General features: G+C 58.6%; 51 protein-coding genes and 1 riboswitch (2 of these 52 running past the window's edge). Of the genes, 18 read left to right on the top strand and 33 right to left on the bottom strand.

Annotation, left to right across the window (positions count from 1 at the left end; genetic code table 11):
- Nucleotides 1-232 carry the 5' portion of an ArsR/SmtB family transcription factor gene (locus ACR0JI_RS08170; RefSeq protein ID WP_480493426.1) on the bottom strand. 68 nt of this gene lie to the left of the window's left edge, so the window shows 232 of its 300 coding nt (coding positions 1-232); it begins with the start codon at nt 230-232; its stop codon lies off the left edge, out of view.
- A gap of 90 nt (nt 233-322) precedes the next feature.
- Between ACR0JI_RS08170 and ACR0JI_RS08165 the strand changes: the two genes are divergently transcribed.
- Nucleotides 323-1,225 carry a DMT family transporter gene (locus ACR0JI_RS08165; RefSeq protein WP_267363378.1) on the top strand — a complete coding sequence of 301 codons (903 nt, stop codon included), beginning with the start codon at nt 323-325 and terminating at the stop codon, nt 1,223-1,225.
- Here ACR0JI_RS08165 and glmM read toward each other — a convergent pair.
- The 9 genes from glmM to ACR0JI_RS08120 form a co-directional block, all read right to left on the bottom strand.
- The gene (glmM, locus tag ACR0JI_RS08160; RefSeq protein ID WP_480493427.1) at nt 1,222-2,565 is read right to left on the bottom strand and encodes a phosphoglucosamine mutase; all 1,344 of its coding nucleotides are present in this window, start codon (nt 2,563-2,565) and stop codon (nt 1,222-1,224) included. The two genes, ACR0JI_RS08165 and glmM, sit on opposite strands and share 4 nt — an antisense overlap.
- Before the next feature lie 33 nt (nt 2,566-2,598).
- The gene (gene folP, locus ACR0JI_RS08155) at nt 2,599-3,597 is read right to left on the bottom strand and encodes a dihydropteroate synthase (RefSeq protein ID WP_480493429.1); all 999 of its coding nucleotides are present in this window, start codon (nt 3,595-3,597) and stop codon (nt 2,599-2,601) included.
- Entirely contained in the window at nt 3,594-4,514 is a 921-nt protein-coding gene (locus ACR0JI_RS08150; protein ID WP_480476542.1) for a dihydroneopterin aldolase, read from the bottom strand. Before ACR0JI_RS08150 ends, folP begins: the two co-directional genes overlap by 4 nt.
- A gap of 100 nt (nt 4,515-4,614) precedes the next feature.
- A complete protein-coding gene (locus tag ACR0JI_RS08145; protein ID WP_480476540.1) occupies nt 4,615-5,988 on the bottom strand; it encodes a multicopper oxidase family protein in 1,374 nt (457 codons plus the stop codon).
- Nucleotides 5,989-6,061: 73 nt separating this feature from the next.
- The gene (locus ACR0JI_RS08140; RefSeq protein ID WP_480476538.1) at nt 6,062-6,703 is read right to left on the bottom strand and encodes a cell wall hydrolase; all 642 of its coding nucleotides are present in this window, start codon (nt 6,701-6,703) and stop codon (nt 6,062-6,064) included.
- Between the two features lie 187 nt (nt 6,704-6,890).
- Nucleotides 6,891-9,431 (bottom strand): putative PEP-binding protein, encoded by a 2,541-nt coding sequence (locus tag ACR0JI_RS08135; RefSeq protein WP_480476946.1) that lies wholly within the window; start codon nt 9,429-9,431, stop codon nt 6,891-6,893.
- Between the two features lie 89 nt (nt 9,432-9,520).
- Nucleotides 9,521-11,734, bottom strand: coding sequence for a glycine--tRNA ligase subunit beta (gene glyS, locus ACR0JI_RS08130; protein ID WP_480493430.1), 2,214 nt, complete (start codon nt 11,732-11,734; stop codon nt 9,521-9,523).
- A gap of 9 nt (nt 11,735-11,743) precedes the next feature.
- Nucleotides 11,744-12,991, bottom strand: coding sequence for a sodium/glutamate symporter (gene gltS, locus ACR0JI_RS08125; RefSeq protein WP_480493432.1), 1,248 nt, complete (start codon nt 12,989-12,991; stop codon nt 11,744-11,746).
- A complete protein-coding gene (locus ACR0JI_RS08120; protein ID WP_480493433.1) occupies nt 12,967-13,488 on the bottom strand; it encodes a DUF6446 family protein in 522 nt (173 codons plus the stop codon). The genes gltS and ACR0JI_RS08120 overlap by 25 nt, the downstream gene beginning before the upstream one ends.
- A 78-nt stretch (nt 13,489-13,566) precedes the next feature.
- Between ACR0JI_RS08120 and ACR0JI_RS08115 the strand changes: the two genes are divergently transcribed.
- On the top strand, nt 13,567-14,199 hold the full coding sequence (locus tag ACR0JI_RS08115) for a MarC family protein (protein WP_480493435.1): 633 nt from the start codon (nt 13,567-13,569) through the stop codon (nt 14,197-14,199).
- A gap of 5 nt (nt 14,200-14,204) precedes the next feature.
- On the opposite strand, the gene ACR0JI_RS08110 is transcribed toward ACR0JI_RS08115, so the two are convergent.
- Entirely contained in the window at nt 14,205-15,137 is a 933-nt protein-coding gene (locus ACR0JI_RS08110; protein WP_267363360.1) for a glycine--tRNA ligase subunit alpha, read from the bottom strand.
- 207 nt (nt 15,138-15,344) lie between these two features.
- Between ACR0JI_RS08110 and ACR0JI_RS08105 the strand changes: the two genes are divergently transcribed.
- Nucleotides 15,345-17,084 (top strand): serine protease, encoded by a 1,740-nt coding sequence (locus ACR0JI_RS08105; protein ID WP_480493437.1) that lies wholly within the window; start codon nt 15,345-15,347, stop codon nt 17,082-17,084.
- Between the two features lie 68 nt (nt 17,085-17,152).
- Here the strand turns inward: ACR0JI_RS08105 and ACR0JI_RS08100 are convergent, their stop codons facing one another.
- From ACR0JI_RS08100 to metZ, 5 genes are all read right to left on the bottom strand, one after another.
- Nucleotides 17,153-18,727, bottom strand: a complete 1,575-nt coding sequence (locus ACR0JI_RS08100) for a thiamine pyrophosphate-binding protein (protein ID WP_480493439.1) — start codon at nt 18,725-18,727, stop codon at nt 17,153-17,155.
- Nucleotides 18,727-20,175, bottom strand: coding sequence for a TrkH family potassium uptake protein (locus ACR0JI_RS08095; protein ID WP_480476522.1), 1,449 nt, complete (start codon nt 20,173-20,175; stop codon nt 18,727-18,729). The genes ACR0JI_RS08100 and ACR0JI_RS08095 overlap by 1 nt, the downstream gene beginning before the upstream one ends.
- A gap of 59 nt (nt 20,176-20,234) precedes the next feature.
- Entirely contained in the window at nt 20,235-20,873 is a 639-nt protein-coding gene (locus ACR0JI_RS08090; RefSeq protein ID WP_480493441.1) for a hypothetical protein, read from the bottom strand.
- Between the two features lie 283 nt (nt 20,874-21,156).
- Nucleotides 21,157-22,260 (bottom strand): GTP cyclohydrolase FolE2, encoded by a 1,104-nt coding sequence (folE2, locus tag ACR0JI_RS08085; protein WP_480493442.1) that lies wholly within the window; start codon nt 22,258-22,260, stop codon nt 21,157-21,159.
- A 247-nt stretch (nt 22,261-22,507) separates the two neighbouring features.
- On the bottom strand, nt 22,508-23,698 hold the full coding sequence (gene metZ / locus ACR0JI_RS08080; protein ID WP_480476516.1) for an O-succinylhomoserine sulfhydrylase: 1,191 nt from the start codon (nt 23,696-23,698) through the stop codon (nt 22,508-22,510).
- A 61-nt stretch (nt 23,699-23,759) separates the two neighbouring features.
- Nucleotides 23,760-23,837, bottom strand: a riboswitch (SAM riboswitch).
- A 123-nt stretch (nt 23,838-23,960) separates the two neighbouring features.
- Here metZ and ACR0JI_RS08075 point away from each other — a divergent pair.
- The 3 genes from ACR0JI_RS08075 to ACR0JI_RS08065 all read left to right on the top strand — a co-directional run bounded on the left by ACR0JI_RS08075 (nt 23,961) and on the right by ACR0JI_RS08065 (nt 26,566).
- A complete protein-coding gene (locus tag ACR0JI_RS08075) occupies nt 23,961-24,659 on the top strand; it encodes a glutathione S-transferase N-terminal domain-containing protein (protein ID WP_480493443.1) in 699 nt (232 codons plus the stop codon).
- Nucleotides 24,660-24,932: 273 nt separating this feature from the next.
- Nucleotides 24,933-25,736 carry a methyltransferase domain-containing protein gene (locus ACR0JI_RS08070; protein ID WP_480474204.1) on the top strand — a complete coding sequence of 268 codons (804 nt, stop codon included), beginning with the start codon at nt 24,933-24,935 and terminating at the stop codon, nt 25,734-25,736.
- A gap of 197 nt (nt 25,737-25,933) precedes the next feature.
- Nucleotides 25,934-26,566 (top strand): tyrosine-type recombinase/integrase, encoded by a 633-nt coding sequence (locus ACR0JI_RS08065; RefSeq protein WP_480476170.1) that lies wholly within the window; start codon nt 25,934-25,936, stop codon nt 26,564-26,566.
- Between the two features lie 465 nt (nt 26,567-27,031).
- On the opposite strand, the gene ACR0JI_RS08060 is transcribed toward ACR0JI_RS08065, so the two are convergent.
- Nucleotides 27,032-27,694: an HAD family hydrolase gene (locus tag ACR0JI_RS08060; RefSeq protein ID WP_480493445.1), complete on the bottom strand. Its 663-nt coding sequence runs from the start codon at nt 27,692-27,694 to the stop codon at nt 27,032-27,034.
- A 137-nt stretch (nt 27,695-27,831) separates the two neighbouring features.
- Here ACR0JI_RS08060 and ACR0JI_RS08055 point away from each other — a divergent pair, with 137 nt between their 5' ends.
- Complete coding sequence (locus ACR0JI_RS08055; RefSeq protein WP_480493447.1) at nt 27,832-28,989, top strand: sugar-binding transcriptional regulator; 1,158 nt, start codon at nt 27,832-27,834, stop codon at nt 28,987-28,989.
- A gap of 51 nt (nt 28,990-29,040) precedes the next feature.
- On the opposite strand, the gene ACR0JI_RS08050 is transcribed toward ACR0JI_RS08055, so the two are convergent.
- The 8 genes from ACR0JI_RS08050 to ACR0JI_RS08015 form a co-directional block, all read right to left on the bottom strand.
- On the bottom strand, nt 29,041-31,389 hold the full coding sequence (locus ACR0JI_RS08050; RefSeq protein WP_480476164.1) for a glycoside hydrolase family 65 protein: 2,349 nt from the start codon (nt 31,387-31,389) through the stop codon (nt 29,041-29,043).
- A 34-nt stretch (nt 31,390-31,423) separates the two neighbouring features.
- Complete coding sequence (locus ACR0JI_RS08045; RefSeq protein WP_480476162.1) at nt 31,424-32,407, bottom strand: carbohydrate kinase family protein; 984 nt, start codon at nt 32,405-32,407, stop codon at nt 31,424-31,426.
- 60 nt (nt 32,408-32,467) lie between these two features.
- Complete coding sequence (locus ACR0JI_RS08040; protein ID WP_480476160.1) at nt 32,468-33,535, bottom strand: substrate-binding domain-containing protein; 1,068 nt, start codon at nt 33,533-33,535, stop codon at nt 32,468-32,470.
- 83 nt (nt 33,536-33,618) lie between these two features.
- Nucleotides 33,619-34,779 carry a sugar ABC transporter permease gene (locus ACR0JI_RS08035; protein ID WP_480493448.1) on the bottom strand — a complete coding sequence of 387 codons (1,161 nt, stop codon included), beginning with the start codon at nt 34,777-34,779 and terminating at the stop codon, nt 33,619-33,621.
- A gap of 12 nt (nt 34,780-34,791) precedes the next feature.
- Complete coding sequence (locus ACR0JI_RS08030) at nt 34,792-36,324, bottom strand: sugar ABC transporter ATP-binding protein (protein ID WP_480493449.1); 1,533 nt, start codon at nt 36,322-36,324, stop codon at nt 34,792-34,794.
- 167 nt (nt 36,325-36,491) lie between these two features.
- The gene (locus ACR0JI_RS08025) at nt 36,492-37,541 is read right to left on the bottom strand and encodes a sugar ABC transporter substrate-binding protein (protein WP_480493451.1); all 1,050 of its coding nucleotides are present in this window, start codon (nt 37,539-37,541) and stop codon (nt 36,492-36,494) included.
- Between the two features lie 981 nt (nt 37,542-38,522).
- Nucleotides 38,523-39,020: a hypothetical protein gene (locus tag ACR0JI_RS08020; RefSeq protein ID WP_480493454.1), complete on the bottom strand. Its 498-nt coding sequence runs from the start codon at nt 39,018-39,020 to the stop codon at nt 38,523-38,525.
- A 240-nt stretch (nt 39,021-39,260) separates the two neighbouring features.
- On the bottom strand, nt 39,261-39,632 hold the full coding sequence (locus ACR0JI_RS08015; protein WP_480476508.1) for an OB-fold nucleic acid binding domain-containing protein: 372 nt from the start codon (nt 39,630-39,632) through the stop codon (nt 39,261-39,263).
- Between the two features lie 127 nt (nt 39,633-39,759).
- Here ACR0JI_RS08015 and ACR0JI_RS08010 point away from each other — a divergent pair, with 127 nt between their 5' ends.
- Together ACR0JI_RS08010 and ACR0JI_RS08005 are read left to right on the top strand one after the other, a co-directional pair.
- Nucleotides 39,760-40,083 carry a 2Fe-2S iron-sulfur cluster-binding protein gene (locus ACR0JI_RS08010; RefSeq protein WP_209504265.1) on the top strand — a complete coding sequence of 108 codons (324 nt, stop codon included), beginning with the start codon at nt 39,760-39,762 and terminating at the stop codon, nt 40,081-40,083.
- On the top strand, nt 40,083-40,826 hold the full coding sequence (locus ACR0JI_RS08005; protein ID WP_480476506.1) for an FG-GAP repeat domain-containing protein: 744 nt from the start codon (nt 40,083-40,085) through the stop codon (nt 40,824-40,826). Before ACR0JI_RS08010 ends, ACR0JI_RS08005 begins: the two co-directional genes overlap by 1 nt.
- 134 nt (nt 40,827-40,960) lie before the next feature.
- Here ACR0JI_RS08005 and purD read toward each other — a convergent pair whose 3' ends face one another.
- Nucleotides 40,961-42,229, bottom strand: coding sequence for a phosphoribosylamine--glycine ligase (gene purD / locus ACR0JI_RS08000; RefSeq protein WP_480476504.1), 1,269 nt, complete (start codon nt 42,227-42,229; stop codon nt 40,961-40,963).
- Between the two features lie 76 nt (nt 42,230-42,305).
- Here purD and xseA point away from each other — a divergent pair, with 76 nt between their 5' ends.
- Together xseA and ACR0JI_RS07990 are read left to right on the top strand one after the other, a co-directional pair.
- Nucleotides 42,306-43,790 carry an exodeoxyribonuclease VII large subunit gene (gene xseA, locus ACR0JI_RS07995; protein WP_480493455.1) on the top strand — a complete coding sequence of 495 codons (1,485 nt, stop codon included), beginning with the start codon at nt 42,306-42,308 and terminating at the stop codon, nt 43,788-43,790.
- Between the two features lie 3 nt (nt 43,791-43,793).
- Nucleotides 43,794-44,435 carry a glutathione S-transferase family protein gene (locus ACR0JI_RS07990; RefSeq protein ID WP_480476500.1) on the top strand — a complete coding sequence of 214 codons (642 nt, stop codon included), beginning with the start codon at nt 43,794-43,796 and terminating at the stop codon, nt 44,433-44,435.
- Here the strand turns inward: ACR0JI_RS07990 and ACR0JI_RS07985 are convergent, their stop codons facing one another.
- Entirely contained in the window at nt 44,436-44,816 is a 381-nt protein-coding gene (locus tag ACR0JI_RS07985) for a hypothetical protein (protein WP_480476498.1), read from the bottom strand.
- Between the two features lie 155 nt (nt 44,817-44,971).
- On the opposite strand from ACR0JI_RS07985, the gene ACR0JI_RS07980 reads away from it, so the two are divergent.
- The 5 genes from ACR0JI_RS07980 (at nt 44,972) to ACR0JI_RS07960 (ending at nt 49,206) form a co-directional block, all read left to right on the top strand.
- Nucleotides 44,972-45,610 carry a lysoplasmalogenase family protein gene (locus ACR0JI_RS07980; protein WP_480476496.1) on the top strand — a complete coding sequence of 213 codons (639 nt, stop codon included), beginning with the start codon at nt 44,972-44,974 and terminating at the stop codon, nt 45,608-45,610.
- A gap of 58 nt (nt 45,611-45,668) precedes the next feature.
- Nucleotides 45,669-46,811, top strand: coding sequence for a signal recognition particle-docking protein FtsY (gene ftsY, locus ACR0JI_RS07975; protein ID WP_480476494.1), 1,143 nt, complete (start codon nt 45,669-45,671; stop codon nt 46,809-46,811).
- 88 nt (nt 46,812-46,899) lie between these two features.
- The gene (locus ACR0JI_RS07970; protein ID WP_480476492.1) at nt 46,900-47,802 is read left to right on the top strand and encodes an EamA family transporter; all 903 of its coding nucleotides are present in this window, start codon (nt 46,900-46,902) and stop codon (nt 47,800-47,802) included.
- Between the two features lie 16 nt (nt 47,803-47,818).
- Nucleotides 47,819-48,424: an inner membrane-spanning protein YciB gene (locus ACR0JI_RS07965; protein WP_480476490.1), complete on the top strand. Its 606-nt coding sequence runs from the start codon at nt 47,819-47,821 to the stop codon at nt 48,422-48,424.
- A 113-nt stretch (nt 48,425-48,537) separates the two neighbouring features.
- Nucleotides 48,538-49,206 carry a Crp/Fnr family transcriptional regulator gene (locus tag ACR0JI_RS07960; RefSeq protein WP_480476488.1) on the top strand — a complete coding sequence of 223 codons (669 nt, stop codon included), beginning with the start codon at nt 48,538-48,540 and terminating at the stop codon, nt 49,204-49,206.
- A 218-nt stretch (nt 49,207-49,424) separates the two neighbouring features.
- Here the strand turns inward: ACR0JI_RS07960 and ACR0JI_RS07955 are convergent, their stop codons facing one another.
- The 6 genes from ACR0JI_RS07955 to rpiA form a co-directional block, all read right to left on the bottom strand.
- The gene (locus ACR0JI_RS07955) at nt 49,425-50,864 is read right to left on the bottom strand and encodes a Do family serine endopeptidase (RefSeq protein WP_480493563.1); all 1,440 of its coding nucleotides are present in this window, start codon (nt 50,862-50,864) and stop codon (nt 49,425-49,427) included.
- 181 nt (nt 50,865-51,045) lie between these two features.
- Complete coding sequence (locus ACR0JI_RS07950) at nt 51,046-51,240, bottom strand: DUF2065 domain-containing protein (RefSeq protein ID WP_480476484.1); 195 nt, start codon at nt 51,238-51,240, stop codon at nt 51,046-51,048.
- Entirely contained in the window at nt 51,240-52,136 is an 897-nt protein-coding gene (gene hflC, locus ACR0JI_RS07945) for a protease modulator HflC (protein ID WP_480476482.1), read from the bottom strand. Before hflC ends, ACR0JI_RS07950 begins: the two co-directional genes overlap by 1 nt.
- Nucleotides 52,136-53,278 (bottom strand): FtsH protease activity modulator HflK, encoded by a 1,143-nt coding sequence (gene hflK, locus ACR0JI_RS07940; RefSeq protein ID WP_480476480.1) that lies wholly within the window; start codon nt 53,276-53,278, stop codon nt 52,136-52,138. The genes hflC and hflK overlap by 1 nt, the downstream gene beginning before the upstream one ends.
- Nucleotides 53,279-53,350: 72 nt before the next feature.
- Complete coding sequence (gene gor, locus ACR0JI_RS07935; protein ID WP_480493458.1) at nt 53,351-54,709, bottom strand: glutathione-disulfide reductase; 1,359 nt, start codon at nt 54,707-54,709, stop codon at nt 53,351-53,353.
- Nucleotides 54,710-54,833: 124 nt separating this feature from the next.
- Nucleotides 54,834-55,622: a ribose-5-phosphate isomerase RpiA gene (gene rpiA, locus ACR0JI_RS07930; RefSeq protein WP_480493460.1), complete on the bottom strand. Its 789-nt coding sequence runs from the start codon at nt 55,620-55,622 to the stop codon at nt 54,834-54,836.
- A gap of 167 nt (nt 55,623-55,789) precedes the next feature.
- On the opposite strand from rpiA, the gene ACR0JI_RS07925 reads away from it, so the two are divergent.
- Nucleotides 55,790-56,491, top strand: coding sequence for a glutathione S-transferase family protein (locus tag ACR0JI_RS07925; protein ID WP_480493461.1), 702 nt, complete (start codon nt 55,790-55,792; stop codon nt 56,489-56,491).
- A gap of 1 nt (nt 56,492) precedes the next feature.
- A protein-coding gene (locus tag ACR0JI_RS07920) for an L-serine ammonia-lyase (RefSeq protein WP_480493463.1) crosses the window boundary here: on the top strand, nt 56,493-57,474 show its 5' portion. Its footprint extends 392 nt past the window's final position; the window shows 982 of its 1,374 coding nt (coding positions 1-982); its start codon is at nt 56,493-56,495; the stop codon falls past the right edge of the window.

Genomic DNA, 57,474 nt, shown 5'->3' with positions numbered 1-57,474 from the left:
CGAGCCATCTGCGCAGCTCTGCCAACCCCTCGGGGCGCACCGCATAGATCCGGCGCGTCCCTTTCGCGTGGCATGTCACCAGCCCAGCATCAGACAGCACCTTGAGATGTTGTGAGACGGCCGGTCGGCTTACCGGCAGCTTTGACGCAAGTTCGCCCACTGCCTGAGGCTGGCTGGCGACGGCTTCGAACACCTGCCTGCGGGTCGCATCGCCCAAAGCTGAAAATGTCATATCGTAAGTCATTTCTTACGGTAAGTGGAAACTAACATAAAGTCAAGATCAGCCCGTGACACCGGCGCGCACGCGGGATAAGGGGATGGAATGGTTGAACAACCCACGAAGCAGGACTGGAGCGGCGTTTTCACGCTGGGGCTTATTTGGGGCGGCACATTCATGGTCGTCGCGATGGCATTGGAAGGCTATGGCCCGATTACCGTGGCGACATCGCGCACCACTTTGGGTGCGGTGACATTGCTTGTCCTGATGCGGATCACCGGGCGCCGTATGCCGGTTTTGACACCCGCGCTGACAACATCAATCCTGCTGATTGGCGTGTTGTCGACTGCGGTGCCTTTCATGCTGCTCAGCTGGGGGCAGCAATATGTACCCTCGGCCTTTGCAGGGCTGTCCATGGCCGCAATTCCGCTGATGGTGCTGCCGCTGGCGCATTTCTTTTCAGATGAGCCGCTGAACCTGCGTCGGTTTCTGGGCGTGTGCCTTGGGTTTTCCGGCGCATTGGTCCTGATCGGACCCGGTCTGGCAAAGCTGGGTCAAGGGACCGAGCCGCTGGCGCAGCTGGCCTGTATCTCGGCTGCCCTCTGCTATGCCTCGACATCGATCCTGACGCGGCGCTGCCCGCCGGTCGAGCCGCTGGCGTTGGCCGCGCTGACCCTGCTGGTCGGCGCTGTTCTGCTGGTGCCCATCATGCTGCTGGTCGAAGGTGTCCCTACTTGGCAGGGCAACCGCCCATCGCTGGCCCTGATTGTCCTTGGGCTGATCCCCACAGCTTTCGCCAATTTGCTGCGGGTTTCGATCACCCGCAGCGCCGGATCGGTGTTTTTGACGCTGGTGAATTATCAGGTGCCGATCTGGTCGATGGTGTTCGGGGCCTGGATCCTGTCCGAGGCCCTGCCCCTGCGATTCTACGTCGCCCTGGCCCTGATCCTGACGGGCATGGCCATCAGCCAGTGGTTCAGCCTGCGCAGGGTTCTGTTCGGGCGCTAGCCTGCGGCGGCTTCGACCTCGGCCACGATACTGTCGACGACCTGTAACAGCAGCGCGTCATCCTCGCATTCGGCCATGACGCGGATCAGCGGCTCGGTGCCGGATTTGCGGATCAGCAACCGGCCCTGCCCGTTCAGCCGCGCCTCGGCATCGGCAATGGCAGCTTTAACGCTTTGAACTTCAAGCGGAGTTTGACCGTTGGCATAGCGGACGTTCTTCAACAGCTGCGGCACGGTTTCGAACTGCTTGGACAGGTCCGAGGCTTTGCGACCGGACAGAACCATCTCGGCCAGGAAATGCAAGCCGGCCATCAGGCCATCGCCGGTGGTGGCATAATCGCTCATCACGATATGACCGGATTGTTCACCGCCCAGGTTGAAGCCGCCTTCGCGCATGCGCTCGACCACATAGCGGTCGCCGACAGCCGTGCGTTCCAGTCGCATGCCGTGTGACGAGAGGTGCCGTTCGAGCCCCAGATTGGACATCACCGTGGCCACAAGGGCATCGCCTTTCAACTGCCCGGATTTTTTCCAGGCCGTCGCCAGCAGCGCCATAAGCTGATCGCCATCGGCGACCTGACCGGTCTCGTCGACGATAACAACCCGATCCGCGTCGCCGTCCAGACAGACACCAACGTCAGCGCCATGCGCCACGACGGTTTCGGCGGCCAGTTGCGGCTTGGTCGATCCGCAGTTGAGGTTGATGTTCTTCCCGTTGGGCGAAATCCCGATCGGGATCACGTCTGCACCCAGTTCCCAAAGAACCTCGGGCGCGGTGCGGTGGGCGGCGCCATTGGCACAGTCGATCACCACCTTGAGACCATCCAGACGCACATCGCGCGGCAGCGAGGATTTCACACGCTCGCCATATCTGAACCGGGCGTCATCAACACGACGCGCCCGTCCGATATTCTGGGCCTGAGCAGGCCGGACACCTTCGTCGATCAGCTTTTCGATGTCGATCTCGGCCTGATCGGACAGTTTATAACCGTCGGGACCAAAGAACTTGATGCCGTTGTCCTCTGCCGGGTTGTGGCTGGCCGAGATCATGACACCCAGATCGGCCCGCATCGACCGCGTCATCAGGCCCACCGCAGGCGTCGGAACCGGCCCCAGCAACAGCACATTCATTCCCGTTGACGTCAAACCGGCGGTCAGCGCGTTTTCCAGCATATAGCCGGACAGGCGTGTGTCCTTGCCGATGACGACCCGGTGCACACCGGTCGCATCACGCCGGAAATAGCGCCCCACCGCAGCCCCGATGCGCAACGCCATTTCCGCCGTCATCGGATGCGTGTTGGCCGTGCCCCGCACCCCGTCGGTTCCGAACAGCTTGCGCATTGGTGTCACTCCGTGATTTTCCGTGAGACCGGATTACCGGACAGCGGCCCATAGACGCAAGGCCTGAGCGGTCTCGGCGACGTCGTGAACGCGAATGATCTGCACGCCCTGAGACAATCCGGCCAAAGCCACAGCAATTGAACCCGGCGCGCGGGCAGTCTTGTCAGGCTCCCGTCCAATTGTTCCGATAAAGCCCTTGCGGGACACGCCCAGCAGGATCGGGCAGCCAAGCCCGTGAAACAGGCTGAGATTGCGCAGCAAGGTCAGGTTGTGATCCTCGGTCTTGCCGAAACCGATACCTGGATCGACGATGATCAGGTCGCGCCGAAGCCCCAAGTTTTCCAGCAGAGCGATCTGGGTTTCGAGGAAGTCATAAACATCCAGCAACACGTTGTCGTAGCTGGGGTTTTCCTGCATCGTGGCTGGATCACCCTGCATATGCATGACGCAGACCGGTGTGCCCTTGTCGGCGCAAAACGGTGCCAATTCGGGATCGAACGTGAACCCCGAGACATCGTTGACCAGCCCCGCGCCCGCCGCACACGCCGCTTTGGCGACGCTGGCTTTGCGGGTGTCGATTGAAATCAGGGCATCCGTTTGTGCGCGAATCGCCTCGATCACCGGGCGGGTGCGGGCAATTTCCTGATCTGCCGGAATGAAATCCGCGCCCGGGCGCGTTGATTCCCCGCCGATATCCAAAATGGTGGCCCCATGCGCCACCATCCTTGCAGCGGCATCGCGGGCGGCCTCGACCGAGCTGTGAACACCCCCGTCCGAGAAACTGTCAGGCGTGGTGTTGAGAATGCCCATGATGTGCGGCACCTGCATATCCAGCCCGGCGATGGGTGCGCGCGGGCGGGTCAACCGCTCCAGCGCCCCACCGGGAATGTCCGATGCTGCCATGATCTGCGGTGCGGTATCGCGCCCAAGCGCTTCGACATGGGTAAACCACAGGGGCTGACCGGCCAAAGAATACGCGCCAGCGGGCCGGGTCTGGCCGTGCTGAACCAGCGGTCTGAAATAGATGCTCACAATTCGGCCTGATCCACGGCCACAGCCCGCAGGGGGGTTTTGGGCGTTTTCGGCAATTCGCCGCCGATGACCATCATTTCACTGGCTTCAAAGGTCGCCGCAAACCATGCGGCCAAAGCCACGGCGTCGGATGGTGCGGCAGAAGGACCATCCACCGCGTCCAGAACGATCTTGGACGGGGCCCAGACACAGATCTGGCCGTTCTTCATGGCCCAGTCCAGTTCTGTCCGGGTTGAAACCACCTTGCAGCGGTGATCGCGCGCGGCCAGAACCCACGCGTTCTGCTCGATCGCCAGCAGGTCAATCCGGCGCTGTGTCATTGCGTGGCCGGTTTGCGGCGCAGCCAAGTCTGACGCCCCCACACACAGGATCAGCGGGCGCTGTCGGTTCTGCAATTGGTCGATCCACCCGGTCAGATTGTCCGAGGCGATGGCGTCATTCGACAAGTAGACCAGACGGGGATGCGGGCGATCTTCCTCGGTCACATCATGATGAACCGAGTCTTTCCCACGCACGATCTCGACCCCGAGAGCGCCCGGACCGCGATCCAGTTTTTCGATGCGAACAAAGACCCTTACAGCCTGTGGTTCATGCAAGATACGTTCGGCTACACGCTCGGCCAGGGTTTCAAGCAGGTTCAGACGCTCGGCCGCGAGTTCATAGGCAATGGATTCCGTCACCCGGTCATAAGACAGGATGCGATCCACATCGTCGTCAATCGGGTCGGTCAGGGGCCGGACTTCGACGACGATATTGAAACAGATCCGCTGGGTTGTTCCCCGCTCGGCCTGAAACGCACCGATTTCAACCTCGACAATATGGTCGCGCAGGGAAATGCGATCCAGCGGCCCTCGGGGCGAGGTCGCCTCGGACCGTTCGGTCGGGTGCGCAAATGCCAGTCGGATTTCAGAACTCATGGGTCCGGCCTTTTCGGCTTGTTGCAGGGCTTGCCCTCTATAGGCGTTGCAAGGGCCTATAACATTCAAACAAACGCCATTCCAACCGCCGAATGCGGCGTCAGGTGACGCGAAACCAGCTCATCATACCCGAAGCGGCATGTCCCAGCATATGGCAATGCAACAGCCAGTCCCCCGGATTATCCGCGACCAGAGCGATCTGGCGGGTTTGTCCGCGATCAACCAAAACAGTATCGCGCCACGGGCCAAGCGATCCGTCCGACTGGATCAGTCGGAAGTGGTGACCATGCAAATGCATGGCATGTGGAAAGACTGTTTCATTGACGAACTCGATCTTGTGAAGGCCTCCGGTCCGGGCGTCCAGAAACGGGTCGGACGGGCGTTCCGCATAACCGTTCAGGGCCCAGAACCGGCCCAACTGCGCCAGTTCCTGGCCTGACAATTCTGTGTCCCCGATCCGGGCGCTGTCCAGCCAGCGCATCGCCCCGCCTTGCAGGGACATCCGGTGCAATGGTGCGGATGAGACATCCTCGATGACTGGCAAAGGGTTGGGCGGCAACGCTGACACGCCTTGTCGCGGCGCAGGTGCGAGAGGTTCGTCAACATCAAACCGAACGATGCCAAAGGCACCATCGCGCTCAACACTCACCAGACTTGCCGTATCGCCCGCAGCCACGACATCCACAACAAGATCGATGCGTTGTGCGGGGGCGATTGGGAAAGCCCCAGACAATGGGATCGGCTTTTCCAGTGGCATACCGTCAAGAGCGACGATCCAACCAGACAACCCGTCAAGATTCAGGTCAAAAATCCGCGCGTTGGAGGCGTTGATCAGGCGTAGCCGGAGACGGTCGTTCTGTCGCGCCTCAACGCGCGGGTCAAGGGATCCGTTGACAGTGATGATATTCCCCAGCCGACCAGCATGGCTGAGATCATGGCCATTGTCGAAATCATCCGTGATCTGAGCGGTTTCCGGATCAAGCCGCCAGTCGTCCAGCATCAGTACCAGATCCTGATCCACATCAGGGGCAGCAGTTTCTTCGACGATCAGCGGCCCGTAAAGCCCGCGCGCAACCTGTTCCATCGACTGGTTATGCGCATGGTACCAATAAGTCCCTGCGTCTGGAACGACGAAGGAGTAATCAAAGCTTGCGCCCGTCTCGACTGCGTCCTGCGTCAGGCCGGGCACGCCGTCCATGGCGTTTTCGATGCGAATTCCGTGCCAATGGACCGACGTGGCTTGCGGAAGCTGGTTCATCAGGGTGCGCTGGATGCGGTCGCCCTGCCTGACACGCAGTTCAACGCCGGGGACAGACCCGTCATATGTCCAGACTTCCGTTTCAGGATAACTTGCTGGCGCGATCGGGTGTTTGGCTACACGCGCATTAAGCGGTGCAAAACCCGCGCTGGCCACACGCGGCATCAGCAATGCTGCGGCGGCGGATTGCAAAAGGTGTCTGCGGTTCAAAATCATCACGGGCCTCCTGGCCCGCAATATAGGGTGCAACCTGCCCCACGCCAGCAAGCTTCCAGCGCGGGTGCGTCAATCAGTTGCTCGCTGTCCGGTAGTTGTGACGGTAAAAAACATGCACGCCGATTTTCGCGGTCTGTTTATAGACCCGCGACCAGGACGGGCGCACCGACGTCGTGTGATAGTGTGTTGCCCCTTCGGTCAACTCATCCGCCACGCCATCAATGGCTGCCCGCGCGACTTTCGCCACACGCTCATACGCCTTTTTCTCGTGGATGACTTCCTTGCGGCCATCGCAGGTATACGTGAACTGGCACTGGTATTTCTTGCCGGTCCCCTGATGGATCACCCCGCACAGGGAATCCGGGAAACGGCTGCTTTTGACCCGGTTCAGGATCACCTCGGCAACCGCGAACTGGCCGCGCACGCTTTCGCCGCGCGCCTCGAAGTACAGGGCTTCGGACAGGCATTTCCAGTTTTCACCACCGGAGGCCTTTGGTTGCTGGTCAAGCCAGTCTTTGGAGAAGGACACTTCGACAGGTTCAGCCGCCTTGCGGGGCTGGAACAGCTTGAAATAGTCCCGAAAACTTTGCGCTGGCAGCTCGCTGCGGGCGACAAGTTCTTGTTTTGCAGTATCAGTCGCTTCCTTCTCAGCGAAGGATGCACTCGGCAGAACGGTTGCCGCCACTGCGGCAACAGCCAATATGTAACGTAGCATCAGATAACCTCGCACAGGCACATCACGCGCCTTACCCTCCCCCGGCGGGCGCGACGAGGCTGATACCCCAGACTGACGCAAAGGTCCAGTATCTTGAAAAAAGCAAGTGGAAAATCGCCCGTAGCGAAAATATTTTTCGCCTACGAGTGACCGTATAACCCACTATTCCTTGGGGTTCGGCGCGGTGTCAACCCCCAAGTCTGGAGGAAATCGCCAGTTGAGCGGCAGCCAGCCGAGCGACCGGAACCCGGAACGGTGAGCATGACACATAGTCGAACCCAAGATCGCGGCAAATGGCGATTGATTCGGGGTTCCCGCCGTGTTCGCCACAGACCGAAAGGGTCACATCCGGCTTCGCGGCACGCCCGCGTTCTGCCCCGAGTTTCAGCAGCTCGCCCACCCCGTCCGGATCAAGGACATGGAACGGATCTTCGGTAAAGACCCCCTGCCGCACGTAAGCGGACATGAAACGACCGGCATCGTCGCGGGACAGGCCGTAGGTCATCTGCGTCAGGTCGTTCGTTCCAAAACTCATGAAAGCAGTCTGTGGCGCGATCTCTTCCGCGCGCAGACAGGCGCGTGGCGTTTCGACCATGACGCCCAGCCGATATTCGAACTTCTGCCCCCGTTCCGATTCAACGGCGGCGGCGACCGAGTCGATGCGGGATTTGACCAGTTCAACCTCGCGCTTGGCGGATACCAGCGGGATCATCACTTCGGGCACCACCGGAGCACCGTTTTTTCGGGCGTCAAGCGTGGCTTCAAAAATCGCGCGCGCCTGCATGTCGTAGATCTCGGGTACGGTGACACCCAGACGAACGCCGCGCAGGCCCAGCATGGGGTTGTATTCGGTCATCGCCTCAACCCGGCGTTCGACGTCGGACACGGGCAGGTCCAGCGCCTCGGCCAACTCCCGTTGCCCGGTGCGCGTTGTCGGCAGAAATTCATGCAAGGGTGGATCGAACAGGCGGATGCAGACAGGCTGACCTTCCATGATCCTGAACAGCTGAACGAAATCCTCGCGCTGCATCGGAAGCAGGCGTTCCAGCACCGCCGCCCTGCCCGCCGAGGTTTGCGCAAAGATCATTTCGCGCATCACGATCAGACGGCCGGGGTCAAAGAACATGTGTTCGGTCCGGCACAGACCGATCCCCTGGGCCTGAAAGTTCCGGGCCGTCTGCGCATCAGCCGGTGTGTCGGCATTGGCGCGGATTTCGATGTCACGCTCGGCATCGGCCCAGCCCATCAGTGTCTGGAAACAGTCATCCAACGCGGCCTCGAGCATGGCGGGCTGACCGGCCAGCACCTGACCCGAGCTGCCATCAATGGTGACAATATCGCCGGTTTTGAATACCCGGCCATCCGGTGCGGTCAGCATCTTGTCTTTCGTCTGAAACCGCATTTCCGAGGCCCCGACGATACAGGGCAGACCCAATCCGCGCCCGATCACGGCCGCGTGGCTGGTCATGCCGCCTTTTTCCGTCAGAACCGCAACGGCGGCGTGCATCCCGCGCACATCCTCGGGCGAGGTTTCCCGGCGCACCAGAACACATGCCTCGCCACGGGCGGCACTGGCCTGTGCTTCGGCCGAAGTAAACACGATCTTGCCGGTCGAGGCACCGGGGCTGGCACCAATGGCCGTGGTCAGCACATCGCGTTGCGCATCGGGGTGGACCTGACGGTGCAGTAGTTCGTTCAGCGCGTGCGGGTCGACACGCATCACCGCCTCTTGCGGCGGTATGATACCGTCTTCGGCAAGACGTACGGCAATGCGCATGGCCGCGCGGGCCGATCGCTGCACCCGGACACCATCGAGAATATGCACGGTGCCGTCCTGAATGACGAATTCGACCTGCATCTCTTCGCGCAGTTTCTCGCGCATCAGCGCGGCCTGAGCCTTGACCTCGGCGAAAGCATCTGGTGCGACCTCTTCCAGCGAGGGGCCGCGCGGGTCTTTTTCCAGAAACAGGGCTGCCACATCTTCACCCAGCGCATCGCGCCCCTGACTCTGGCTTAGATAGCGGCCGGTGATTTGTGGCATTCCGGTTGTGGAATCAACCAGTTGCAGAACGCCCGATCCGCATTCCCCTTTCCCGACGCCGGGGATCATCTCTTGGATGACCAACCCAAGCCCGGCATCTGCGGGTGCCCCCTTGGCCTGCCGCAGCAAGCGCGCAGACGTCCCGTCCCATGCACGCGCCATCGAGCGCAGAACACCGATCAGCTGTTCGCCCCTGTCCTGCGGAAAGACCTCGTCGGTTTCATCCTCGTAGGCGCGCAGCGAGTGGCGCAACCCCTCGCGGCCATCAGCTTCGATGTCATCGAACACATCCGCATCCAGCCGTGCCACGTGGATCGCATAGCTTTGAACGAACCGCAGATACAGAGCTGCGGCGGCCTCGGCGCCCATGGTGTCGGACAGGTCGACATAGCGCGCGTCGTTCATTCCGATATTGAGAACCGCGCCGGGGCCGCCCCAATCGGGATCTTCGGAACTGGGTCGGACGCATAGCAACGAGGTCGGGTCGAACTGTTCGAGGATCGCCGCAATATCCGGGATCGCCCCTTCTGCAATCTGGTGAACGGCATCAAATGACAGCGCAACGGTTCGGGGCACCGGCAGGTCCAGCCGGACCAGACGTTGCAGACATTTGGCCCGCCCGCCATGTGTATGGGCGGTGACAGGCGCGTCGGATGTAATGAGCGTTGTATTCGGATTATTCTGCACTGCAGCACCTTTTGGTTTGTCTGCAGCATAGGCGCTTGCGCCCTTCACGCAAGTGCGTTGTGGGCGCGCCTGCCAGCGCGCCCGGTCGTTTACCCTTCGATCCGGGTCAGATCGGCCACGCTGGAGCAGATCTGCCGGATCTGGCTGAGCAGGTTCAGCCGGTTGCGGCGAACAATGTCATTGTCGGTGTTGACCTGCACATCCTCAAAGAACGCGTCCACCGGCCCGCGCAGCCCCGCCATGGCGGCCATGGCCGTGGGGAAATCTTCGGATTTCAGCGCGGGTTGGATTTGCGCATGTGCTGCATCCAAAGCGGCAAACAATGCCTTTTCGCTGTCGGTCTCGGCGAATTTCACATCCGCACCGTAGGAATATTCCACCCCGTCCTTTTCTTCGGCCTGGGTCAGGATGTTGTTGGCGCGCTTGAAGCCCTGCACGAGGTTTTCGCCATCTTCAGTCGCGATCACCGCGTTCAGCGCGCGGGCGCGATTCACCAACAGGTTGAGATCATCATTGCCGTCCATCGCGATACAGGCGTCAATGACGTCGTGACGGATGCCTTCGTCGCGGAGGAAGACCTTGAGGCGGTCGTGGAAGAAGGAAAGGAGGTCAGCAGCTTTTGCAAAGGCCTCGCCTGCCAATGAGCCCAGGCTTTCTTGGAATAGTTCAAGGTTTTTTTCCTTAGCAATTGCAAGCGCCTCATTCGCCAATGGGTCTTCCAATTCCTCCAGTTTGTCCAATACCTCTCCCAACGGCTGCCCTTCACGAACGGCTGCAAACTTCAATATTGGATTAACCAATGCCAATTTGAGTTCAATGGATAGCTCATTCTCCAGCACCAACCGGATAACCCCCAGCGCCGCACGGCGCAGGGCAAACGGGTCTTTCGAGCCAGTAGGCTTTTCATCAATCGCCCAGAACCCGGTCAGTGTATCCAGCTTGTCGGCCAATGCGACGGTCACCGACAGCGGAGCGGTGGGGACATCATCCGACGGCCCCAAAGGCGAGTAGTGCTCTTGCGCGACGGCGGCCACGGCGGCATCTTCACCTGCCGCTTCGATGTAATACCGCCCCATAAGGCCCTGAAGCTCGGGGAATTCGTAGACCATTTCCGAGCTGAGGTCGGCCTTGGCCAGGCGCGCGGCTTTTTCAGCCTGATCGGCATCGGCACCGGTCACTGGTGCCAGTTCGCGGGCCAGCGCGGCGATACGACCGATCCGGTCGGCTTGCGTTCCCAGTTTGTTGTGGAAGGTGACGTTTTCCAGCGCGCGGGTCCATTGTGCAATGTCCGATTTGGCGATGCGCAGGTCATTTTCCCAAAAGAACTTGGCATCGGCAAGACGGGCTGAGAGCACTTTCTGATTGCCCGCTAGAATGGTCGCGCCATTGTCCGCGGTTTCGCGGTTCGCAACAGTGACGAACCGTTCAATCCGGCCCGTTTTGGGATTGCGGACCGAGAAGAACTTCTGGTGTTCTTTCATCGAGGTTTGCAGCACCTCGGGCGGCAGGTCGAGGAATTCGTCGTCGATCCGCCCCATCAGAACGACCGGCCATTCGACCAGCCCGGCGACCTCGGCCAGCAGGCCCTTGTCTTCGACCAGCTCAAGACCAGCGGCAAAGGCCATGTTCTGGGCGTCGTTCCAGATGTGCTGGGCGCGTTCCTCGGGGGACAGGACGACAAAAGCCCGCTTCAGCTTGGCCGCGTAATCGCCGAAAGACGTGACCGAAAAGCGGTTGGGCGCCATAAAGCGGTGGCCTGCTGTGGTGTCGCCGGACGAAATGCCGTCGACATCCATTGGCACGACCTGTGCCCCGGCCTCATCCGTCAGAATGCACAGGATCGAATGCAGCGGACGCACCCAGCGCAAGCTGCCACTGCCCCAGCGCATGGACTTCGGCCAAGGGAAATTGCGGATGGTGGTTTCGAGCACTTCGGCAATGACCTCGGCCGCGGGGCGACCGGCCCTTTCGATGGTGGCGAAATAGATGGCCCCCTTGGGCGTTTCGCGTTCTTCCAGCTGATCACGGGTCAGGCCCGCGCCGCGCAGGAACCCTTCGATTGCCTTGTCGGGTGCGCCTACTTTTGGGCCCTTGCGTTCTTCCCGGATGGTGGGGCTTTTCGCCAGCAGCCCCTCGACCGCCAGCGTCAGTCGGCGGGGCGTGGTCAGGGCGGCCGCGCTTGCATAGGTCAGACCGGCCTCGACCAGACCATCGGTAATCCGCTTTTTCAGATCCTCGCCGGCACGGGCTTGCATCCGTGCGGGGATCTCTTCGGAGAACAGTTCGATCAGCAGGTCGGGCATTGTCGGTCCTTAGAAATTGACGATCGTCTGAATGACGATGGCATTGGCGATATCCACAAAGAAGGCGGATACAAGGGGCAGCACGATAAAGGCAATAGGCGATGGGCCATATCGCTTGGTCACGGCTGTCATATTTGCGATAGCGGTGGGTGTGGCCCCCAACGCAAAGCCGCCAAACCCGGCGGCCAGTACAGCGGCGCGATAGTTGGACCCCATGACCGGGAACAGCACCCAGAGGACGAACAGCACCGCGAACACCGTCTGCGCTGTCATGATCACGGCAATGGCCATGCCCAGCTGCGCAATGGTCCAGAGTTGCAGGCTCATCAGTGACATTGCCAGAAACGCGCCCAGCGCAAATTCCGAAATCAACGCCAGCGACGGTGAGCGCGACACTTTCGGAGCATCGGGAAACAGCGCGTCCCGCAGATTGGCGATCACGATGCCCATGATCAGGCAGGGCACGAACAGCGGCAGTTTCAGCCCGGCGGCGGCAATTGATTCATTCAGCGCATATCCCGAGATGATCGCCAGGTTCAGGTGCAGCAAGACGCGCATGACGGTCAGATGATCGATGTTTGCGGTGTGCCCGTCATGCTCATCCGGCAATCCGATGCTGGGTTCTTCGTCAGGGCGGTCAGGCGTCAGGCCGCGCCGTTCGACCAGCAGGCGCGCAATCGGGCCGCCAACCAGCGCGGCAAGCACCAATCCAAGGGTGGCGACGGCCACACCCAGTTCGGTCGCGCCGTCAAGGCCCGTTGCCTGCGCCACGTCCGGCGCCCATGCGATTGCCGTACCGTGCCCACCGATCAGGGCCGCCGATCCGAACAACACACCGGCCTGTGCGGGATAGCCGAATATCACCGCCCCAGCCGCGCCAATCACATTCTGAAAGACTATCGTCGTCAGAGTGAGAATCAAAAGCAAGATTAACGGCTTACCGCCCGCAATGAGGTCAGACAGACGGGCGTTCAGGCCGATCCCGGCAAAAAACAGGACCAGCAGGAAATCGCGGGCTGTCAGGCCAAAGGACAGTTCGATCCCGAAGACCAGATAGAGCGTCAGAACCACCAGCGAGGCCAGCAGGCCCCCTGTCACGGGTTCGGGGATGTTGAAATTGCGCAGGGTAGCGACACGGGCATTGATCTCGGCCCCGATCAGATAGACCGCAAACCCCAGAGTGGCCGTCAGGAAATCGGGGATTTCTATGACATGGCCCACGGTCTGCTCCTTCAGTTTTCCGGGCGCGGCGGACATTCCTCGCCCACGACGGTACCGTCATAGGCTTTTTCACCGCAATTGTTCAACGCGTGCCAGACATAACCCTTGCCATCTTCGGTGATCGCCACGATCCGGTCGACGCCGAAATGGATGTTCTTCACCCCCATGAACGCCCGCGCCTGCCCGGATTCAAGCGCATCCGCCAAAGACACCGCATCGTAGCATTCAAACCATCCCGGTGCGGTCAGGGGTTCGGAGTTTTCGACAGGCACGTATCCAGCCATCTGGTCCGGCGACAATTCGGTCTCGAAACAGGCGCGATACCGAATAGGCGAACTGTCGGCGTCAATTGCCTGAAACCCGGAATAGGCGATGGGTTCCGGCACACCGCCTGCATCCGTCATCAGGGCAACGTCCTGCCCCGGTTGCGGTTCGACCTCATAATAATAGCCGTAGACCTGTAGATAATACATGCCGAGGCCTGCCACGATGGCCGACAGCAGCAGAAGAATTGCCAGCAGTTTTCCCGTCATCTTTCAGGCCGCCTCTTTCAAGTTCTTGTAAAATAGGACAGGTTTCATCGGGGAACAGGCAGAAACGAGGTCTACACGATGGAATCCACCTTTGCCGTCGGATTTTTCGGCGCATTGTTTGCGATCATGAACCCGGTCACCAACCTGCCGGTGTTTCTGAGCGTCACTCAGGACCTGTCCGCCACCGAACAGCGCAAGATTGCGGTCAAAACCGTGATCTACTGCCTGATCCTTGGCGGTGCCTTTGCCCTGGTCGGTAGTCAGGCGCTTGGCCTTTTTGGCATCAGCGTCAATCATCTGCGCGTCGCCGGTGGTCTGGTTGTCATGATGATCGGTCTGAACATGCTGAACGGACACGAAAGCACCTCTCACCACGGGACGAAGGGGGAAAAGGACGCTTACCCCGAACCCGACACCGTCGCCTTTTATCCGCTGGCCTTTCCCATTCTGGTAGGCCCCGGCACCATCACCACGCTGATCCTGTATGCACACCAGATCAAGAAGCCCGTAGAAGCCTTTGTTTATGCAGGCGTATTCCTTGCCGTTGTTGGCCTGCTTCTGATCACGTTCTGGAATGCGGCCTGGCTGGCCCAACGCCTGTCCGACACCGCGCGCGTGATCATGAGCCGCTTTATGGGGATGATTCTTGCGGCTATCGCCGTCAGCATGATCGCGGACGGCCTGAAAGCCCTGTTGCCGGGACTGGCCTGATCGCCTCATCCGGCGCTGAACCCGGCGGCCTCGGTCTGCACAAAGGCATCCGCGCATTGCTTGGCCAGCGCCCGCACGCGCCCGATATAGGCCTGCCGTTCGGTGACCGAGATCACACCCCGTGCATCCAGCAGATTGAAGATGTGTGACGCCTTGATGCACTGGTCATAGGCCGGATGCGCCATGATGATGCGCTTGCCGGTTTTCGGATCGTCATGCGCCTGCGCCAGGATCGTGGCGCATTCAGCCTCGGCCTCTTCGAAATGGCGCAGCAGAACCTCGGTATTGGCCACGTCAAAGTTCCAGCGGGCGTATTCCTCTTCCGTCTGCTTGAAGATATCGCCGTATTTCAGCGGGCTGGGTGATTGCGGATCGTTGAACGGCATGTCCATCACGTGGTCGATGCCCAGCACATACATGGCCAGACGCTCGAGACCATAGGTCAGCTCACCCGAGACAGGCGTGCAGTCATGGCCGCCGACCTGCTGGAAATAGGTGAACTGGCTGACTTCCATTCCGTCACACCAGACTTCCCAGCCAAGCCCCCATGCGCCCAGTGTGGGGCTTTCCCAGTCGTCTTCGACAAAGCGGATATCATGCAGATCCATGTCGATGCCAATGGCCTGAAGGCTGCCCAGATACAGCTCCTGCAAATCCGGAGGGCTGGGTTTGATCAGCACCTGATACTGGTAGTAATGCTGAAGCCGGTTCGGGTTTTCGCCATAACGCCCATCCGTGGGACGGCGCGACGGCTGAACATAGGCTGCGGCCCATGCCTTGGACCCCAGCGCCCGCAAGGTGGTTGCGGGATGGAACGTCCCTGCCCCGACCTCCATGTCATAGGGTTGCAGAATCGCACAGCCTTTCGAGGCCCAGTAGGACTGAAGCCTGAGGATGATTTCCTGAAATGAACGCGGTGCGCTGGTCGGTTCGGTCATGACATTCCCTCTGGGCGCCCCGTGCGCCCGGTTCCGGTCGGTTTGGCCCTTCCTATGCAAGGGGCCGAGGGGCGTCAACGGGGCTTTGGGCTGTGGCTGTATCTGCGCGGCCACACCACAAATTCCCCGCATTCTCAGCATGGTATTTGGCAAATGAAATCGCGTATTCTGCACCTCAGTACAAACACCGCATAACACGGGCAGACAATGACACGCGTATTTTCAGCAATTCTTTTGTTTCTTCTGGTCGGCCTGCGCGCCGCGACCGCACAACAAGACCCCGGCGTCTGGGTTCAGGTCGAGGCGCAGCCGTCGCTGCGCGAAGCGCAGGACCGGGCGCAAGCCTATGCCAGCACCCTGCCCGATGTGAACGGGTTTCGGCTGAACAGTGGCTGGTATGCCATCGTCATTGGCCCCTATTCGCGCGGCGATGCCGAGCAGGTTTTGCGCGTATACCGGGCTGAGGGACAGATCCCGCGTGACAGCTTTGTCGCGTTTTCAAGCGCGTTGGGGCAGCAATTCTGGCCCGTCGGCGAAAACGCGGTAAACCGCGACGTCGTAAGCGCGCCGACGGAACCGGCAGCACAGGCGGAAGAACCCGTGGCGGTTACGACCCCACAGGTTTCGGATGAAACCCGCGCACAAGCGCTGCAATCCGAGCGTCTTTTGACCGCGCAGGAACGGAAAGACCTGCAAACGGCCCTTCAGGCGGCGGGTTTCTATAATTCGACCATCGATGGCGCTTTCGGTCAGGGAACCCGCCGGTCGATGGGCGATTGGCAGCGGTTCAACGGCTATGAGGCGACGGGCGTTCTGACCACGGTGCAGCGCAAGGCCCTGATGGATGAATACAACGCGCCGCTGATCTCGGCCGGGATGGACCGGTATTCCGACGACGCGGCCGGAATTGCGCTGGACATGCCGTTGGGTACAGTCAGCTTTGACCGCTATGAAGCTCCGTTCGTGCATTTCAAAAGCGCCTCGGATCTGAACGCCCAGGCCCTTTTGATCAGTCAGGAGGGTGACAAGAACACCTTGCGCGCCCTTTACGAGGTGATGCAGTCGCTTGAGGTTGTTCCGCTGAACGGCCCGCGCGAGCTGGGTCGCGACCAGTTTACCCTTGAAGGGCGCGGCAATGGGATCGTGTCATTCACGCAGGCGCGGCTGGATGATGGAAAGATCAAGGGCTTTACACTCGTCTGGCCCGAAGGGGACGAAGCGCGCCGCCTGCGTGTTCTGGCTGCGATGGCGACCAGCCTGAGCACAACGGACGCGGTTCTGGATGCCGCCGCCGGTGCGGATGCGGAACAGCGCATCGATCTGGTCTCGGGTCTTCAGATCCGCAAGCCCCGGTTGTCGCGGTCGGGCTTTTTCGCTGGTGCGGACGGCACGGTTCTGACGGTGTCCGAAGCCGCCGAAAGCTGCACCCGGATCACTCTGGAAGGGGATCAGGAGGTTCAGCTGGCGCTGACGGACCCGGAGCTTGGTGTTTCGGTTCTGCGTCCTGCAAAAGCTCTTGCCCCTATGAGTGTTGCTGCTTTCAGCACCACCCAACCGCGCATCCAGTCCGAAGTGGCCGTATCCGGCTTTTCCTACCAGGGGGCTTTGGGCGCACCGACGCTGACCTACGGCCAAATCGCGGATATCCGTGGCCTGAACGGCGAGACGGGTGTCAAACGGCTGGCGCTGAACGCACAGCCCGGCGATGCGGGTGGGCCGGTCTTCAACGACAGCGGCAACGTGGTTGGCATGCTGCTGCCCACACCGTCCGAGGGGCGCACCCTGCCCGCGTCAGTCAGCCTTGCGGCAACGGTCGAGCGGTTGACAGAAATCCTGACGAAAGCCGGTGTTTCCGGTCAGTCGAGCGAGGAAACCACCCGGATTTCCCCCAACGAGCTGAACCGGCGCGCGACCGGAATGACGGTTCTGGTGCATTGCTGGGATTGAACGCGCGCAGATATTGAAACCAGACATTGAAACATCAAAGCGCCGCATGAACCTGCGGCGCTTTTTTGTTACAGAATGTCCGGGGTCACGTGGATCAAGGTCGGGACAGGTGCATCGAAAGCCGCGCGAACCGCGCTCTGCATCTCAGCCAGAGATGAAGGGGCTGAGGCGCGCGCGCCAAAAGCCTCGGCCAGCTTGCAGAAGTCCGGGTTATGCGCCACCACTGCATTGGGCGCGATCTGGCTGCGGACCATGCTGTCTTCGATTTCTTTCAGTTTGCCATTGTCCCACAGGATGATCGGCAGCGACAAACCCAGTTCGACCGCAACACCCAGTTCCTGCATCGTATAGTGGAACCCGTAATCCCCGGCGATAACCGCAGTTGGTTTGCCGCGCCGTGCCACCGCGCCGCCAATTCCGGCCGGTAAACCATAGCCCAGCGTTCCGAACCCGGTCGGATGGTGCCAGTGATGCGGGTAGGCCATGTCCCACACCTCTTTCGCGACATAGGCGAATTGGGTCATGTCGGAATAGATCATGGTATCAGCGGGCATCGCGGCGCGCAGCGCATCGGCCACTGCTGCAATTCCGGGCCGTTCGGCATCCACCTCGGCCCGCCACCGGGCGCGGGTTTCGGATATTTCGTCGGGCGACCAGCCGGTTGCCGGTTTCAGGTTTTCGGTCGCCTGCCACAAGGCGCGGGCAAAGCTTTCGCTGTCGGTTTGCAGTTTGATCGCGGCGCGATGGTGGTCCGTCAGGACTTCGGGATCAAGGTCAACGCGGATCAGCGTTGACGAATGCCCAAGGTCGCTGCGCCACAGATCGACCTCGCCCAATTCGGCGCCGACCGCGATGACCAGATCCGCAGAGGCGATAACCTCGGCGCTGCCGGGGCGCGGCAGCGACGCGCCGAAATCCAGCGGATAGTTTGCGCCCGGCAGCCCGCGCCCTGCGTATGTAGTAAAGCATGCAGCCCCAAGCTGTGTCAGAATCTGCCGCCAGTCGTTGGACTTGCAACCGCCCCCAAGAATGAACAGCGGCCTGCGCGCAAGGTTCAGCATCGAGACAACCGGCGATACGTCAGGCGGCAACGCCTTGGTGCGCAACGCAGGCTGGCTGGGGAAAGGTGCCGGGTCTGCCTCGGCCTGCAACTGCGCGATTGGCACCTGAATGTGCTTGGGGCGCGGGCGCGACAGCTCGAATTCTTCAAAGGCGCGTTCGACCAGCGCATAGGCGGCCTCGGCGGTGTTGGCCTGTGCCGACCAGTCGGCAACAGTTCCGGCCGCAAGGCGCTGGTCCTTCATCTGGTGCAACTGGCCGCGCAGGGCCTGTGTTTCATCAAGGCAGGACGACACCACCAGCATCGGCACCGAGTCGCTGTAGGCCTGCCCGATCGGCGTCATGATGTTGCACAGGCCGGGCCCGGTGATCACATAGGCAACCCCCGGCTTGCCGGTTGCGCGGGCAAACCCATCGGCCATAAACCCCGCCCCCTGTTCGTGACGGGCCAGAACGTGTTGGATGCCAGCCTCTTCGATGCCGCGATACATTTCCTGATTGTGAACGCCGGGTATACCGAAAATCACGTCCACGCCACGATCCTTGAGCATATGCGAAATCTGCGCGCCAAGGGGTCTTTTCATCAGCCTCTCCAGAATTGAACAGTGAAGATCGCGTAAACGGCCAACAGCTCGAGCCGCCCGACCAGCATCCCGATTGTCAGCAACCATTTAGCCGTGTCGTTGAGATTTGCGAAATTGCCCGCTGGTCCGATCTGATCGCCCAGACCGGGACCGACATTGGCCAGCGCGGTCGCTGCCCCGGAAACGGCTGTGATAAAGTCCAGACCGGTCAGCGCCAGCGCCCAGGACAGCACGCCCATCGACAGGACAAAGAACATGAAGAAGCTCATCACCGAGGTCAGAATACCCTGCCCCACAGGCCGCCCATCATAGAGCGGCACGAACACGCCATGCGGAGACCTGATCCGTTTGATCTGACTTTTGATCGAGGCAAACAGCAGCTGATAGCGGAATATCTTGATCGAACATGCGGTCGATCCCGCGCAGCCGCCAATCAGGCCGATCAGGAAGAACATCATGATCGGAAAGCTGCCCCAGCCCATGTAATCGACACTGGCATAGCCGGTGCCCGAGATGATCGAGGTGATGTTGAACAAAGATTCCCGAAACGCCTGTTCCCAGTGATGCGGAAAGACCGATGTCAGGAAAATCGACATGATGATGACCAGAACCAGAATGGTCGCCAGAAACACGCGAACTTGACTGTCTTTCCACAAGGACGCTGTATGGCCGTTTGCCAGCTGGACGTAGCGCACAAAAGGAAGCGCCGCCAAAATCATGAAGACCGACGCCGCATATTCGGCGGGCCCCGAGAAGGTTCCGAACGAGGCGTCATAATTCGAGAACCCGCCGGTCGAAAGCGTTGTCAACGCATGTACCAGGGCGTCGAAAAAGTTCATTCCCAGACCGGCGTAAACCAGCGCGCAGACAAGTGTCAGGAAGACATAGATGAGCGAAATCTGACCCGCGATTTCTTGCGCGCGGGGCAGGATTTTTCCCATTGTTTCAAAGCCTTCCGAGCGGAAGATCTGCATGCCGCCAACGCGCAGCTCGGGCAGGAACACCATGGCGACAACGATGATCCCGATGCCCCCCAGCCATTGCAGGATACCGCGCCACAGCAAAAGCCCCTGCGGCAGGGTGTCCAACCCGGAAATCACTGTTGAACCTGTTGTTGTCAGGCCGGACATCGCCTCGAAATACGCATCGACAAAGCGCAGCTCGGTTTCACCGAACAGAAACGGAATTGCGCCAAACAGGGGCAGCGCCGCCCAAACACCGGTTGTCAACAGGAAGGTCTGGCGGATGGTCAGCCCTTCGCCCACACCGTTCGAGCAGCTCATCGCCAGAACGGACCCGGTCAGCGTCGTGATAATCGCGCTTTCCAGAAACACGTGCCATTCCCCGCGCCCCTCGATCAGGTCCGCGAGCATAGGCAGCAGCATGGTCGCCCCAAGAATGGCGACCAGCAAGCCAATCACATATCCGACCGGGCGAAGATCCATCATGACGCGCAGGGTTGGCGTGCCAACCCGACCGTGTCAAGCAGATGATCCCGGTTTACCCGTCAGTTTTTGGCATCTGCTCCGGGCATCACGGGTGGTTTGGACGGGGCACGAGTTTTTCGCGCCTGCGGTTTGCGCGGCTCTGTGGCCGGGGCAGATTTCGCCTGCACCTCAGCCGGGGCAGGATCGGCCGGTGTCGGCTTAACCTGCGTTGCCTGAACAGGCGCCGGTTTTGCAGGGGCGGGCTTGGGCGTTACGGGCGACACGGTTGCGGTCGCAGGTGTCACCGTAGATTCAACAGGTTTTACTGCTATTTCATCACTAACCGCTGGTGTCGGTTTGGCTGCCGCCGGGGGTGCTGCCGTGGGCCGCGGACTGGCTGAGAACTCAACCGGTGTGGCCGCCGGCTTGGACGGTGCAGGTTTGCGGGCCAGCTTTTTCTTGGGCGTTGACGATTTCACCGGTACGCGTTTCGCACGGGTCGCGGCGGGTTTGGGATTGGCCACCGGTTTTTCCGCCGGTGTTTCCACCGCAGGAACCGGTGCTGATGCTGCCAGGTGCAGGGCGTGGACCGGCACCATCGGCAGTTCAAGTGCCGAACGGGTCATGATCTGTGCGATCTTGATCTGGTTGACGATCGCATAGCCAGCCATGCGTATAGCTGCGGCCTGAAGCTCTAGCGGTTGGGTAATCGGATTCATTCCATAGATCTCCTCTGAAAACGATGCAGCCCGAAGAGTGAGGGTAAAGCGCCCTGCCCGCTCGGAGGGTCCGGGCGGAGGTAGGGGTCTTGCAGTCCAAGGCGTCTCACGTCTCGGCTTCCTTTCGGGTGACACACCATTGAGCGCGCCGGTGTGCCGAAGCTGCATTCCCCGTCAGGATACAGGAAGTCTTCACGCAATTGCAGCATTTTTGCTGCACTGCGGCGAATGAGCGCCGATCAGATAAATCTCTGATTAAATTCTAAACACTTACCCGAGACGTTCAGCCAACGTGAAACAGGGTCGTAAACAGTTTCGGGTCCAGGCTGGACGCGGTGAAGGTTGGGCCTTCGGTCAGAATCGACACGGCGTCATGGCTGTGCAGGCTCTCTTGATGGCTTGCGACAACGCGAAAATCGCCAACGTGATGATCTGCCAAAAGCTCGGCGCAGAACAGGCGCGCGGCATCTTCGACAAAGATCGGATTGGCTGCATTCAGCTCGGCAAATGCCTGTTCATCTTCGCGTTTCACCATGACCTGCGTTTCCGTCGGAACCGCACGGCGGCACAGCGCAATCAGGTCTTCAAACCACAGGCAATCCGCATCGCAATCCACGACAACCGAGATCCGCGCGACGGAGCGCTGCGAATGCGGCGTCGCCAGCTGACCACGCATCGACCGGGCATGTTCGCTGAGTTCCAGCGAACAGGGGCAGGTCGAGGAATAGACATAGTCAAGATGCATGATCTTTAGGCGCACACCGTTCTGTTCGACCAGTTCCAGCGCGATATCGTAATACTGGTACCCTTCAAGGCCCGAGCGCAGGCTTTTGATCCTGTCCGGGTAGGAAAAGCGCATCTGGATACGGGCGTCGAAGCTGTCCAGATCGGACATGTAATCGTCCAGAGCGGATTCCATGACCTCAAAGCTGAACGTCCGTTCCGCATGTTTATAGAAAGACCGCATGATCCGGGACATATTGATGCCCTTTTTCTCGGCCTCGAGGCTGACCGTGCCGGTGATCGAGGTTTCCAGCGTCAGGTCTTCGCCCTCTTTCCGGTGGAAGCGGATCGGCAGGCGGAAGTTCGAAATACCCACATGTTGAATCTGCTGTTTGGCCCCACGGATCAGGCTGGACGGGCCGTTCTGCAAATCCGGCAAGGATGCGCGGTACGCCGCATCGACAGTAAAGTCATCGGGGTAAGCGCGCGATAAGGGCGGATAGTTGCCCGCCGCCAGACCGGGCAGCAGCCGGGCCACAGCCGGGTCAAGCTGGTTTATCTCGGCTTCCGAGGCGGACTTTGCCCATTGCCGCAAAACGTTCAAAGCCTCGGCAGCCTTGTCCCGATCCGGTTTTTCATCAATGTCGCGCGGGTGAACGTTCATCAGCGGCAGTTCCTTGGTTGGTCGTCGGACTATATATGACTGATGGTCTAATACCAGTCTAACCCGATACGTCGGCAATAGCAGCCCGGATTGAAAAATCCGGCGCAAAACCGTCATCTCGCAACAGTTAGCGCCTTTTGAAGGCGGGAACAGCGGGTGGTGCGCCTGGCTGCCGCCCGAAACAGAGTGGCCGCATGGGCAGGCAGCCAGCCCCCACGCACGAAAAGGGCGCGCGGGGGGCTTTGGTTTATTTCTGCGAGGCTTCCAACGCTTGCTGAAGGTCGGCCAGCAAGTCACCGGCATCCTCAAGCCCGACGGAAAAGCGGATCAGACCTGGTGTAATGCCCAGCTGGTCCTTCTGCACGTCACTGAGACGCTGGTGTGTTGTTGTCGCCGGGTGCGTCGCGATGGATTTGGCATCGCCCAGATTGTTCGAAATCACAGGAATGGTCATTGCGTTCAGGAAGGCAAACGCCGCATCCTTGCCGCCCTTGATGTCCAGCGACAGCACGGTTCCGCCCTTGCCGCCCAACTGGGTCTGAACTAGCGCGTTCTGGGCATGGGTTTTCAGACCGGGATAAAGTGTACGTTCCAGCGCCGGGTGCCCTTCCAGCGCCTCGGCAATCTTTTGCGCGCTTTCGGCTTGAGCATTGACCCGCAGCGCCATCGTCTCAAGACCCTTGAGCATGATCCACGCATTGAACGGGCTCAGCGCGCCGCCGGTATGCTTAAGATAGGGTTCAACGGTTCCTCGGATGAAGTCCTTGGTTCCGATGATCACACCGCCCAGCGCACGGCCCTGCCCATCGATATGCTTGGTCGCTGAATAGACGACCACATCCGCACCCTGCTGGATCGCGCGCGAGAACACCGGGGTCGAGAACACGTTGTCCACCACGACAACGGCTCCGACCGCATGGGCCAGATCGGCCACGGCGGCGATATCGATCACCTCAAGCGTGGGGTTCGACATGGATTCAAAGAAAACGGCCTTGGTGTCCGGGCGGATCGCAGCCTTCCACTGTTCCAGATCGGTGCCGTCAACAAAGGTCACGTCCACGCCATAGCGGCTCAGGATGTTTTCAAGGATATAGAGGCACGAGCCGAACAGCGCCTTGGCCGAAACGACATGGTCCCCGGCCTTCAGCATCGAGGTCAGCGCGCCGTTGACGGCGGCCATACCCGAGGCCGTCGCAAACGCATCTTCGCCGCCTTCCAGCGCCGCGATGCGCTGCTCGAACATGGACACGGTCGGGTTGCCGTAACGGGCATAGATGAACTCGTCCGGGCCACATTCCAGAAACCGGGCCTCGGCCTGTTCAGCGTTTTCGTAGACGAAACCCTGCGTCAGAAAAATCGCCTCGCTCACCTCGTTATACTGGCTGCGACGGATGCCGCCATGGACGGCTTGGGTGCGTTTGTTCCAGTTCTCGCTCATCTCAATCCTTTCAGCCTCGGGTGGAGGCAAACAAAAAACCCCAGACGCGGCCAAGCGAAAGGGGTCTTTCATCCTGACCTTTTAGCGGTGTTGTTTAGCGTGGCCCGCAATCCGGTAACAAATCGCCACGTAGCTTCAGGATCGCAATACGCCTCGGGCGGTTCTCGGTCAAGCCCGGCCTGCGGTTCGGTCACGCTTTCGTAAGCGGTACTTGCCGAACCGGCAGAAACCCGCATGATCCCCGTCAACATCAGGAGAACACATGGCTGACCCGATTGATCTGTATTTCTGGCCGACACCGAATGGCTGGAAAGTTTCCATCGCCTTGGAAGAGATGGAGCTGCCCTACACCACCCATCTGATCAATATCGGCAAGGGTGACCAGTTCGACCCCGGTTTCCTGAAGATCGCGCCCAACAACCGGATGCCCGCCATCGTCGATCCCGACGGGCCGGACGGCGCACCTATTTCGGTTTTCGAAAGCGGCGCGATCCTGATGTATCTGGCCCGCAAGACCGGGCGGTTCTATGGCAGGACCGAGCGCGACCGGATCGCGGTCGAGGAATGGCTGATGTGGCAGATGGGAGGCGTTGGCCCGATGGCGGGTCAGGCGCATCACTTCCTGAAATACGCCCCGCAACTGGACCCGCCACAGGACCTGCCCTATGCCAAGGACCGCTACCGCGCCGAGGTCGCGCGCCTTTACGGCGTACTGGACCGGCGGCTGGCCGAAAACGAGTATGTCGCGGGCGATTTCTATTCCATCGCTGACATGTCGATCTGGGGCTGGGCCAGCCTGTGGGAAGGTCAGCAGCAGGTGCTGGAGGACAAGCCGCACTTTGCCCGCTGGCTAGAGACCGTCAGCGCCCGCCCAGCCGTTCAGGCCGGACGCGCTCTTTATGCCGAGTTGCGAGGGGATCACCGGGACAAGCAGGCGCAGAGCGTTTTGTTCAAGCGGTAAGACTTATGGGCTGCTTTGAGCCCAACCTGTAAATTCGAATTTCTTGCCGCGTGCGCACGCAGCACCAGAAATGCAGCATGCACGTGAATTTCGGTGCCGCCGCGCAGCGGAAGGGCCGGTCATTCATGTTGACCGCAGCGAGGATCAGACGCCGAATTCACCAGGAGCCGGACTTTGCTGCCGTTTGATCGGGTTGCCCACAGGTCCGCTTCTTTTGATTTCGTGGCTAAGTGTGTTTAGCATTTCTGCAGGATGTATTTTGAGAGCTAAGCCATGTCTGATCCATATTCTGATCTTGGCGCACAAGACACCGCGCTTCAGGAACGTATTGCAGCAGCGATGGAAGCCCGTTGCCTTGAGCCTGCACAGGTCGCAATTCGCAAGGCCTACTTGAGTGAGTTAAAGCTCCCGAGCAATGCACGTGCGTTGGAACTCGGGTCCGGTACAGGCCACGTAACTAAGGACCTACTGGACCTTGCAGGCGCGAAAACAGCGCATGGGCTCGAACCTTCGCCGGTGATGGTTGAACGGGCGAAAAAGAGCTTTGGAGATGATGCGCGGCTCAGCTTCGATATCGGCGATGCAAAGGACACGGGGTTTGAGGACACATCATTCGACGTTGTCCTAATGCATACCCTGTTGTGTCACGTGCCTGACCCCGAAGTTGTTGTTCAGGAAGCATTCCGCATACTGAAGCCGGGTGGTGTATTGGCGATTTGTGATGGCGACTACGACACAGCGACGGCGCAGATTGCAGATTTCGATCCGCTGGATCAACTCATTCGGTTTATGATCAATCAAAATGTCACCAACCTTTGGATAATGCGTCAGGTCTCCGGAATGCTCGCCAAGACCGGCTTTCAACTTGGGGCAAGAAGAGGGCATGGATACGTCGCCGAAGCAGAAGCGACATACTTCCTGACTGTCATAGACCGAGGTGCTGACCGCATGATCGAAGAGCGTGTACTGTTTCCCGAAACAGCGGAGGCGTTGAAGGCGGAGGCAAGACGCCGGGTGGCTGAGAAGACCTTCTTCGGTTTCATGTCTTACGTAAGCCAGATTGCGACAAAGCCTTAGGGCAACTAAGCACTCTGGTAGACCGGACTTTCGTTCGCCGCGCAGCATCAGGCACTTTGGGCTCAAACCAGCCCAATGCATCCGCGGCGTTTCCCAAAGAACACGCAAGCTGACAACGGCCATTCAAACCACCAGTAAACTGAGGCGTCAGCGCTGTGCTGATGTCTGGGATTGGCGGGAGGATTGGAGGGCGCACAATGCCAAGAGTCCAACTTCCCGCTGTCACCCCGAAACGAAGAGCCTGGAACAAGGGCCGGATTATCGGCCAGAAACGACCACTGTTGCCGAAACAGGTCTGGGCAATCCGCGCCCGGCTCGAACTGGCGGGCAACCTGCGCGATCTTGCGCTGTTCAATGTTGCAATTGATAGCAAGCTTCGGGGATGCGATCTGGTGAAACTGGCCGTCACCGACCTGGTGAGGGATGATCGCGTTCGCGAACGCGTGTCCGTGATCCAGAGCAAAACCAAGCGGCCCGTTCAGTTTGAACTCTCTGAAAACACGCGGAATACCATTGCCGCATGGATCAAGTCGCCAGAGATGCTCGGTTGCCGGTTCATGTTTCCCAGCAGGTTTCATGACCGCCCGCATATCTCGACACGCCAATATGGTCGGCTTGTGAGGGATTGGGTGGCCGCGATTGGGCTGGAGCCCAGCGGATACGGCACCCATTCGCTGCGCCGGACCAAAGCAGCGGAAATCTACCGCAAAACCGGGAATCTCCGGGCGGTTCAACTCCTGCTCGGACATACCAAGGTGGACAGCACTGTCAGATACCTTGGCGTCGAACTTGAAGATGCGCTGAGTATCGCCGAGCAAATCGACATTTGAACCACCATGGCGGGCGGCTCTTGCCGTTCGCCAATTCAGACCAGACCTACGGTCGCACCGCGGCAGTGGTTCGGTTCGAGCCCAGAGTGCCGGATGCTGCGCAGACGTAATTGCCGGACAACCATTGAAACCCAACGTTAGCGATATTGAGGACGGCCCGGAGCTGCCGTCCATTGGACAACTTCGATGCTGCGTTGCGGTTCGTCAAACCTGCAGCTCGCTGCCAGCGCGAGACAGGGGGAAGGCCAGTCGAACAGTTCGCGGATTTTCCGGGCCTTCAGCCAAACGCCTTACACGCGCGCAAACAGTCCCAGCAGTTTCAAGGCCGCATCTGAGCTTGGCTGAAGCGGCCAATAGTCCAGTTCGGACACCGAAGTTACGAGAGGTTGAGTACACGTTACTGAATCTTGGGTGTAGTTTGCTATCTGCCCCCAAGAAATCCAATTCTATATCGCTACACAGTACTCAAACCGACCGCTCAGACCTAGATCCATCTATCTGTTCAATATCGATCTCGGCCAGCGAAGAAACGACGCAGTCCGCCGCCGTTAGTTCACCCTCGTGATCTTCATGAAGAAGACCTACGCAGTAGAAACCACCATTCTTTGCCGCTTCGACCCCGGAGGAGGAATCCTCGATCACGACACATTCATCCACTTTCAGCCCCATCCCGCTGGCGGCGGTGAGGAATATATCAGGGTTGGGTTTCCCTTTTTCGACATCGTCGCCCCCGATAACAACCGGAAAGGAATCCAACAAACCGGCTTTTTCCAGAACGGCTCGGACATTGGCGCTGCTGGAAGCGGCCGCCAACCCGTAGCCCTCTGACTGGCATTGTCTAACTAGGTGCACAGCAGCATCGAAGACCTGGAACTCGCCTCGCTCGATCATTTCAACATAATAGTCATTTTTTTTGTCTGCGGCGGTTCTGACTTCATTCTCCGAATGTCGGGTCATGACCGCTCGCGCCCCATCATAACGAGGGCGCCCATCGACAAGCCTCCGGTATTCCGCCATTCCAAACTCATACCCGTATTCTTCGAACATGCGTTTCCAAGCAGCAAAATGCGCCGGTACGGTGTCGACCAAAACACCATCGAGGTCAAAGATCAGTCCTTTGATCGGCATGCTGAATCTCCTGGTTCGAGCCTGTGCAAGAAACACGTAGCATGTAAGGAATTTTCTTCAATCGGCTGGCATGTGAATGATTATCTGGCATAATTATTCACGCTGTCAGGATCCTGCTAACGAACAATATTGAACAAATGATCGACGTTAAAAAACTTCCATTTGAAGAACGCGCCCAGTGCGCTGCCTATATGCGCGCAACGCACAACATGTCACAGGTAGAGATAGGAGCAATTCTTGGTGGCCTGTCTCAACCGCATGTATCGCGGTTACTCAAACACGCTGAACGCCAAAACTACTTGGTCATCGAACAACGCTTCGTCAAAGAACAATTCTCAGACGAGTGGATTGCCCAGATGGACGAATTGCTGGCACCTTCTGGACTTAATTCTGATCTGAAACGATATTGCAACAGGAACAACCTCAGACCGCCTCGGCTTGGGGTGTTTGAAAGCGGCCCGGGGAACACCGAGGCTGCGCTGTCACAGCGACGGGCCAGATTTGGGCGAACGGCATCCGGGCGATTGATGAAACTGATCGAGAAATCGAACGTCGTAGGTGTTGCGTGGGGGCGAACGATTAAATCGCTGGCAGAAGGAATTGCCGCCTCAAGGCAACCCATAGATAAAACGAAAAAGACGGAGTTTGCAGCGGTTTGCGCAGAATTGATGTCGCTGGCTCAGCATGGATACTCTGCCAGTCGGCTTGCCGGAACTCTTGATGAGCTATTTAACGATCAGCCGGAGGATAGCCCTCAGCTCACTGGTTTCCCGGCATACATACCCCGTCACTACGATGAAACCATGCGCCGTTCCATTTGGCAGTACATCTCTGACACCCCAGGATTTCACCGCGTGTTTTCGGGGCCTGACGCGTTGATTGGCAAAATGGATATGCTGATTTCCAGCGTTGGGTCTTCAAGCACTCCGGTTCTGGGCAGTTTTGAAGAGTTGGTTCAGGCAGGCGGTTTAAGGGCTGATGATCTCCGGCAATTGGTCGTCGGAGACCTTGGCGGCATTTTGATCCCAAGGACGGAAATATCACAGGCCAAGATGGACCTGATTGACGAACTGAACGGGTTGTGGACCGGGATCAAAACAGAGCATGTCAAGGCCATCGCGGACCGAGCATTTGACGATCCTGACCAAAGTGGTGTTGTGGTCGTCGCGATTCAGAAGGAACGAGGTGATACGGTATTTGAACTGATCACCCGGGGGCTTGTTAACGAATTGCTCATCGATCACGCGGCGGCGGAACAACTGCACATGCGCGTTGCCGAGGCTCTTGCAGACTGACGATAGCACCTCGGCACACCTTGACCATTCCTGCGAGAATAAACTTGGTTGTCACGCTGGCTGCGGCGCAAAGACCACTTCCTCTCCTGCAATCAAGGTAACAGGATGACCCATTACCTCGATCGTTTCTTTTGTGCCAGGCGGAGCGATGAACTTAAACAGGCACTCGTCGTGGGAAATCGCGACCATGACGTCATTCCCTTTCCATTTCAGGTTAAACCGGATTCCGGACCATGCCTCGGGCAGCCAGGGTTTGAACGTCATCTCGCCGTGCTTGACCCGGAACCCGCCAAATCCACAAACAAGCGACTGCCAGGTACCACCGGCCGAAGCGATATGCATACCGTCTTGCGTGTTACCCTGATTGTTGACCAGATCAACAAAGGCAGAGCGTTCGAAATAGCGATGCGCCGAAGAGATGTCGCCGACTTCAATCCCCATGATCGAATGAATGGCAGGGCTAAGTGAAGACTTGTGCATCGTACGTTTCTCGTAAAACGCGTAGTTTGCCGCTTTGACCTCATCCGAGAACTCATCAGGTAAGAGATAGTTCAACATGATCACATCCGGTTGTTTAAGCAGCATTGAACCATTCAGTGAAAAGTGATCATGCCCCTCGGGGTAGACCGGCATACGGTTTTTGTCCCATTCGGTGATGGGAATGTCATTGAGCTGGAAATACCCTTCAAATTGCTCAATCAGATTGCGGGACGGGTCAAAGGGAACATAGATTTTTTCGGCCGTTTCCAACCAATTATCCACTTCCTTTTCTGTTAAGTCTAACCGAATCCGCAATTCGTCATGAACCGCTGACGAAGCCTTGCTGAACTCTTTGAAAACACGCACCGATTGCTCCAGGTGCCATTTCGCCATTCGGTTGGTGAACGTGTTGTTGTCGACATGTTCGTGGAACTCGTCCGGCCCGATAACGTTTGTCAGCTCGTACCGGTCCTTGTCATTGTTCCATTCCAGCCGACTGATCCAGAACCGGCTGGTTTGATACAAAACCTCGGCACCGAAATCGCGAAGGAAATCTCTGTCTCCGGTCGCCGCAACATAACTGAGGATGCCATATGCCACGCATGCGGTGACGTGAATCTCTTCTTCTCCGGTCCAGATACGGTTCGCACCGTCTGCTGTCCATTTTGGCGTTGTCTCCACTCCGGTATCGGCAGATTCCCATGCGTACTGCGCGCCCTTAAGCCCATTCATTCGGGCGTTCTCAAGTGCGCCGTTCAACGTGTTGTAACGGTATTTCAGAAGGGCTTTGGCCGTCTCCGGCTGCGTGAAAATGTAGAATGGCAGCAGGAATATCTCGGTATCCCAGAAAACGTGACCTTTGTATCCTTCCCCAGACATGGATTTGGCGCCGATATTCGCGCGCGGGTCGTTTTCGTTAGCTGCAATAAGCAAATGATATATGTTGAAGCGCATCGCCCGCGTTGCTTCAGGATCACCGGTCACCACACAATCACAGGAATCCCATTTTTTGCGCCAGGCTGCGGCACTTTCGCTTAGACATGCGGAGAACCCTTTGGCATGCGCGGTCTCAAGGGAGGCTTCGCACTTGGCCGCCAATTCCGCGCCGTTCAGATCTCGCGATGTATAAATCGACACAAGCTTTTCGAAGGTCAGGCTTTGCCCGTTGAGCGCCTCGACAGAAACGGTTTGCGAAACCCGCTCATAATCACGGTTTGCGCCTTTGAACTCGCTGAAGGAAGGACAATCCAAGGCAGACGCCATGCCAATCGAAATGCCAGTGTCCAGAGTTAGAGCTTCGATATAGGACGCATAGCTGCTTGCATGTGACTGAGTGACCTTCAGGTGTCGGCTTTTGGCCCATTTTTCCCATTTTACCTCGGGGTGGAAGACCGGATTTCCCTGATAAGCTGGCAGGCGGTCCAGATTGTACCGTTGGGCATCAAGGGCGCTTTCGACAGTGATCTCGGACGAGTGATTTTCGGGAGTGACGATCAGGCGAATGCCACAGATGTGCTGATCGGCAAAACTGGCAAAGCGGATGCTGGTGATGCGAGTGCGACGGCCTTTGCTATCTTCAAACACCGTATCTCGGTGGAGAAATCCGGTCTGCAGATCCAACACGCGCTTGTGCTCGACCACTTTACACGTTTGGACATCCAGAATTTCACCTTCGACACGGACCCGAAACGGCAGCCAGGTAGGCACATTGACCTGATCGATCACCGTCGAGTCATGGTGATCGTAAACACCGGCCAGATAGGTGCCAGACAGCTCTCCTTTGTGACCCTCTTCCAGCGACCCGCGTGTGCCCTGATAGCCGTTGCCGACCGTAAAAATGGTCTCCCTAAAGTTCGCTTCATCCAGATTGAATTGGGTTTCTTCGATCAGCCAGTCGCTACTGCTCAGCATTGTCTGCATGTCAGGGCTCCATTCGGGTGATATTTCGGATAATTCAGTCGCCGTAGGTTTCGGCAATCTGACGTTCGGTTTCTTCCAGTGATCCGTAGACATCCAGCTCGCTGCTCGAGCAGCGCTGCGCTCCTGCACAGTTTCCGAACTGGCAGGCTTTGACGAAATCGCCAGTCTTGAGGTAGCCAAAAGCCAAGCCACCAGCAAAGCTGTCACCGCAGCCCGTGGTGTCGACCACATCCTCGACAAGCACCCGCTTGACCAGATGTTCCCGCATCCGACCGGTTGCATCTTTGTGGTAGACGGCGCAGCCGTGTTGATCCAGCGTGACGTAGAGCGCCTTGACGCCCAGATCCAGGCAGTGTTGGGCGAACTTGGGTAACTGGTCCATCGTGAGTTCGCTTATGTCCTGCAACTCGTCAGAACCGTATTCTCCCTTGAACCAACTGCATTGAGCCTCTTCCAAATTCATCTTCAGAAGGTCGATATGCGGAAGCCAGCGATCTCTATCGATCCAGAATTTATGATACCGTTTACCATGTGCTGAACACCCGCTGGTGGGACCATGCGCATCAAATACAACCAGACCATCGCTGTTGGCCTTGATGTATCGGATCGTTTCCAACGGAACCTCGAAATCCGTGATCGGAACGAAAACGAAAGCCTCGCAATCCATCAGGTCTTCGATGTCGTCGGGTAGGATCGGGTTCATGAAACCCGTTTGCTTTTCGTTGCGATGGTTCTGATCGACGTAAACCAGATCGATCACCGCGCCCTGATCTGCATCGCCTGTGATATGACTGACATCCAGATGCGGAAACTCAGACAGCAAGGAGCGAACATTGTCGACGTCAGACCTGCGCACATGGCTGACAACGTTGATCCGCGAACCCGGGCCGGCCAGTGAGGACATACAGACCGCCGTGTAAATCGCGCAGCCAAATTTATTGAATTTCTCACCCTGATAGCTGGTGATATTGTCCCTTGGGATTGGGCCAAGGACTGCGACATTGATCTTGTCAGACATTTCGGTCCCTTGCTTGTATTCGCTGTTTTGCCGACGGGCGTATACGTGATTATAGCAGCTTCAGTTCTGATAGATCTGTTCGCTGGTATAGAACCCGCCGTCGATCACCGTGCTGTCGATCGTATCTTTTGACACTGCGAAGACAGGAGTGATGACCGTCGGGATCTCCGCGAAACCATTGTCGATCAGTGTATATTCACCGATCAGTTCGCTGATTTCGGCATCCGGAGACTGCGCTATTTTCACGGCAATATCCGCCGCCTCATAGGCCAAAGGTTTGATTTGCTTCCAGATTTCCAGCGCTTGCACATCATTGGCGACCATCTGGACATTCCGCAGATCAGCGTCTGAACCAGCAACAAAGACCTTATCCGCCGATGCCAGATCCTCATCCGACAATGCGGCCAGAACCCCAAAGGCAAGCCCGCTGTTATTGGCGATGAACGCGTCGATGTCGTTGTCATATTCGACCAAAAGGTTTTCGGCAGTGTCTCTGGCCATATCCGGAGACCAGGCCACGTGGCTACGATCCGCAACAAGTTCGAGCCCAGGATGATCGGCAATTACTTTCAACACACCACTGCTGAGCGCTTCGGCATTGGCATCACCGGGCTGACCGCGGATCAGGGCGACGCGGCCCACCACTTCACCATGGGTGTCGTTCAGCCACTCGACCATTGCTTCGGCCTGCAACTGCCCAACGGCCCAACTGTCCTGCATGACCATGACGTCAAGCGGCCCTTCCTGCAGCATCGAGTCATATCCGACCACTTTGACGCCCTGTTCGTGGGCCAGATCAACCAGTGCTCCGGCGGTTGCGGTGTTGACAGGTTGCAGAACCAGAACGTCCACCCCCAATTCTAGCATTTCCTCAACCTGCTGCAACTGGCGCAACGGATCATTGCCGCTGCTGTCAAAGATCACATCGACACCTTGGGCTTCCGCGCGTGCGATGAACAGGGATTTGTCTGTTTGGTACCTGTCTTCCTGCATGGTCTTGAGCAGGAACCCGATCTTGGCGTTGTCCTGCGCTGCCGCGATCATTGGCAGCAATGCGGATAGAAGGCCGACCAAACCCAAAGCTTTGAGGCCATATGTGCGTAAGGTTGCTAAAATGGACTGGACCATCGCTTACCTCCCAACTGTCATTCAAGTTTTCGGGGATTTTGGCGGTGCCCCCGGTGCATGTGACCGGGGGCAGGCCTGAAGCTTTATTTTTTCTGCATTACATCGAACCAGACGGCGAGAATGATGATCAAACCCTTGATGATCAGCTGATAGAACGTGACCACACCGAGCAGGCTCATGCCGTTGTTCAGGACACCGATCAGTAGGGCACCGATGATGGTTCCACTCACCTTGCCAGAGCCGCCTGCCAGGCTAGTGCCGCCGATAACGACCGCGGCGATCGCGTCAAGCTCGAACATCGTTCCAAGATTGGGCGAGGCACCGTTCAGACGCGAGGCCAGGATAATTCCAGCTAGGGCCGACAGGACTGAAATGACCGTATAGACAATCATCTTGGTGCGGACGACGTTGATGCCAGACAGGCGAGCCGCATCTTCGTTTCCGCCAAGCGCATAGAGCCGGCGACCAAAGCGGGTGCTGTTCAGCGTATAGATCCCGGCAAACGCAATGACTGCAAAGATCGCAACAGGAACGGGGATCCCTTTGTAGCTGGTGAACACGTGGAAGGCCAAAGCAAACCCGCCGATCATTACGGCCCCGTTGACCAACAGTTCCTGCATATTCACTTCGACGCCATGCGCCTTGCTTTGCTGAACATCCCGGAAGATCGAATAAACAGCAAGCGCAGCACACACGATTAACACGATACTGGACATCATCGGCGGGATATAAGCTCCACCTATCAATGGGAACACATTACTCGTTACCGGGACAGAACTGCCGTTGGTCAGGGTTAGTGCCAGACCACGTGCGATGGTCAGCATTCCAAGGGTTATGATGAATGGGGGTATGTTGAACTTGGCTATCCAGAACCCGTTCCACAGTCCTATTCCAACACCCACGATCAAAAGGGTTGCAGGTACCGCCAATATGGTCGGCACGCCCCATTGCATCATGAGCGTACAGACGACCGCTGATAACCCGACGACAGAGCCAACGGATAGGTCAATACCCGCAATCAGAATGACCATCGTCATGCCTACGGCAATGATCCCGATGATGGTAACCTGACGGGATAGGTTGCTAAGGTTCCTCGCGGTGAAAAACGCGTCGTCGGCAAAGCTGAGCCCAACGACAAGCACGATCAACGCAATTAGCGTCGCGTTGTCCTTGATAAAGTTTATCAGGTGGTTTTCTCTGGCGCCATTGACGCCAACACCTGCAACGTTGCTGTCAGCACTCATTTGCTTCCTCCCTTATGCGCTGCCGGTGGCATACGCCATGATTGCTTCTTTCTTCGCGTCGTCCCGTTCAAAGTTCGACACGATCTCGCCTTCGCACATCACCAGAATCCGGTCGCACATGCCCAAGACCTCAGGCAGTTCCGAAGAAATCATGATGACGGTGACACCTTGTAGGACCAGTTCGTTCAGCAGCTTGTAAATCTCGACCTTGGCACCGATATCGATCCCACGTGTGGGTTCATCCAGAATGAACACATCCGGGCGCGAGTTCAGCCACTTACCCAGGATGACTTTCTGCTGGTTGCCGCCGCTCAGCGTACCGATGACCGTGTCAATCGACGGTGTTTTAACGCCCAACTGGTCGACATATTCCTTAACGATTTTGCGCTCCTGCTGGGTGTTGATAATGCCCAGAACCTTTGAACTGATCGTCTCAAGCGAGGAAATCGTCGTGTTGAAGGAAATGGATTTGTCCAAAAACAGCCCCAAAGCCTTACGATCTTCGGTCAGCAGCGCGATGCCGGCATCAATGGCGTCCTTCGGCGATTTGATGTCCAGCTTTTGCCCGTTCAGCTTCACTTCACCGGTGGTCTGGTCCGGATAAGCACCGAATACACCGCCAACCAGTTCGGTCCGGCCAGCGCCCATTAGCCCGGAGATGCCCAATATCTCGCCTTTGCGGGCAACGAAGCTGGCGTTCTTGACCAGATAGCTGCCAGGCAGGTCGGGGTTTGTGACGGACAGATCGTTGACCTCCAAAGTCACCTCACCCGGTATGAAATCGACCTTGGGGAACATATCCTTGATGTCGCGCCCGACCATTCTGGCGATTATCTGATCAAGCGTGATATCCGCGATCGGAGTGACTTCACCGATCGTCTGGCCATCGCGCAGAACCGCGATCCGGTCGGCGATCTGCTCGATCTCTTCCATTTTGTGCGAAATGTAGCACATACAGACGCCGTCGGCTTTCAGCTTGCGGATGATACGGAAGAGATCCTTGACCTCCTTATCGGTCAGTGCCGACGTCGGTTCGTCCAGCACCAGTATCTCGGCCTTGAGCGACAGGGCTTTGGCAATCTCAACCATCTGCTGCTTGCCCACAGTGATGTTTTGCACCAGATCTGTCGGGCGAATGTCGTTGATACCCAGTTCGGTCAGCAGTTTCTGAGTTTCGGCAAATGTCTGGTTCCAGTTGATCCTGCCCTTGGCATCGGTGAACTGGCGATCCAGAAAGATGTTTTCGGCAACCGACAAACCGGGGATCAGGTTGAGTTCCTGATAGATGATGCCAATGCCTGCTGCCTCGGCCTCTTTCGTATTCGCGAACCGGACTCTTTCACCGCGCAAAAAGATATCGCCCTCGTAAGTTGGATAGGGCCAAACCCCGCTAAGCACTTTCATGAGCGTGGATTTGCCCGCTCCGTTTTCTCCCATCAACGCCAAGAGTTCGCCCGAGCGGGCTTCGAAATTGACATTGTTCAGGGCGCGAACACCGGGAAAATCCTTGATGATACCCTGCATTTTCAGGACGACTTCAGACATGCTTTTTCCCATCACATTCAGAAAGTTATTTCGGACATTCCTCACCCTGACCGGCAGTTTCGCCGTGACGGGTTAAGGAAGGAGGGCACCATGAAGCCGCGCGCGGGGAGTACACGCATAGGGAGCCAGATGGCGAAACGCCCTCCTTCAGGAAAAGGTCCCGAGGATCAGTTCCCGTAGACTTCTTCCTTGGAGTAGAAGCCGCCAGCGATGATCGTGTCATCGATGTTGTCCTGTGTCACAAGCGTGATCGGGGTCACGATTGTTGGCACATCGGTGAAGCCGTTGTTGATAACCTTGTCCACCTCAACCAGATCAGCAGGAGCAGTGTCCGGCGCTTTAGCCAACGCCACTGCAACTTCTGCCGCGGTTTCCGCAAGTGGATCGATCTGTTTCCAAATTTCTACAGCCTGCTTGCCTTGCGCCACGTATTGGATGTTTGCCAGGTCGGCATCGGATCCGGCTACAAATACTTTGTCTGATGACGCCAGCCCCTGTGCTTCCAGTGCCGCGATAACACCACGGGCCATGCCGCTGTTGTTGGCGATAAACGCGTCGATGCTGTTGCTGTTCGAGGTCAGCGTGTTCTCAGCAGTCGCCATGGCCTTTTCCGAGGACCAACCTTCATGCGCCTGATTTGTTACCAGTTCCAACCCCGGGTTGGCTTCGACAATCTCCAACACACCGCTGCTCATGGCAATCGCGTTGGAGTCGCCCGGTTGACCTTGAATCAGGGCAATCTTGCCGGACACCTCTCCGTTTTTCTCCTGCAGCCATTCTACCATGGCTTCGCCTTGCAAGCGGCCCACGGCCCAGCTGTCTTGCATCACCATCGCATCCAGCGGCCCATCCACGAGCATCGAGTCGTACCCGACAACGCGCACACCTTCGCTGTTTGCCATGCTGACCATGCTACCAGCAGTGCCGGTATTCACGGGCTGCAACACGATGACATCTGCTCCCTTGGCGAGCATGTTCTCAAACTTCGCGAGCTGCGTCAGCTCGTCATTGTTCGCTGAATCAAAGATAACTTCGGCGCCCAATGCCTCAGCTTTCGCAGTAAACGCGGCGCGGTCGCGCTTGTAGCGCTCTTCCTGCATGGTTTTCAGCAGAAAGCCAATTTTGACATCGCCTGCATACGCTGTCCCGGCAGTTAGTGCGACAGCGGCGACAGACAGCAAGGCGGCTCTACGGGTAATGGTCTGCAAAAGGGACATATTTCCTCCAGTGTATGTTCCTTGGCTGCCGGTCCAATTGGGTCGGCAACGCTAAATGCTTCGCAAATTGTGCTGGGTGCCGGCTAACCGGTAAGAACAAGCATCAATCCCAAAGCGATAACGCTAACATAGCGGTGAAGATTGAGAGGAGAATTTGTATATTTAGAAAGCATAAATATTCACAATACCATTGAGACTCCTGCGCCCAAAGGAATTTTACATATTTAACAACACTATAATAGATTGCCACTCACTAATTGAATACATTGAATCCTCTTGGACAGGCCGCGACAGAGCTGTGCCATAATCGCAAAGCGGGTTGCAAAGCCGCGAATTCGGCAATCAAACAACCTGATGACATAGCCAGGCCGACACCGTATGGTGGTTTCTCTGTTTGCGTGCTCAAGCGGACCAATAAGTTAATTCACGCAGACGTCGTCGAATGACCGCTAAGCAAGACTGGGAATGGCTTTTCGCGAGAGCAGCGAAGGTCCGGTTTGTCTAAGATTTTTTGATGCGGGCCAGTGCGTTAGGTTTGTGCTGGGTGGCGTGGCCCGCGTTGACAAATCTGACAAGTTGGAAGCCGCGGGACGCTGGCGCGAAGGACAAAAGGCGGCCGTTCAGATCACGAACGCCAATGACGGTATATTCCCGCTTCTCGTTAGTCGGTCGTGGTTGCAGCGAAAGGGCGGTTCAAAGTTCGCGCCTCAGACTGGCATTGAATGACCGCTCTGACGACATCGGCTGCATCGCAGCGATGAGCGTGCCGCACCTGCAATAGAATGCTGCATTAGCAAACACCTGAAATGGCAATGGCAGCAAAGTCCCGCTAAGCGGACTAACCCTCTCCCCCACACCAACACATCCTGTATCCCCGGCATATCCTCGATCCTTGCCGCGATCGCATGGGTTACCAAATGCGCCCTCTGCATCCGGCCCTGCAACGCCCCCGGCGGAGAATCCTTGGCGTGGGGCGACCTGTCAGCGAAACTGGAATTCAGGTTCCGCGGGGAAAGACATGGATATGCCCGTCCAATGCCCATTGCGCAGCCTTGCAACGTTCCGCCCGTCAACGCGCATCCGGGTTGTCAGGACAAATGTGGCCTGCCCTTTGTTCGCTCCGGCTTTCTGGGCTGCGCCGTCAGAACGCTCTGCCCTTTCGAAAAGCATCCCATCGGGTTTTGCCGACCGACGGGACCGAAAGCTCGGGATCAAATGCGGCTTTCGATCCGCTTTCTCCGCCGAGCGCGACGCCTCCATCCGCTTGAGTTGCTGCAACTCCGACCGAAGCCTTTTTGCAGTCTCAACCTGCCTGCGTTCAAAGGAATAAGCGCTCAACGCCTCATCGATCATTCGGGCGGTATGAACATATCCCGCTGAACGCGTGAGTTCCGAGAGCTCAGCCAGACGGTCGGAAATCCGGCTTTCGTCCAGAGAGACGGTATTTTGGAGCGATCCTTGGTGTGTTGCGTTGGGCATCCGAACTGACTCTGAAAAGACGTTGAGTGATGCGCAATCCGGCCCGAGCTTTGACACAAGCCGATGCGCAAAGATGCGTGTCACTACGCGCCCGGTGCCAAAGAGTCGACCATCCCGCGTTCAAGTGGCGGAAAAGCGCCTTAGTCGCGCATTTGGGACAAAGAAAACATATCGCCCGCTCTCCAGGCGCGGGTTTGCGGCACTGCGACGGACAATTTCGGATTGATCCGCACAGCAGGCCTAACCCTGCCCCTGCACCAGCAGGTCCAGCATGCCCGAGATATCCTCGATCTCTTCCGCGATCACATGGGTCACCGAATGCGCCCGCTGCATCCGGCCCGTCACCTTCAGCAACCGCCCCGAGATCACCGCACGGCGGAAGCGTTCGTAGATTTTGCGCCAGACCACCACGTTGACGATCCCGGTCTCATCCTCAAGCGTCAGAAAGATCACGCCTTTAGCTGTCCCCGGCCGCTGCCGCAGGATCACCAGCCCGGCCACGGCCACACGCGCCCCTTCGGGCGGAGCCTCCAGCTGGGCGGAGGGCAGACAGGACGGCGGTCGCGGCCAGTCCCGGTTTGAAATCGCGCGGTGAAAAGGGGCAGTAAACATAAGAACAAAAATAGAACAAAATACAGGAAAGTCCAGACACGGCGCAAGGAGTCGCAAATGAGGCTGGAAACACCTAACTCCCTTCACTAAGGAAGGTTTCGAACATCGCAAAAGGAAGACGCACGCAATGGCAAAGATCACCTATGTCGAGCATGGCGGTACCGAGCACACTGTCGAGGTCGCCAACGGACTGACTGTCATGGAAGGGGCCCGAGACAACAATATTCCCGGCATCGAGGCCGATTGCGGCGGTGCCTGCGCCTGCTCGACCTGCCATGTCTATGTCCACCCCGACTGGGTCGAGAAGATCCCGGCCAAGGACGACATGGAAGAGGATATGCTGGATTTCGCCTATGAGCCCGACCCGGCCCGCTCGCGCCTGACCTGCCAGATCAAGGTGACCGACGCGCTGGACGGTCTGATTGTCCAGATGCCCGAAAAGCAGATCTGATGCTGTCCAAAGCGCCGCGTCAACCCGCCCGCCTGTGGCAATGTCGGGTGCGCAGCGCTTTGCTCCCTTTTGGCATGTGGTGCGCGCTGCCAATCGCAGTCCCGGCGGACACCATCACCGACGCTCGCTTCACGGAACCAACCACGCGATACGCGCATGGTGTTTTGGGCGACAACATCGAATACGGCGCGCTGGAACTTGTGGTCAATGACACAGTCGTAACGGTTCGCCTGCCACAGGACCGTGTATTCGAAGACCTCGCGCCGCGTCTGGCAGACATCGACAGGGACGGCGCGGTTGAAGCAATTGTCGTTGAAACGCAGGACACAACAGGCGCTCAGCTTGCGATCTACAACGCCGCTGGCGAAAAAATCGCGGCCACACCTCATATCGGCGCACGTTTCCGCTGGCTCGCCCCGGTCGGTGCTGCTGATCTGGACGGTGACGGCAATATCGAAATCGCCTATATCGACCGCCCCCACCTGGCCAAAACCCTGCGCATCTGGCGCTTCAAAGATGGCGGCCTGACCGAAATCGCCGCTCTGCCCGGCCTGACCAACCACAAGATCGGTGAGGATTTCATTTCCGGCGGCCTGAGGAGCTGTGGTGAACTCCCTGAGATGATCCTTGCCAGCGCCGACTGGTCGCAGATCATCCGTGTTTTTTATCAGGATGGCTGGCATCTGACGGACCTGGGCCCGCTCAAACACCGCGACAGTCTCACATCAGCCCTGAATTGCTGATCCGCTTCTTCATCTGGCCAATAATATCCTGGGGGTGAGCGGTTGAAAGGAAATCGTCCAGTGGACGATTTCGACCGCGAACGCGCGCAGCGCCGGGAGGCCGCAAGGCCGAGGGGGCAAAGCCCCCTGCCCGATCATCCCTCCAAAGCGCGCCAGCCGATATCGCTGCGATAGAACCCTTCGGGCCAATCCACGGCATCAACCATCTGATACGCCCGGTCGCGCGCCTCTTGCAGCGTTTTTCCGCGCGCGGTCACGTTCAGAACGCGCCCGCCGACAGCCTGCACCTGCCCCGCAGCCTCGCTAGTGCCGGCATGAAACACCATATTGCTGCTGTCCTCGGGCAAGCCGTCCAATCCTTTGATGACCGTGCCCTTCTCGTAGGTTCCCGGATAACCTTTGGCCGCCATCACGACCGTCATCGCGTGATCATCAGCCCAGTTGACCCGCATCTCGCCCAGCCGCCCTTCGGCGGTGGCATGCAACAGGTCCATCGCCTGCGCGCCCAGACGCATCATCAGGACCTGACATTCCGGGTCCCCGAAACGGACGTTGTATTCCACAAGGCGCGGCTGGCCGTCCTTGATCATCAGCCCCGCATAGAGAATTCCCTGAAACGGTGTGCCCCGGCGCTTCATTTCGGCAATGGTGGGCCGCACGATTTCTTCCATCGCGCGCGCTTCAACTTCCGCGCTCAGAACCGGCGCCGGAGAATAGGCACCCATCCCCCCGGTGTTCAGGCCGGTATCCCCTTCGCCCACCCGCTTGTGGTCTTGTGCCGTACCGATGGACAGGATGTCTTGGCCATCGCACAGAACAAACAAAGACGCTTCTTCGCCGTCCATAAACTCTTCGATCACGACCTCGGCCCCCGCGCCACCAAAGGCACCTCCGAACATGTCGTCAATGGCGTCAAGCGCCGTGTCTTCGTCCATGGCCACGATCACGCCCTTGCCGGCGGCCAGACCATCGGCCTTGACCACGATGGGCGCGCCCTGTTCGCGGATATAAGCCTTGGCGGGTTCGGGCGCGGTGAACCGCGCATAAGCGGCGGTGGGGGCATGTGCCGCGTCGCAGATTTCCTTGGTAAAGCTTTTCGAGGCTTCCAGCCGGGCCGCTTCGGCAGACGGTCCGAAAACCAGCACCCCGGCTTCGCGCAGGCGATCCGCCACTCCTGCTGCCAAGGGAGCCTCGGGGCCGACAATCACGAAATCAATCGCGTTTTCTTCGGCAAAGCTGACGACGGCCCCGCCGTTTTCGATATCCAGAGCGGCACAATCCGCGATCTGAGCGATCCCGGCATTGCCCGGCGCCACAATCAGACGGTCGCATTTGGGGTTTTGCATCACCGCCCAGGCCAGACTGTGTTCGCGCCCGCCGCTGCCGAGAATAAGGATGTTCATGGGGTCGTCTCCGATCTGCTTGGCCTCGCCTGCGCGGCGTTCTAAGCTGGGTGAGCATTTGAAACAAGGCGCTGAAATGTCCGACCTGCTTGATGACCCGATTCCGGGCCAAAACACCCCTGAATACACGGTTTCCGAGGTATCGGGCGAGGTAAAACGCACACTGGAAGGCGCGTTCGGGCGAATCCGCGTGCGCGGCGAAGTTGGCCGCGTGTTCAAGGCCCGATCCGGGCACCTGTACTACGACATCAAGGACGACCGGAACGTTTTGGCCTGCACGACATGGAAAGGTCAGGTTTCCAGCCTCTCGGTCGTGCCAGAGGAAGGGCTGGAGGTTGTCGCCACCGGTCGCCTGACCGCTTTTGGCGCGCAATCCAAATACAACCTGAATGTCGATGAAGTTGCCGTTGCCGGTCAGGGCGCGCTTATGGCCTTGCTGGAAAAGCGCAAGAAGCAGCTTGAGGCCGAAGGTCTGTTTGCGCCCGAGCGTAAGAAGCCCCTGCCGTATCTGCCGCAGATCATCGGCGTTGTGACATCGCCTTCGGGCGCGGTGATCCGTGACATTCTGCACCGGCTTCGGGACAGATTCCCGCGCAAGGTGCTGATCTGGCCCGTGGCCGTGCAGGGCGCAAACTGCGCCCCCGAGGTTTCCCGTGCCATCGAAGGGTTCAACCAGTTGACACCCGGTGGCGCGCTGCCCCGTCCTGACCTGATCATCGTGGCCCGTGGCGGTGGGTCGATCGAAGATCTTTGGGGCTTCAACGAAGAGAGTGTCGCGCGCGCCGCCGCCGCATCGGACATACCGCTGATTTCGGCCGTTGGGCATGAAACCGACACGACCCTGATCGATTTCGTTTCGGACCGCCGTGCGCCTACACCCACAGCTGCGGCAGAGCTGGCCGTGCCGGTCGGCATCGAACTGCTCGCCTGGACCGGCGAGCAAGGCGCCCGCCTGTCGCGCGCGGCAACGGACGCGGTGCAGCGCCGTTCGCAAAGGCTGCGCGATTTGTCCCGCGCCCTGCCGCGCCCGGACAGCCTGTTGAACTCCCCCCGGCAACGCCTTGATTTGATTGCGGATCGCTTGACCCCGGCTTTGACACGAGGAGTGCAAAACCGTCGCCTGCAAGTGGTGGAACTGTCGGCCCATCTGCGCCCGTCAACTCTGCGCACTCTGGTCTCGGCCCGGCAGGAATCATTGCGCAACCTGTCTTCGCGCCTGTCCCTGCGCCCGTTTCAACGCGAGATCGGCCAGCACGCGCAAAACCTTGCCCGGCTTGCTGATCGGATGAACGCGGCGCAGACCACGCGGCTGGATCGTCTGAAACATCAGCTTGAGGCCACTGACCGCCTGCGCGAAACGCTCAGCTACAGGGCGACGCTGGAACGCGGATATGCCGTGGTCCGCGCAGATGGGAATGTCATCACGACCAAAGCCGAGGCCGCAAAACATACAGCGCTGGACATCGAATTCGCCGATGGCATCCTTGGCACTGGGACAGCCGCAAAGCAGCCCAACCGGAAATCCAAACCGGATGCACCAGATCAGGGATCGTTGTTCTAAACCATGCTGACAATCTGGGGCCGCAAAACGTCATCGAATGTTCAGGCCCTGATGTGGTGCGTCGGAGAGCTGGATCTGCGCTTTCATCGCCACGATGCAGGGCACAGGTTCGGCGGGCTGGACACCGATGCCTTTCGCAAGCTGAACCCGAACGGCACCATCCCAGTACTACAGGATGACAATCACCCACCGCTGTGGGAGACCGGCGCAATCCTGCGCTATCTGGCGAATGCCTATGGCGGGAATGCCTTCTGGCCACGCGACCCGGTCCAGCAGGCCGAAGTCGACAAATGGGCGGAATGGGCCAAGATCAACGTTGCGATGGGTTTCACAGTGCCCGTGTTCTGGCAGGTTGTGCGGACGGCCCCGGCGCAGCAGGACCAACACGCGATTGAACAGGCTGTTGCCGCGCTGGATAGAAAACTGGCACTTGCCGATACCCGACTGTCAGAAAACACCTACCTGTGCGGGCCCGATCTGACGCTGGCCGATATTCAGCTGGGACATATCCTTTATCGCTATTACGACATCGGCATATCCCGCGCGGTCCTGCCCAACCTGCGGCGCTATTACGATAAGCTGACAGAAAGACCTGCATATCAGGAGCATGTCATGCTCAGCTATGATGAGCTTCGGGTGACCTAGTCAAACCCCGACGTCGGGGCCATAACACACCATTTCTTCCCCGATATCTTCCGCCTCGTACAGCTCGGTCGCCTGCGGGTCGCCTTCAAACTGCGCGACAAGGCCACCGCCGGATCGTGTAAAGACCCAGCATTGCGGATCAAACCGGTCTTCATAGATGAAACAAATCTGTTCTTCCTGCTGATACCATACACCTTCCTTGCAATCGCCATCCAGAAAAGACCAGATCACGCGGCGGTTGGGCAAATAGCGTTCGACCCCGTAAACCTGCCCTTCGAACCCGTAAAACAGGGTCTTGCCCTGCGTATAGGTGTCGAATTCGGGGCCGGACAAAGGGGTCTGGGCCGCAGCGGGCGGCGTGACAAAGCAGGCGAGAATCATCAGCGCTCGGAACATATGCCCATTGTGTCAGATGCGATCCGGGGACGCCATTCACCCTTTGGCCAGGGGTTGGGGAAACACGCTTAACTCCACGTAAGCGCTTGATTATTTGCCCCACTCGGGATGATGGTATTCGAAAACCGCGGTGAGGTGACATGACAACCTTTCTCTTCTGGATCGCCCTTGGCTGCGCATTGGGATACCTGCCCCTGACGGCCCGACCAGCCAGTTCCTTGCGCACTGTGCTGAAAACCACCTCGGTCGCCGCGCTGGCAGTCATTGCGGTTCTGCAGGGCAGCCCATGGATGCTCGCCGTTGCACTTGCCCTGTGCGCAACCGGGGACGCGCTGTTGTCGCGTGAAACGGATGCCACGTTCATGGCCGGCATTGCTGCTTTTGCCGCCGGGCATCTGGCCTATATCGCCCTGTTCCTGTCGCATCCTGCCAGCTCCGCCAGCCTGATCTGGGATGCCCCCGCGATCGTGTGGTCTCTGGTCATTCTGGGCATTGTCATGGCCACCCTGCTTGCCCCCCGCGCCGGAGACCTGAAAGGCCCTGTTCTGGCCTATATCCCGATCATCCTTGGCATGGGGATCACCGTGCTGGCGCTGCCCCAGACAGGTGCCTTGCGATGGGCATTCCCGGCTGCAATCGCCTTCATCGCGTCTGATCTGATCCTTGCTACGGAAAAGTTCCTGCTGCCTGCGAACCATCCCGCCCACAAGCTGACTCCCTATCTGATCTGGCCGCTCTATTGGGGGGCGCAATTTGGTTTCGTCTTCGCTTTTGCGTGACCCTTTGCAACTGCCGCAAATCCGCATTAGGTGAAAGGAACACCTGCGGAGACCAAATATGGCGTTTTTCTCAAAGCTAAAGGACAAACTGTTCAAATCCTCATCCCGCCTCGAACAGGGGCTGGACGCCATCGTCGAGGATGGTGGCGAGGAAATCGCCGCACCCGACCCAGTCCTCCCCGAACCTGAGCCCGAGCCGCAACCGGTCCCGGAAATTCCGGCCCCTGAACCGGCTCCGCAACCGGCTGAACAACCTGCCCCCGCCCCGGCAGACCCCAAGCCCATTGCCCCACCGCCGGAAATTCCCGAATCCAAAGGCATCCTGAACCGCCTGTTCAGCCGCGGCGGCGCCGCCACTGAAATGCGCCGCACGCTGGATGACGACATGCTCGAGCAGCTCGAAGAGCTGCTGATCGCTTCTGACATGGGCGTCGACACCGCCCTCCGTGTCACCTCGAACATGGCCGAGGGGCGCTTTGGGCGCAAACTCTCGACCCGGGAAATCAAACAGCTTTTGGCGCAGGAAGTGTCCCGTGTGATGGAGCCCGTGGCCAAGCCACTGCCGATTTACCCCAAACGCCCGCAAGTGGTGCTAGTCGTCGGCGTCAACGGCTCGGGCAAGACCACGACCATCGGCAAACTGGCCAGCCAGTTCAAGCAGGCTGGCAAAAAAGTCGTCATCGCCGCCGGTGATACCTTTCGTGCTGCGGCCGTCGAACAGCTGCAAGTCTGGGGCGACCGCGCCGGGGTTCCGGTTCTGGCCGCGCCCGAGGGCTCGGACCCCGCCAGCCTCGCCTTTGACGCGCTGACCCGTGCTCAGGCCGAAGGCGCGGATCTGCTGATGATCGACACCGCCGGACGCCTGCAAAACCGCACCGACCTGATGGAGGAGTTGGCCAAGATCGTCCGCGTCATCCGCAAGGTTGACGAGACCGCACCGCACAACACCTTGCTGGTCCTCGATGCTACCACAGGCCAGAACGCGCTGAGCCAGGTGGAGACCTTTCGCAAGCTGGCCGATGTCTCGGGCCTGATCATGACCAAGCTGGACGGAACCGCCAAGGGCGGCGTGCTGGTCGCTCTGGCCGACAAGTTCGGCCTGCCGATCCATGCAATCGGGGTGGGAGAGCAGATTGATGACCTTGCCCCCTTCGACCCCGAAGACTTCGCCGCCGCCCTGACCGGGCTCGACAAGGGCTGATCCGCCACTTCATCTGGCCCTGAATATCCTCGGGGGTGTGGGGGCAGACAGCCCCCACCCCTTTCCGCCCGGCAAAAGGTTTGCGTATTTGAGCGACTGGCTGATCTCACTTGAAGGCACCGAAGCCGGTCACCAGCTGGCGCTGGCACTGGCGTTGATGGCTGCCTTCCTGCACGCCGCGTTCGGGGCGCTGCAGAAAGGCCGCCATGATCCATGGCTGTCCCGCGGCGCCATTGACGCCAGCTATGGCCTGATGGCCGCCCCGTTTGCCTTTTTCGTGGTGCCTTGGCCTGAACCACATATGTGGCCGATCTTCGCCCTCGTCTGGCTGATCCACATTGCCTACAAGACGCTGCAGGCCGCGGCGTACACCAAGGGGTCCTACACGGTCGTCTATCCCGTCGTGCGCGGGACAGGCCCGCTGTTTACGGTCATTGGTGCCTATCTCCTGTTCGGTGAAACATTCTCGACCGTGCAGTGGCTGGGCGTCGCAACCCTGCTGGCCGGGATATTTGGCCTGGCCGCCTATAATTTCCGGTTTCTCGAAACCAACCGGGACACACTGGGGATTGCGCTGGTCCTGGCGATCATTACGGGCCTGTTTGTAGCGCTTTACACCACCTATGACGCCTATGGCATACGTGCCACCGCCGACCCGTTCACATTTCTGGCCTGGTTCTTCATGATCGACGGCGCGGCGATGCCGGTCTACGCCTTCCTCAGATGGCGCGCGATGACACATCGCCCTGCACCCGGTCCGCTGATGCTGCGGGGCCTGGCCGGGGGCATCATCGCGCCTTTGTCCTTTGGGTCGATCATGCTGGCCACACGGCTGGACAAAGTCGGTGAAGCTGCCGTGCTGCGCGAAACCTCAACCGTCTTTGCGGCGCTGATCGGCTGGCTTGTCCTGAAGGAGACCGTTGGCCCAAGACGCATTGCATTGATGGCATTGATTGCACTCGGCGCCGTAATAGTTGAAATGGGCGGGTAAGCAGCAGGACGTACCGATGACAGGCAAAAAAGATATCAACCCATTTCTGAAACAGGTGCTGGAACTTGGCCCGCCGCTGGCCTTCTTCTTCATCTACCTGCGCTTGCGTGATGACAGCTTTCTGATCGGTGGCACCGAGTATTCCGGCTTTATCATCGCCACGATTATCTTCGTCCCTTTGATGCTGGGGGCAATGGGTATCCTGTGGTACCTGACCGGCCAGCTTAGCCGGATGCAGATTTTCACGGCCTTCATGGTCATTTTCTTTGGTGGCCTGACCGCATGGTTCAATGACGAGCGGTTTTTCAAGATGAAAACCACGCTTGTCTATGGCCTGTTCGCCCTGATCCTTGGCATCGGGTTGCTGCAAAAGAAATCTTATCTGGCCTACGTACTGGATGAATTGCTGCCGATGAAGCACGAAGGGTGGATGATTCTGACGCGCCGCCTTTGCGCCTGTTTCGCCGTTCTGGCCGCCGCAAACGAGTTTGTCTGGCGCACCATGTCGACCGACCTTTGGGTCAAAATCGAAACCTTCGGATTTCCCATCGCGCTGATGGCCTTCCTGATGCTGCAATTCAGCATCCTGCAACGCTATATGGACGACCCGGAACAGAAATAGCTGTCCTGACGTCGCAATACCTGCAAAACAAACAAAATTCTTGGCTTAGCCGCCGAGCTATGGGAAGTTGTGCCACCACCCACACTCACACCTTACCCAAGATCGGTGTATACATGACGGCCTTTCCCACCAGCGGCTTCCTTTCGGAGGCCTCCGACGGGCTTAGAGAGATGCTTTCGGCGCAGGCGACCGACATCTCGCTGGCTCAAGGCGAAACCCTATTCGAACAGGGCGATGAAGGCGATTCGCTCTACGCCATTCTGGAAGGCACGCTTGAAGTGTCCTTTCTGGCGATGAGCGGGCGAAAGCTGACGCTGACCCTGATGCGCCCTGGCGAAGTCTTTGGCGAAATTGCACTGTTTGACAACGGCCCGCGCACGGCGACTATTGCGGCGGCCGAGCCATCGCGCGTTTTGCGCGTACGTCGCAATGACGTCATGAACCAGATCAGAAAACAGCCTGATCTTGCCGTGGATCTGATCCGGTTGGCCGGGGTGCGCATGCGATGGATGGGGTTGCAGCTGAACGAGCAGGTCTTTTTGCCCATGCCCATTCGATTGGCCCGAAAGCTTTTGCATCTGTCGGAATTGCAGGACGACCCAACGCAGCGCATCACCTTGTCGCAGAGCGAACTGGCCGAATTTGTCGGGGCCACACGCGAGGCCGTTTCCAAGACGATCTCGATCTGGAAACGCGACAATATTGTCGAATCCTCGCGCGGCGGATTGCTGATTCAGGATTTCGACGCTTTGCGGGAACTGGCCGATTCCGAACTTATCTGACCCAGTGTGATCTGGTTCACATACGAAGAGGTCGGCGTTGACCTAAGGTGAAGTTGTTACCGTAGGAGGTCAGAGAATCATCCCCGATATCTGTCCACTGATCTCTCCCTGTATCTGAGCCATACGCAATTACCGCGTATGGCTCATTTTCTTTCTGCATGCCTCTTCAGGTGTTCAGGCAATGAAAAAGGCCAGGCGCTTGTCCCGGCCTTTTCTAATCACTCTTCCAGGCTTAGCGCCACAAATCGCGGCTCGCCCCCCCTGCGGACCAAAAGCAGCAGGGATTTCCGCCCAGCCTCTCGCGATTGGTCCATTCGGGCCTCCAGATCCGCGATGGTTTCCACCTTTTGCTGACCCGCTTCCGTAATCAGGTCACCCGCGCGCAACCCTTTCGCGTAGGCTTCAGACGCTTCGTCGACATTCGAAATCACCAGACCTTCGGCATCTGCATCCAATCCCATATCCGCGCGCAGCGTATCTGTGAGCGGGGAGATGGTCAGCCCGAGAATATCGGCGTTTTCTTCGACCGGAGCATCTTGCGTTTCTTCTTCGTCATCTTCTTTGCTTTCTGCGTCTTCGCGGCGTCCCAGCGTGACCAGAATTGTCTGCGTGCCGCCATCGCGATGCACAATGACCCGGACAGCTTTGCCGACTTCTGTTTCGCCAACCTGACGGACCAGACCACGGGTGTCTTCGACCTCGACACCGTCAAAGCTGATGATCACGTCGCCTGCTTTCAGACCGGCCTCCTGGGCGGGGCCTTCCGGAACATCGCTGATCAGCGCGCCGCCGGGCTTTTCCAGCCCCATGGCCTCGGCCATGTCCTCGGTCACGTCCTGAATGCGGACACCCAGCCAGCCGCGCCGGGTTTCACCAAACTCGCGCAGCTGATCGACAACCTTCACTACCACGTTCGACGCCATCGAAAAGCCGATGCCGATCGAGCCACCGTTGGGCGACAGGATGGCGGTGTTCACGCCGATCACTTCGCCGTCCATGTTGAACAACGGACCGCCCGAGTTGCCCCGGTTGATCGCCGCATCCGTCTGGATGTAGTCGTCATAAGATCCGCTGAGCGCCCGGTTGCGGGCGGATACGATACCAGCGGATACAGAAAAGCCCTGACCAAGCGGGTTGCCCATGGCAATAACCCAATCACCCACACGCGCCACGTCGCTGTCGCCGAATTGCACGTATTTCAAGGGGCCGGACGCTTCGACCTTGAGCAGCGCGATATCGGTTTTCTCATCGGTTCCGATGACCTTGGCCACCAGTTCTTTTTTGGGCTGCCCGTCGCCGGGGAAGAATTCTATGAGGATTTCATCAGCTTCCGCAATGACGTGATTGTTGGTGACAATAAAGCCATCCTCTGAGATCACAAAACCCGACCCAAGGGCGTTGCTGCGTCGGGGCGGGCCGTTGTCATTGCCGCCGTTGCGATCCTGAAACTCGCGAAAGAAATCCTCGAACGGAGACCCCTCGGGCACGATGCCCTGCGGACCTGTCTGACCTTCGATCAGGGTGCTTGTGGTGATGTTCACCACGGCCGGGCTGATCTTTTCCGCCAAGGGCGCAAGGCTTTCGCTTCTGGCCTGAGCGGAAACCGACTGCGCCAGCACAAGCAGTGTACCGGCAAAGGCCAGCCACATTAGCCGCATCCAAACACTCACGTCGTCCCATCGGACGGATAAACTGCTCGCTTTCGCCTGCACTTGAGCTCTCCTTGTCGACAATCTTGCCAAGGCCTGTATCGGCCTTTCTTAGTTTCCAATGTAGTCAGTTTAACCCGGTGAGCAACTCGGGATCGCAGCGAAATCACCCGCACGTGAAACCGCCCCGTCAAAAGCCCAGTTGATATGCCCCCCAGAGCAGGATCAAACCACTGACAACACAAAGCAACCCGGCCAGACGCCGGGCCTGTACGGGCATGGCGCGCAGCGCCTCCAGCATCCGTTCGATAAGCGAAGGGGCCAGCGCATAGGCCAGCCCCTCGACAATCAGAACCAGCCCGAAGGCCAGAAGGATCATGCCCATTATTCAGAGACCGGAGCCGCCGGAACACTCCGCCCTGTGGGTGAACCCAGGTAATTGAAAAATTCGGAATCCGGGCTCAACACCAGCGAGCTGTTACCGCCTTGCAGCGCATTCTGATAGGCCGTCAACGAGCGGTAAAATTCAAAGAACTCCGGATCGGCGCTATAAGCTTCGGCAAAGATCGCGTTGCGTTCGGCGTCGGCTTCACCGCGGGTGATCTCAGCCTCACGGCGCGCATCCGACACCAGTTCAACCACAGTCCGGTCAGCCTGCGCGCGCACACGTTGCGCCGCCTCGTTACCACGTGCGCGTTCATCTGTCGCTTCACGTTCCCGCTCGGCCTTCATCCTGTCAAATGTGGCCTCAAGGTTGGCCTGCGGCAAGTCGGTCGCTTTCAAGCGCACGTCGATTACGGTGACGCCTAACGCCTGCGCTTCGGCAATCGCGCTATTTCGAATGCGCAGCATCAAGGCTGCACGGTCCGAGCTGAGGATGTCACGCGAGGAAACCGAACCCAGTACTTCGCGGGTTTCAGCACGCAGAATGCGGTCCAGACGATCCTCGGCCACCGGGATACCACCGACGCCAACGGCCTGACGGAACTGTTCCAGATCAGAAATTCGATAACGCGCAAACGCATCAACCACCAGACGACGATCATCCAGCGGAGTAACTTCCAGCGGGTGGACATCGATGGACAGGATGCGGTTGTCATAGCGCACTACTTCTTGAATCACCGGTATCTTGAACGCCAGACCTGGCTCCTCCTTCACCGCGACAACGCGGCCAAATTGTAAAACCAGAGCACGTTCGCGCTCGTCCACGATGAAAATCGAGGAAAGAACACCGACTACCGCGATGAAAACGATCGGCAAAATAAATGTCGTCTTACGCATCAGTTGCTCTCCCCAGAAGGACTACGGCGCAGCTCATTCAGTGGCAGGTAGGGCACGACGCCCTGCCCTTGTCCACTCGAGCTCGGGTCTAGAATGATCTTGTCGACGTCACCCAAAATCTGTTCCATCCGCTCCAAGTACAGACGCTTGCGAGTCACGTCCGGTGCCTTGGAGTATTCTTCCAAAACCGCGCTAAAGCGGCTGGCCTCACCCTGAGCACTATTGATTTGTTGGGCGCGGTACCCTTCAGCCTCTTCCAGAATCTGTGCGGCTTCACCACGTGCCTCGGCCAGCACACGGTTGGCATAGGCGTCTGCCACGTTCTGCAACCGGTCACGTTCTTGCGCGGCAGCCTGGACATCGCGGAAGGAGGCGATCACGTCCTGTGGCGGGTCGGCTTTGTCAAAGTTGACGCGAATGATGTTCACACCCGAATCGTAGCTGTCCATTGTATCCTGAATCAGCACCTGCAAACGATCGGCGATTACGCCGCGATCACGGTTAAGGATCGGTGCAAGCTCGCTTTGCGCAATGATCTCACGCATCGCGGATTCGGACACGGCTCGGATCGTCTGGCGCGGATCACGCAGATTAAACAGGTACTTGGCCGGGTCGTTGATGTTCCAGACAACCTGATAATCTATGTCGACCACATTCTCGTCGCCGGTCAGCATCAGGCCATCGTCGCTACCACGCGCGCCACCCATGTCTTCGTTCTGTTCGCGGGTCACCGGAATAACCTCGGCGGTTACAAACGGCCATGGCGCAAAGTTCAGGCCCGGATTGCCGACGGCCGAGAATTCACCCAGAAACAGTTCGACAGACTGTTCTTCGGGTTTGACAGTATAAAAGCTCGCAAGCCCCCAGACTACTGCAGCTGCAACAAGGCCAATCGCAACTGTGCCCTTGGTAAAGGCCGGACCGCCACCGCCCTGACCACCGCTACCGCCACGGCCACCGCCGCCACGGCCGCCCATGAGGACGCGCAGCTGTTCCTGGCCTTTTTTCATCAGTTCATCGATCTCGGGAATATGCGGGCCATCGCTTTCGGGAGGCTTGCGCCCGTTCCCGTTGTTACCCTGATTTCCTCCGCCACCGGATGAGCCTCCGCCCCCCCAGGGGCCGCCGCTGTTGCCCGCCATATGTATCTTTTCCTTCGTTTTGGACCGTGTGATCACGGGTTCCCTTGTAACCTGTGTGCGCGCGCTTGCAAATCAAGCCGTGCGCACAGGTTGCCGCATTGTCACCAGTTCTTCGGCCATGACCGGGTGAACTGCAACCGTGCGGTCAAAATCTTCCTTGGTCGCGCCCATCTTTACGGCGATTCCCGCCAGCTGGATCATCTCGCCGGCACCGGGGGCGACAATATGGCAACCCAGCACCTTGCGCGTGGCCTGAGAGACGATGAGTTTCATCAGTACCCGCTGCGTGCCGCCAGCAAAAGATTTCTGCATCGGCTTGAAAGATGTGGCATAGACCTCGATCGGTTCCTGTTCTGCTGCCTCTTCTTCGCTGAGGCCGACAGTTCCCATCTCGGGCTGAGTGAAGATCGCAGTCGGGATCAATTCGTGATCTACCGGTGTCGGATTGCCTTTGAACACGGTTTCCACAAAGGCCATCCCCTCGCGGATCGCGACCGGGGTCAGGTTCATCCGATCGGTCACATCGCCAATGGCAAAGATCGAGGGAACGGCGGTCTGGCTGTATTCATCCACGATGATCTCGCCCTTACGACCGCGTTCAACGCCCAAAGCCTCCAACCCAAGGTTATCGGCATTCGGCGCACGGCCCGTGGCATACATCACCACATCAAAACTCTGCTCGGAGCCGTTGGTGGCCTTGACCCAGATCTTGTCGCCTTGCTTTTTCATCTCAAGCACATTGGTGCCCAGATGCAGGTCGATGCCGTTCTGGCACATTTCTTCGCTGATCAGTCCACGCGCCTCGTCATCAAAACCCCGAAGGATCTGTGCGCCGCGATAAAATTGAGTCGTCCTGACCCCCAGCCCGTTCATGATCCCGGCAAATTCACAGGCGATATAACCGCCCCCTACGATCAGGATGCTTTCTGGCAGCTTACCCAGATGGAATATCTCGTTCGACGTAATCGCCAGTTCCGAGCCCGGAAAATCCGGAACAACCGGGCGACCGCCAGTGGCGATCAGAATGTGTTTGGCGGTTTTGCGGGTTCCATCGGTCAGCTCGACCGTGTGGGCATCCACAAGGCGCGCACGCTGGTCAAAGCTTTCGACGCCGTTGTTCTTCAGGATATTGCGATATATCCCTTCCAACCGATCAAGCTCGGCCACCAGCTTGCCGTGGAAAGTGTTCCAGATGAACGCGCCGGGCTGAATGTCCCAGCCATAGGCCTGCGCATCCCCGACCATGCCCGAGTATTCGCTGGCAAAGACCATCAGCTTCTTTGGCACGCAGCCCCGGATCACACAGGTGCCGCCATACCGGTCTTCTTCGGCCAGCGCGACCTTGGCGCCGGTTTCACCCGCCGCAACACGCGCCGCGCGGACCCCGCCCGAACCTCCACCGATGACAAAAAGATCATAGTCAAAGCTCATGCCGGGTTCCTTCGTTCAACTTGCAAAATTCTCTGGATATCTGGGCGTAAAAAACCCTGTGCCAACCCCCGGCGTGGAAAATTCGAACTTTCATAGCCACTTGCCGGAGGGACCTGCACGATACTCAGTCCGAAAAATCGGAAAACAGGTTATCGCGCGATCCGCTGAGCAGCTGATCCATTGCGACCGTACCCGCGTTGATATCCCGCAGCTCGACCCGGCCATCGCCATGGCCGATCACGACCTTGTCGCAGATGTCGATGAACAGGCCATTTTCCACAACACCGGGCACCTGGTTCAGGATCAGCGCCATCTGGCGCGGGTTGCCGATGCGCTTGAGGTGCAGGTCAAGGATGTGGTTGCCCTCATCCGTCACAAACGGGGCCTCGCCATTCATGCGCAGCGCCGAGGATGTCCCAAGCACATCCATCGTATCCAGAGCTTCCTCGATCAATGTGCGTGTTGTCTGCCAGCCAAAGGGAATGACCTCGACAGGCAGCGGAAAGGCCCCCAGAGTTTCAACTTCTTTGCCTGCATCGGCGATGACGATCATCTGGTCGCTGGCCGTGGCCACAATCTTTTCCTGCAGATGCGCACCGCCACCACCCTTGATCAGGTTCAGGTCCTGATCGAACTCATCCGCGCCGTCGATGGTCATGTCCAGCCAACCGGCCTGATCCAGTGAAATGACGTCGATACCAACCTCGCGGGCAAGCTGCGCCGTGCGGGTCGAGGTTGGAACACCCTTGATCCGCAGTCCGTCTTCGCGCACCCGTTCACCCAGACGGCGCACCAGCCAGGCGGCTGTCGATCCTGTGCCAAGGCCCACGCGCATCCCGTCTTCAACCATGTCGGCGGCACGGTACGCGGCAACATATTTCGCGGTGTCGATTGGCGACAGATCTCTGGTCATGGCAGCTTTCCCAGTTTATTCTGACGGAGTTATAGGGAATGCGTCAGACGACTGCGACCCCATTTTGCGATCCGACAGGTGTTAAGATGTCTCAGGACTACGCGTTTCCTGTCGGAAAAGTCGCAATCATGTCTTACACCCACATCTTTGCGCTGTAAGTTGCGCGCATGTTGACCCCGTACCGCCTGCATTATGCCCCTGACAACGCCTCGCTGGTGATCCGGCTGGCGCTGGACGAGATGGGCGTGGCTTATGAAACCGTGCTGGTGGACCGCCGCCAGAACGAGCAGGACAGCGACGCGTATCGGTCGCTTAATCCCAACGGGCTGATCCCGGTTCTGGAAACGCCGCAGGGCCCGATCTTTGAAACTGCGGCGATCCTGCTTTGGCTGACAGAGCGCCATGGTCAACTGGCCCCGGCGGTGGATGATCCTGAACGCGCCGGATTTCTGAAATGGCTGTTCTTCGCGTCCAACACGTTGCATGCGGATCTGCGCATCCTGTTCTACGCTGAAAAATACATAGACGCCTCACAGGCCGACACGCTGCGCGCGGGCATCCGACCCCGGTTGCTGCAGCACCTGCGGTTGCTGGATGCGCTGGCGCAACGCGGGCCTGAGTGGTTTCGCGCAGGTGTCCCATCGGTTCTGACCTATTATGTCGCCTGCATGATGCGCTGGATGGCCCTGTACCCTGTAAGTACTGACCGCAGCTGGTATCAACTGGCCGACACGCCGCATATGCAGAAAGTGCTTCTGCACCTTGAGACATGCCCCGCCACCCGTTCGGCAATCGCTGCGGAAGGTTTGGGCGTTACACCCTTCACATCCCCTACTTACGCTAATCCCCCGGAAGGCTCGGCTATCTGATATGTTCCTATCTGTCTTCGATATGTTCAAAGTGGGCATTGGCCCGTCTTCATCTCACACAATGGGCCCGATGGTGGCTGCGGCGCGCTTTCTGGACATGATGCGCGCGTCCCCCTTTGAATTTACGGGTCTGAAAGGTTCACTGCACGGCTCGCTGGCCTTCACCGGCGTCGGCCACGCGACCGATCGGGCGACCATTCTGGGTCTGGCGGGCTTTGTTCCCGACACCTATGACAACGAAAAGGCCGAGGCCGCGCTGGCCGATATCGCACGCACGCACACCGTCACGCCCGAAGGCCTGCCGACGCTTCATTTCGATCCCAAGGCGGATCTGATCTTTGACTACGACAACAATTTGCCCGGGCACGCTAACGGGATGATCCTGATGGCCACCGACGCACAGGGCGATGTGATCCTGCGGCAGGTGTATTATTCGATCGGCGGCGGCTTTGTCCTGACCGAGGAAGAACTGGCCGAGGGGAAAGACACCGATGAAGGCGACCCGGTCCCGTTCCCGTTCAAATCCGCCGCAGAAATGCTTGAGATGGCCAAATCCAGTGGCAAGACCATAGCCGGGATGAAGCGCGCAAACGAGATCGCGCGGGGCTGCGCCGACAGTTTCGCGAAAGGATCGGCCCGTTTGTGGGACGTCATGAACGCCTGTATCGAACGTGGCTTGACCACTGACGGCATCCTTCCGGGCGGCCTGAAAGTGCGCCGCCGCGCGAAAGGCATCTATGATGCGCTGATGGCCGAGCGCGGCATGAACCTGACCGCGCCGCACACGATCAACGACTGGATGAGCGTCTATGCCATGGCGGTCAACGAGGAAAACGCGGCGGGCGGGCAAGTTGTCACTGCGCCCACCAACGGGGCCGCAGGTGTTCTGCCCGCTGTTCTGCGCTATTATCTGGATCACGTACCGGGCGCGTCCGAAAGCCATATCGAGGATTTCCTGCTGACCGCAGCGGCCATTGGCGGGT

The sequence above is a fragment of the Ruegeria sp. N10 genome, from assembly GCF_056531545.1.
Note: the sequence above shows the minus strand (reverse complement) of the source record. Positions and strands in the feature narration are given on the sequence as shown.

Bases quoted from the DNA above. Each gene is read 5' to 3' on its own strand.
- ACR0JI_RS08165 (WP_267363378.1), top strand. From the start codon at position 323: ATGGTTGAACAACCCACGAAGCAGGACTGGAGCGGCGTTTTCACGCTG.
- glmM (WP_480493427.1), bottom strand. From the start codon at position 2,565: ATGCGCAAGCTGTTCGGAACCGACGGGGTGCGGGGCACGGCCAACACG.
- ACR0JI_RS08150 (WP_480476542.1), bottom strand. From the start codon at position 4,514: ATGAGTTCTGAAATCCGACTGGCATTTGCGCACCCGACCGAACGGTCC.
- ACR0JI_RS08145 (WP_480476540.1), bottom strand. From the start codon at position 5,988: ATGATTTTGAACCGCAGACACCTTTTGCAATCCGCCGCCGCAGCATTG.
- ACR0JI_RS08140 (WP_480476538.1), bottom strand. From the start codon at position 6,703: ATGCTACGTTACATATTGGCTGTTGCCGCAGTGGCGGCAACCGTTCTG.
- glyS (WP_480493430.1), bottom strand. From the start codon at position 11,734: ATGCCCGACCTGCTGATCGAACTGTTCTCCGAAGAGATCCCCGCACGG.
- gltS (WP_480493432.1), bottom strand. From the start codon at position 12,991: ATGTCCGCCGCGCCCGGAAAACTGAAGGAGCAGACCGTGGGCCATGTC.
- ACR0JI_RS08120 (WP_480493433.1), bottom strand. From the start codon at position 13,488: ATGACGGGAAAACTGCTGGCAATTCTTCTGCTGCTGTCGGCCATCGTG.
- ACR0JI_RS08115 (WP_480493435.1), top strand. From the start codon at position 13,567: ATGGAATCCACCTTTGCCGTCGGATTTTTCGGCGCATTGTTTGCGATC.
- ACR0JI_RS08110 (WP_267363360.1), bottom strand. From the start codon at position 15,137: ATGACCGAACCGACCAGCGCACCGCGTTCATTTCAGGAAATCATCCTC.
- ACR0JI_RS08105 (WP_480493437.1), top strand. From the start codon at position 15,345: ATGACACGCGTATTTTCAGCAATTCTTTTGTTTCTTCTGGTCGGCCTG.
- ACR0JI_RS08100 (WP_480493439.1), bottom strand. From the start codon at position 18,727: ATGAAAAGACCCCTTGGCGCGCAGATTTCGCATATGCTCAAGGATCGT.
- ACR0JI_RS08095 (WP_480476522.1), bottom strand. From the start codon at position 20,175: ATGATGGATCTTCGCCCGGTCGGATATGTGATTGGCTTGCTGGTCGCC.
- ACR0JI_RS08090 (WP_480493441.1), bottom strand. From the start codon at position 20,873: ATGAATCCGATTACCCAACCGCTAGAGCTTCAGGCCGCAGCTATACGC.
- folE2 (WP_480493442.1), bottom strand. From the start codon at position 22,260: ATGAACGTTCACCCGCGCGACATTGATGAAAAACCGGATCGGGACAAG.
- metZ (WP_480476516.1), bottom strand. From the start codon at position 23,698: ATGAGCGAGAACTGGAACAAACGCACCCAAGCCGTCCATGGCGGCATC.
- ACR0JI_RS08075 (WP_480493443.1), top strand. From the start codon at position 23,961: ATGGCTGACCCGATTGATCTGTATTTCTGGCCGACACCGAATGGCTGG.
- ACR0JI_RS08070 (WP_480474204.1), top strand. From the start codon at position 24,933: ATGTCTGATCCATATTCTGATCTTGGCGCACAAGACACCGCGCTTCAG.
- ACR0JI_RS08065 (WP_480476170.1), top strand. From the start codon at position 25,934: ATGCCAAGAGTCCAACTTCCCGCTGTCACCCCGAAACGAAGAGCCTGG.
- ACR0JI_RS08060 (WP_480493445.1), bottom strand. From the start codon at position 27,694: ATGCCGATCAAAGGACTGATCTTTGACCTCGATGGTGTTTTGGTCGAC.
- ACR0JI_RS08055 (WP_480493447.1), top strand. From the start codon at position 27,832: ATGATCGACGTTAAAAAACTTCCATTTGAAGAACGCGCCCAGTGCGCT.
- ACR0JI_RS08050 (WP_480476164.1), bottom strand. From the start codon at position 31,389: ATGCAGACAATGCTGAGCAGTAGCGACTGGCTGATCGAAGAAACCCAA.
- ACR0JI_RS08045 (WP_480476162.1), bottom strand. From the start codon at position 32,407: ATGTCTGACAAGATCAATGTCGCAGTCCTTGGCCCAATCCCAAGGGAC.
- ACR0JI_RS08040 (WP_480476160.1), bottom strand. From the start codon at position 33,535: ATGGTCCAGTCCATTTTAGCAACCTTACGCACATATGGCCTCAAAGCT.
- ACR0JI_RS08035 (WP_480493448.1), bottom strand. From the start codon at position 34,779: ATGAGTGCTGACAGCAACGTTGCAGGTGTTGGCGTCAATGGCGCCAGA.
- ACR0JI_RS08030 (WP_480493449.1), bottom strand. From the start codon at position 36,324: ATGTCTGAAGTCGTCCTGAAAATGCAGGGTATCATCAAGGATTTTCCC.
- ACR0JI_RS08025 (WP_480493451.1), bottom strand. From the start codon at position 37,541: ATGTCCCTTTTGCAGACCATTACCCGTAGAGCCGCCTTGCTGTCTGTC.
- ACR0JI_RS08020 (WP_480493454.1), bottom strand. From the start codon at position 39,020: ATGCCCAACGCAACACACCAAGGATCGCTCCAAAATACCGTCTCTCTG.
- ACR0JI_RS08015 (WP_480476508.1), bottom strand. From the start codon at position 39,632: ATGTTTACTGCCCCTTTTCACCGCGCGATTTCAAACCGGGACTGGCCG.
- ACR0JI_RS08010 (WP_209504265.1), top strand. From the start codon at position 39,760: ATGGCAAAGATCACCTATGTCGAGCATGGCGGTACCGAGCACACTGTC.
- ACR0JI_RS08005 (WP_480476506.1), top strand. From the start codon at position 40,083: ATGCTGTCCAAAGCGCCGCGTCAACCCGCCCGCCTGTGGCAATGTCGG.
- purD (WP_480476504.1), bottom strand. From the start codon at position 42,229: ATGAACATCCTTATTCTCGGCAGCGGCGGGCGCGAACACAGTCTGGCC.
- xseA (WP_480493455.1), top strand. From the start codon at position 42,306: ATGTCCGACCTGCTTGATGACCCGATTCCGGGCCAAAACACCCCTGAA.
- ACR0JI_RS07990 (WP_480476500.1), top strand. From the start codon at position 43,794: ATGCTGACAATCTGGGGCCGCAAAACGTCATCGAATGTTCAGGCCCTG.
- ACR0JI_RS07985 (WP_480476498.1), bottom strand. From the start codon at position 44,816: ATGATTCTCGCCTGCTTTGTCACGCCGCCCGCTGCGGCCCAGACCCCT.
- ACR0JI_RS07980 (WP_480476496.1), top strand. From the start codon at position 44,972: ATGACAACCTTTCTCTTCTGGATCGCCCTTGGCTGCGCATTGGGATAC.
- ftsY (WP_480476494.1), top strand. From the start codon at position 45,669: ATGGCGTTTTTCTCAAAGCTAAAGGACAAACTGTTCAAATCCTCATCC.
- ACR0JI_RS07965 (WP_480476490.1), top strand. From the start codon at position 47,819: ATGACAGGCAAAAAAGATATCAACCCATTTCTGAAACAGGTGCTGGAA.
- ACR0JI_RS07960 (WP_480476488.1), top strand. From the start codon at position 48,538: ATGACGGCCTTTCCCACCAGCGGCTTCCTTTCGGAGGCCTCCGACGGG.
- ACR0JI_RS07955 (WP_480493563.1), bottom strand. From the start codon at position 50,864: ATGCGGCTAATGTGGCTGGCCTTTGCCGGTACACTGCTTGTGCTGGCG.
- ACR0JI_RS07950 (WP_480476484.1), bottom strand. From the start codon at position 51,240: ATGGGCATGATCCTTCTGGCCTTCGGGCTGGTTCTGATTGTCGAGGGG.
- hflC (WP_480476482.1), bottom strand. From the start codon at position 52,136: ATGCGTAAGACGACATTTATTTTGCCGATCGTTTTCATCGCGGTAGTC.
- hflK (WP_480476480.1), bottom strand. From the start codon at position 53,278: ATGGCGGGCAACAGCGGCGGCCCCTGGGGGGGCGGAGGCTCATCCGGT.
- gor (WP_480493458.1), bottom strand. From the start codon at position 54,709: ATGAGCTTTGACTATGATCTTTTTGTCATCGGTGGAGGTTCGGGCGGG.
- rpiA (WP_480493460.1), bottom strand. From the start codon at position 55,622: ATGACCAGAGATCTGTCGCCAATCGACACCGCGAAATATGTTGCCGCG.
- ACR0JI_RS07925 (WP_480493461.1), top strand. From the start codon at position 55,790: ATGTTGACCCCGTACCGCCTGCATTATGCCCCTGACAACGCCTCGCTG.